Genomic DNA, 43,413 nt, shown 5'->3' on the forward strand with positions numbered 1-43,413 from the left:
TCTTGAAGGCAGGTTGCCTACGTGTTACTCACCCGTCCGCCGCTATCCCCGAAGGGACCGCTCGACTTGCATGTATTAGGCACGCCGCCAGCGTTCGTCCTGAGCCAGGATCAAACTCTCCATAAAATCCCCCAAAAAAGTGACGCCAACCTCCGAAGAGATTTCCGATTACTTTTTCGGGAGCCCATATTTTAAGCTGACTTGCTCATTTGACTTGCTAGCGAGATTGTTAATCTCATTAATGGTTAGTTACCTAACCGATTTGCTTACTCACTCGTTGTTCAGTTTTCAAAGATCAATGTCTTTCTTCTTTCGTGCACTGCCGCGTTTCCGAAGCAGCGAGAAATAATATACCACACTGAATTTTCAATTGCAAGTACTTTTTTCAATCCGTTCGTGAAGCTGTGCAACACATGCAGACGTTCTTTAGTACGCAACCGCTCATCCCGTTTGAGACAAGGATCATAATATAGCACACTCAATTTCAGAATGCAACCGGGGCCTTCAATTATTTTAGCCGGATGCTCTTCAAAAGAATTTCGAGTGGCACCTTCTCCTCTGCGTCGCCTCTGTGGTCGTGGTCCACCAGCTTCTCAAGTCGAGCGATTTGATGACCATAATCGTACATAGCCGCGGCGACGACAGATAAGCGAAGCATGCCTTTCGGATTTTGCGGGTAGCGCTCCAACAGCTCGGCCATGAACTGCTCATTGTCTGCTTCAATTTCGAGGGCATCTGAACCGGAGGCTTTGAGTTTGTCATCGAATTTGAGATGGACGAGTTCGTGGTACTTCATCAATTTTTCCAGATGGTGGTCAAAAAATACATCGATCTCCTCATTCCGGGCAGACTGAAAATAGTGTTCGTCCACGGCATCCAGCACTTCCAACCCTTTATACATGGTCAGCAGCTTCTGCTTGTAGACGACGAGCTCACGAATGCGGTTCATGCCGCCGCCTTTGAGCTTTTTGATCTCTTCTTCCATTAAGCTGTACTTATCGGATAGCGCTTTGAGACCGCCGCGGAGCTTATCCTTCTCGTCCCGGGACACAGACTCCTTCATTTCATTGGAAATGACGGTGCGGAGCAACAATGACATTTGGCTGAAAACGCGGCCGATCTGTGCTGCAAATTGCTCTTTGGGCTTGGGCGGGAAGAAAACAACGTTCACGACAAATGCGCAAGCGATGCCGATGATACTGAGCAACAGCCGATTCAAAGCGAAACGCCACTCCCCGGAAGCCTCCATCACCGCGACGACGGTTACCAGCGTGAGTCCGATCGTTTCTTCCATGCGCAGCCGAATACTGAGCAAAATAACGACGATACAGACGAGGCCGATGGCAATAATATTTTGCGAAAAAAACATCCCCGCCAGCAGCGCGAAAGCCGCGCCGACAATGTTCGTTTGGAGCTGTTCCAGAAAATAGCGCCACGATCTGTAAATCGACGGCTGCATGGCAAAGATAGCCGCAACGGCAGCGATGACCGGCGGCGTGAAATTCAGCCAAGCGCTAATATACAAAGCAAGTACGACGGCGATCCCCGTCTTCCAGACACGTGCTCCAAAAACCAAAAGAACCCCACCTCATTATCGGTTCGACGACTTCGCTTTTTTGTCAGCGCAAGATCATCTTCTGTTCTCTATCTTACACAGGTCAACGATTCTTTTCAAAAATTGCGCTTGTGCAAGAACAAAAAAACAGCGAAGCGCCGCATTTGCGACGTCTCGCTGCTCTATTCCATCTTTTTATATGCTGTGTCAATTCACAACAACGCCTCTGCAATATTTGCAAATCTCCGCATCAACCGCAATCTCTTCATTACAGTATGAGCATGTCTTATGGGTCTGAACGGCAGGCGGCGGAGCTGCACGATTTCTTCTCACACTCATCCCAATCAGTATGCCAATCACCACCACAATGACGACCAACACCCAATAAATCATAACGAAACACCTCCGAGTTGATTGTCAACTTCTGATGTTCTCGGTATATGTATATTCAGTCCATTGAAGCTTATGAGTGTGTTTGCACGACAGATTGGCGTATCATTGTAAATCATCGGCAGCAAGGCGTATACTGAACACCATAAAAATAACTTTGTCAGGAGTGGAGAGATATGCAAGAAAATCCATGGAAAATCGCGCTCGGCACCTTCAATCAAGCCAAACGCGCCGCCGTCGTACTGGGTGCGGGCGTTGAGCCGATCTGTCATACGGTTCCCTCCGGTGTCCCGGACCAGCCGATGACCGAAGACGAAACGATTCAAGGCGCCATCAACCGCGCGAAAAATGTGCTGCAAGCCATCCCGGAGGCCGCCATCGGGCTGGGCCTGGAAGGCGGGCTCACCTATGATGCGGTCCATGCGAAGCAATGGTACCTGTTCTCGGTGTGCGCGGCGTGGGACGGCAGCCGGCTGAGTATCGGCCGGGGGCTGTATTTTCCAATCCCCTCGGCCATCGGGGATAGACTGCTCCAAGGCGGCGGCGAGCTGAGCCAGATCATCGACGAGCTCAGCGGGACGAGCGGCAGCAATCATCGGGAAGGCGCCTACGGGCTGTTCACGGACGGACGGATTACCCGGACGGACGTGTTCCGCGATGCGGTCATTGCCGCGTTGACGCCGTTTCGGTCCTCTTTGTATCGGAGCTAGAGCTTCTTATTGTAGAGGGGGCCGATGAGGTCGATGCGGTTTGTCCAGATGCCGGCGTTGTAGCCTTGGGGTAAAGCTTTCAGATCCTCCGGTTGGTCGAAGCCGCTCGAAAACTCGCTGCCATTGCCGCGCACGGTGATGACCCGAACGTCGGCGTGGTCCATCCGGTTCAGGAACTTGTCGGGCCAGCCCCAGAGGAAGGGCGCCAGCTTATCGGGCATGTGAATCTCCGTGTGTCGGCACGCTGCGGGTGTGTAGCCTGTCCAGCCAATGGCGAGGTACGGGATGAGGCAGCTTTTGAGCGTTGCCATGGACATGATGCGCAGATCGGGCAGCTTGTCTCGGGCAGAGGCGACCGGCTGGTCGCCGCCGTACAGCGTCAGCAGGCTGAGCCGCTCGGGGGACAGCTTGCCCAGCACGTCCGCAAGAAGCTCGCCCTCGCGGGGGTCGTCGCTTTTCACATGGATGAGAAAAGCCTGATTCGGAAAGCGCTCCAGCACCTCTGTGAGCGAGGGCATGAGGCCGATCCCTTTTCCGCGGAAAGGGTACGTCTGCCCGTTGTCGGGGGTGTAGCCGTAGCCGATGTCGACCTTTTTCAGCTCCGCCATAGTGTAGTCATTGCTTCTCCCCTTCACGTTCGTCCGGCAATCCAAGGTCCAATCGTGGAAAACGGCAAACTGCTCATCCTTGGTGATATGCACATCGAACTCGATCATATCTGCTCCGTCCTTGATCGCCGCTTCCATGGAAGGAATCGTGTTTTCCAGATACGGATGCTCCGGTGGGTAAATGCGCTCGGCCGTGCAGGTGTCGTTCTTGAGATTTTCCATATGGAACGTCTGGGATTCGCCGCGGTGTGCAAGCAGAAACGGCGACCCCGTGCGAGGCTTGGCGAGCAGCGAGGTGTTGTTCAGATAGATGAAGGCGATCAGGAGGAGCAGGGCGAGAACGATTTTGTTGGTGAAAATTTTGCGCAGACGGATCATGGCTCCTCCTTGGCGGTGATGGCCAGTAGCATGCTCCAGGACCTTGTCCAGTGCAGATTGACTTGCTGTCCAAGATGAAAATTGGGATATTCCACTTTTTTGACGCGGATTTTTTTGAGTTTGCCGTTCTCCTGGCGGATGTGGATGCGGTATTCCTCAACGAAGATGACTTCGCCTGATAGGATGTGCGGGTCTTTCCGAGTGAGATCTTGCGTAAGCACCGCACCACAGACCAGAAAAACGGCAAAAATAATCACAAAGAAGATGATTAATCCTATAGGGGAATGCTGAGCTACGTTGCTAATGAGCTGCCCAAGTGCACACAAAGCCATCAAACCGCACATCACAAGCTGAAAACCTATCGAACGTTCGTAGAGTTTCAATAAAATCCCTCCTTGTCGCTAACCATGCTGAGAGGCCTACCTCTATCCTATTCGCGTAAATGGAGCGATTCCCTTTTTCTGTAAAGTGTTTATAAAAAAAGAAGCCCCGCCGCCACCTGTCGATGGAATTGGAGCTTCGCTCATTGAAAGCTAAAGTTGATTGTCTCCCGTGCTTTGAAAAAATTCCAGGATTTCGCCGTTCAACCCTTGAACGAAAGCGATCCTTACCGGTGTCGGCGGCGTATTGCCCAGCACGGCATTCTTCGGTGCAACAGTCACGACAGCGCCCGCTGCAACCGCAGTCTCCACCGCTTGGTCGACATTGTTCGTACGGAACGCCACATGGAAATAGTACCCTTCCGGCTTCGGTTCCCCATTGCCCCCAGCGAAAACCTCCAGGTAATTGCCATCACCTGTATCCAGCAGCACAATGCGCTTGTCGCCTTCGCCCCACGCTTGCACCTGTTGAAAGCCTAGGCCTTCTGTATAGAACTTCACCGTCGCTTCAAAATCATTTGCTCTCAGCGCAACATGATGGAACCCGCCGCCGCCGATTTTTTCGTTCATCCCCATGGGAATAGGCCTCCTTCTTGTTCATGACTTCCAGTCTCCCCAGTATACCCGATGATCCCGATCTCGAAAATGAGTTACTTTGAGGTAAGTAGGTTGTGCAGATGTGTGGGATACACGGAGCGTGAAGGAGCGTGTATGGCATGCGGAGTACCGCAGGGCGTCAGGTGTATGGAGTTGGGTACGTGCCAGGGGTGGGGTAAGGGGCATGGTCCATTATAGCGGCAAAACGGCCGGTTCTCCTTCATCAACCGTATTTAGCGGAACTATACGCCGCTAATTCAGGGAAATTCACGATTTTCGCTAGGAAGTGGAGCGAGCAGCTCTTATTCGAGCTTTTCACCGTCCGTTTCGCTGAAATCGGCCTGAATAAGGTCCTCTCGCTCCCCTTTCTGCAAAAAAGAGCCGAATTCTTGAAAATAGGGTCGCTACGTTCCTGTTCCCTCAGGAAATTGCGCTTGTCTTCCCCACGTCTTGTATCTTCTAGCAACCAGAACATCCAATTCAGGTCTACGCAAAAAAAGAAGCCCCCTCCCCCGCTGCGGCGTTGGATGAGGCAGCTTGAATTCGACAAGCGGATTCGAATTCGCCTTTTACCAGATCTGTCGGCGTTTCTCCTACTTGGTCCACCGATCCAGCTTATGCAGATTTCGGGTAAACAGCCCCCTTAAAAATTTCGGGATCCCGAACTCGCCAAGCTTTTGCTTAACAATTTCCCGCATTTGCTCAAGCGTCATGTCGGGCGCGGTAAATTTGCCGTTCTGGTAGCAAATCTTGCAGTAAGATGTGCTGCGTGTGCCATCGACTTCCGTACCGCCTTGATGGCCTTCGCGGGATACGAGCGGCATGCCACAGCTTTGGCAGTTTTTATGAGGCATGGGGTTCTCCTATTCGTAAGTAATAAAGTCCAAATAGCGTTCTTCCTGCAGCTTCTTCTTTTCTTCAGCGCTCAGCACCATGACGAAGGTCTCGTCATCATAGTTGGACACGACGGCAAACTCATAACCGGCAGGTTTGATCATGGCGTTCAGTTCTTTCACAATACCGAGATCGAAATAACCATACACATAATCAGCATGCAGCTCTTTCTTCTGCCCGCCAAGGGTAAAGCTAACTGTAATCGGCCCGTCTTCCTTTTCCCAAGTTTCCCTAATATCGGTCGGCTTGAAGGAACCACGGGATATTCGGCTCCAAACTTCGAGAAGCTGCTTGTATGCATCCTTCCCCTTCGAAACATCGGTTTCCGAATTATCAGACCACACACGGTCTTCATCTTTTTGAAGCACGTAGAGATCGGCATACTCGTCATAGTATTCGCTGGCATCGAAAGGATTCCAGTCTGCGGACGCATAGTTGCTGCGATACGCATCGCCAAATTTGGTGTCGAACTGAATGTCGTTCAACGTTTTATCCTTCTCGAAAAAGCCCATATTGCGGTAGTAATGCGCTGCGTCCATATAACGCTCGGATGGCTTCATCGCTCCGAACTTTTCTTCGCTGAGCTCGTAAGGCAGCTTGATCTCCTGGAGGCTCTGCAGGATGTTGTCATACGCTTTGCTCACTTCCGTTAGGACGACATCGCCAACAAAAAGGAAGATGTGAAAGTAGCTGTATTTGCCTTCAACAATCGTGTGAATCGCAGTGAAGCTGGTTTTACCGTCAGTGGAAAACGTGTATGTGATTTGGCTTGCGTCCAGCCCATTCACTTTGATTGGCTTCACGTCGACCACTTTGTACATCTGTTTGGACTCAGCCTCTTGTTTAATTAAATCTGTCAAATCCGTTAACTTAAGACCTTCTTTAACTGACCATTTCGGCGAAGTCACAGTGGCTAACCCGTTGTTTCCTGATGTAAAAAACAATTCGTATTTGGAGTTCGCTGGAGGTGTTTGGGGCAGCCACTGTCCCCCGACCTTTAGTTTCAAGCGGCCATTCGAACTTACCACTTCACGTTCCGGCATTAAATAGATGGTTTTCGCTGCCGCCAGCCAGGTCACCTCATATCCAGAAGCTTCCCCGACAAAACGTACCGGCACGAACACGCTGCCATCGATGTTCTTAGGCGCAGCATCTAAAGGTTTCGGCTTGTTGTTGAGGCTAGCCTGCGCGCTGTCTACTTGTAGCGAGAGGTTCACACCCTGCTTGCTGGCTTGGATCGTGCTTGTCGCTCCATCCCATTTTATCGTGAAGCCTAGCTTTTCAAAAAGCGGCCGGAACTGCACGAGCGTGGTACCGTTCTCGATGACAGGCGCATGATCGAAGAGAATGCGGTCTTCGTTCATTTTGACGGTGATGCTGGATGCGGCAGCCGCATTGATGGCGACGCCGGAACGCTCGAATTGCTCGAGCAGCTGTTTGGAAGCATCGCCCAGTGAATCGCGGTCGACGTAGAGATTCGTCAGCGCATGGATGCCGCTAATCGGGCTTAGATCTTGCACCGGGTTTCCAGCGATGCTTAGCCACTTTAATTCTTTCAACTGAGCCAACGGAGCAATACTTCCAATGCTGCTGTCGCTTGCATCAAGAATCGTTAACTTTTCTAAATCGGATAGACAGCCTATATCTTCAACTTGCGTATTTTTAATCGATAATTTCTCAAGCTCAGAGAGTCCGGCAAGCGGGCATACATTTGTAATTGGATTTTTTTCTACAGCCAGAAAGGAGAGCTTGTATAACTTGCTAATCGGGCTAAGATCAGAGATTTCTTGTCCGGCTATTAATAGCGTCTTTAAATTATAAGCCAGTTCTAGGCCTTTTAGGCTTTTCATCTTGGCTTCGCCATGGACGTAAAGCGAAGTCAATTCCTTCAAATACTTCTCATCCAACACGGCGCTATCGTCCAGTTTAAGCTCAGCACGGATCGCCTTGTCCAGCACGGGATCTTCGATTTTTCCTTGTGGCGCAGCTGCGGAGGACGGCGTGGGCAAGACACCGGACACAGCAAAAAAGCTAAACAGTACAACAGACAGGAATTTCAACTTCATAGGGTCTCTCCTATTCTCTCATCGATTACAAATAATGGATGATTTTCATATACTAAGTACCCATTATAGTAGATTCCCTCCCATTCGTATACTGAATCTTACAACTGTGAGCAGTGCAAATGGTAGAGTCTCTCTGAGACTTCATCCAACTGGCTCCTGATCAAAATCTTATCGGTGCGCGATGAATCATGCCTCCTATTCGCTAAATCCCATAAGTTCCCCGAAATTCTGATACTTCTCAAAGCGCGCCAACACCTGGTTCACTTGCGACGCACGCTCTTCAACAGTTCCCCTAAGCAAAATATAGGGAATTCTTCGCATGGCGAGGTCGGCAAGGATTTGTTTTTGAAAAACGTTCCGCTGCACATCGCCCGATCGATCCCACGTATCCGCATACGGAATATCCGTGTCGCAGACGAACACGAGATCGTAGCGGGCGGACGCCTGCACGGCAAGTTCGGTCAACCGAGGCGTCGCCGCCCCGTGGTAATACTGCGCAAACCGATACGTCGTGATCGCGTTCGTATCGACAAACAGCACCTCGCGCGCCTCTTGCACGAGCTGATCCTCCCGCGCCAGATGCCCCTCCGCGATCTCTTCCAGCTGCTCCGGCGTCAAGCGACGCTCGATCTGATGCTGCTCCCAGTACTCCCGCCCGTATTCGGGCATCCAGACGGTGCCGTGCTGCTGCGCGAGGTGAGCGGCCAGCGTTGTTTTGCCGGTTGACGGTGCGCCAAGGAAGACAACCTTCAGGGCGAGGTCACGGTACACGACCGGGTCGAGCAAATGCCGGTTGTCGTACGGCGCCTGCCGTACCTGCGTGCCGGACACCGGTACCCGCGCCCGCTGCGGGTCGACCTGGCGGTTCTCCGCCTGCAAAGCTGCGCTCATATGCTCGCCGTAGAACTCGCTCGAGTAGAAGCGCGTGATCTGCTTCCCGCCAAGCAACCGGAGCATATAGGCTTCGTGCATGTGCTTGATCTCCGGCGTGTCGCCGATCTCCGTCGGGCCGTCCCACGCTTCAATCACCTGTACCTGCGGGTACAGCGTCCGAATCCAATTCGCCCGCACCGGCAAAGGAACCCGGATCGTTTCCGGGCAGTCGTAGATGACCACGATGACTTCGTCATTTTCGCGTAATGCCGTTTCCACGACGAGCTGATGCCCGCGGTGAAAAGGCGCAAATTTGCCCAGCGTTAGACCTGTTGTGCGATGTTGTTCCATCGAGCGTCCCTCCTCTGCTCAGATTGGCGCAGCTCCCGTTTCCATGAAATGAAGCCGGCTGTGGCAATGAATAAAAAGATCACATACAAAAACGCGAAGGTGTACAGCTCCTTGTACGCATACATCGCGATAGACAGCACATCGACAGTAATCCAAATCAGCCAGTTCTCCAGTACCTTAGAGGAGAGGAGGAACTGGGCGATCATGCTGAGCGTCGCGATAAGCGCATCGGCGTAAGGAATCGACGCATCTGTGTACGTATGCAGAACGAACCCCCAAGCCCACGTCGCAGCCACCAAAACCACGGCCAGCGTCAACACAAGCCGCCGCGTGATTCTGCGGGTCGGACGAACCTGCGCCCCTTCCCGTTTGGTCAGCCAATAGATCCAGCCATACACGCTAAGCACCAGAAAAAACAGCTGCAGCGTCATATCCGCATAGAGTTTGGCTTCCTCGAACGTGAAGAAAAAGCAGATGACATTCACAATGCCGATGGGCCATGCCCAGATGTTCTGCCGTGCGGTGAACCATACGCTCAACAGGCCGGTCGTGGTCGCGACGATTTCAAGTGTCGACGATGACGTGTAGACGGCGATCGCCACCGTCAGGATCAGGGCTGTAAACAGCGTCCAAACATTTTTCATAAAAACTCCTCCTCTTTCAAATAAAAATGTATAATCTATATTATTAAATCGACAATATCAAATCACAAAAGAGAAGCGCCTAGCTATAAATCGACAGCTGAGGCGTCAAATCCGTAAACCGGTAAAGCTGAGCAGCCCGCTGGGAATAGCGGTTCGACTGCTTCGGCTGGCCGCTGCGATCGAGCACTTCCTCGATGATGCCTTTGCGGCTTTGTGTGGACGTGATTTTGCGAATGAAATTCCGCTCTTCAAAATCCGGCACCACTGTCTGAATCACCTGATACAGCTCGCTGATCGTGAATTCTTCGGGCAGAAATTCCTTCGCGATCGTCGTCGTGAGCATTTTCTCGCGAATTTTGCCCAGTGCGTCCGTCACGATTTCGCGATGATCGAACGCCAAATCCATCTGCAGCGCCTCTTCGACCGGGAACAAGCGCACATCGGCGGCATCGTCGTCCGCGCGGCGATTCGCCAACCACTTCTCATGAACCAACGCGAAAAACGCATGCGAGATGATCCATCCCCTCGGATCCCGGCCGGGCTTGCTATAGACGTTGAAATATTCCATATGCACGTCCGTGACGCCCGTTTCTTCCTGAAGCTCGCGGAGCGCGCAATCGTACATGCTTTCCGACTCGTTGCAGAAGCCGCCCGGCAGCGCCCACTGCCCCGCATACGGCCACCCTTTCCGCTGAATGAGGAGAATTTGGAGCTCGCGGATCGGCAGCGCTTTTTTCATTGTATTCTTCTCTGTTGACGTTATGCTGAAAATGACAATATCACTCGGCGCGCCGTCCGGCGTGCGGTATTTACTGGCGGAATAGTTGGATGCATTGTCGCTGGATTCCATGCAGGCACCTCGGTCTGTCGTAATGATATTGTCATATTAACATTATTGATTGATGAGGTCAAGAGGATTCCGCTAAAATGGGAAACCCGCTAGACGGCCTTGCGGAAGCGCAATGCCGAAATGCTTATGAAGCGCCGACAGGTACGCCTCCTCCGACTCCGGACGGAACGTCGTGACGCCTTCCCCTGTGAAAATGCGAAACTCCCCGCCCGCGACCGTATTTCGCCCCTCACGGGTGCGAACGGCAACAATCGGCGCTTGTCGGAACGGCGAATTCGGCGCCTGTTCACACCAGAACGTGGCGAACTGGAAATCGTCCAGAAACTGCGGCTCTTCGGTGAAAGAGTAAATATCTTTCCAGGCCTCGTCTTTCTTTTCGCTCAGCATCCAACCGTAAGCCGCATCGCGCTTCAGCCTGTAGCACTCGTCACCCTGCACCTGCTCCAAGCCCTCTACCCAGGCGACCGGCTTGCGGGGGACAATGCCGCCGACGCCAACATCGCACAAGTAGGTTACACCTTCTGCCTCCACTTGAAGCACATGGTGGCGACGCTTCGGGGGTGCGTCCAGCGCATGATCGCGCCAGAACCGGGCGACCAGGTCCGTGACTGGGTAGCCTAGCTCCCGCAGCAGCCAACCGAACAAAGCATTCAGCTCGAAACAGTAGCCGCCGCGCCCCCGTTCGACCACTTTGTCGTACACAGCCTCCGGGTCCAACGAGAGCGGGATGCCGCTTAAGATGTCCAAATTTTCATAGGGCACCGCATGCAAATGGCACTCCTGCAGCTCGGCAAGCGTCTTCGCGCTGCCGTCGAGGAGGCCGGTGAAGCCGATTCTATGGAGATAAGCTTGGATACGTGAATTCGTACTGGACATGGGATCGCTCCTTCTACTCTCGGTATCTATCGTACTTAAAAGCCGCGCAAGCCTGAATCCATCGCTGCACCAAGCCAGGTGACGAGGCAAAATGCACATGCGTGTAACCCGCAACCAAGTTCGCTTGCAGATAACCTTCTGGCTGGGTGCTCTTCCGCCCCTTCGTCGTGTAAGCAAACGGCAGCGGCTCGCCGCCATTCGGTTCAAAAACCGAGTAATGAAACTCATGGCCTTTTGCCTGATCATGCGGCCCTAACAGAAAATTGCCCGCCGTTCCGGTAATTTCCCGATAACCCAGAGCGGCCAGCTTCGTCTGCATGGAGACTTTCCCAGGCACCACACCGAGCATAGGATACCTATTTCCGTGCGTGTCTTCGATGCTCTCAGTGAGATACATATAGCCGCCGCACTCGGCGAGTGTGGGCATGCCTGCCGTGATTGCTGCTGTGATGGAAGCCTTCGTCCGTGTATGCCGCATGAGGGTTTCGGCAAACTCCTCCGGAAATCCTCCGCCGATGTACAGGCCGTCCGCCTCTGCCGGTACCTCCTCTCCTGCCAATGGCGAGAAATAGAGCAGTTCCGCACCGTACGCCTCCAGCAGTTCAAGATTTTCCGGGTAATAAAAATTAAAAGCCGCGTCCTTGGCAATCGCGATCGTCACCGTCTTCGGCTGCTCCTCGGCGGGAAACAAGCTCTCCCTGAACGTAACCGGCTCGCATGCCGCCAGTTCGAAGAGGCGCTCCAAGTCGATTCGGGCAGTAACCAGCTCCGCAAGCCGATCGAAAAATGGAGCCAGCTCGCCCCGTTCAATCGAGGGCACGAGCCCCAAATGCCTTTCCGGCATGTGCAGCTTGGCCTCGCGCTCCAGGTACCCGAGCACAGGAATGCGGCATTCCTGCTCGATCGCTTCCTGGACAAGCCGGTAGTGCCCTTCGCTGCCGACTTGATTGGCAATGACGCCAACGATGCGGATGCCTGCCGCAAAGCTTTGGAAACCTTTTACAATCGCCGCTGCACTGCGCGCCATGCTCTGGCAGTTGACGACGAGCACAATCGGCGTGTCCAGAATCATGCCGATTTCGGCCGTGCTGCCTTCATTCGAGAGCGGGCTTCGTCCGTCAAAGAGCCCCATCACACCCTCAATAATTGAAATATCCGCGCCTTGGCTGCCTCGGCAGAACACCTCTCGGACCGTGTCATGGCTGAGCATCCAGCTGTCCAGGTTCCGCGAAGCCCTCCCCGTGACCGCCGTATGAAAGCTGGGATCGATGTAATCGGGCCCGCATTTAAAGCCCTGCACGGCATAACCCTTATGGCGAAAAGCGGCCATGAGGCCCAGCGTCAGTGTTGTTTTGCCGACTCCACTGCCTGTGCCGGCGATTAGAATTCTTCTGTTCATGCTGGCACCTCCTATGGTCATCTTCCTATTTAACGTAGTGGTGCGTCAACTGCTATAATAAAAATAACGAAAAGGAGTGGATACCGATGACCCGATTAATCAATGCCTATATACGCAATGAAGAAGAACGCGCCTGGACAGTCAAAATCGAGCAGTTAGCCGCCCGCTTCGCCGAGCGCGCCCCTCAGCATGACCGGGAAGGCTCCTTCCCGTTTGATAATTTTGCCGACCTGCGCGAAGCCGGCTACCTCGCACTCACCGTGCCGCGCGAGTTCGGCGGCGAAGAGCGCTCGCTCTACGAGCTCGTGCTGCTGCAGGAGCGGCTGGCCTACGGCGACGGCTCGACGGCGCTCGCCGTCGGGTGGCACATCGGCCAGATGCTGCACCTGCGCACGACCCGCAAATGGCCGGAGGCCGTGTTTGCGGAGCTATGCCGCGCCGTCGTCGCGGACGGCGCCATGATCAACACGTTTGCCAGCGAAGCGGCATCCGGCAGCCCGAGTCGTGGCGGCAGGCCGGAGACGACCGCCGTCAAGACCGATGGCGGCTATGTCCTCACCGGCCGCAAAACCTTTTCCACGCTCGCCCCGATCCTCGACCGGTTCGCCCTCTCCGCCTACCTGCCGGAGGAGGATTGCACGGACGACTTCCTCGTGCACCGCAAGGACGGCGTGACGATGATCGAGACGTGGAACACGCTCGGCATGCGCGCGACGGGCAGTCACGACGTGGTCCTCGACCACGTGTTGGTGGAGGAACCCTATCGGCTGCGCAAGCAAGGGATCGACGACGGCGGCGGCTGGCTGCTGCACATCCCCGCCTGCTACTTGGGCATCGCGATGGCCGCGCGGGATTATGCGCTGGACTTCGCCCGCACGTATCGGCCCAACTCGCTGAGCGAGCCGATTGCGGCGCTGCCCGCCGTCCGGCACACCATCGCGGAGATGGAGATCGCCCTGCGGACGGCGCGCTCGCTCTTGTACACCGCAGCGGACCGCTGGGACCGCAGCGAAACGGCCAAAAGGCCGATGCTCCGGGAAGAGCTCGGCCTGGCCAAATATGTCGCGACGAATCACGCGATTCAGGTTGTGGACCTGGCCATGCGCATCGTCGGCGCAGGCAGCTTGTCGCGCCAGCAGCCGCTGGAGCGGTACTACCGCGACGTGCGGGCGGGCCTGCACAACCCGCCGATGGACAGCACGGTGCAGCAGCTTTTGGCGGGATCGGCTTTGGCGGAGCAGGCGTAGTCCTTTGTCCTTTGGGCGAGCTGCTAGAACAAATCGTCGTTGCTCCGGGCAGTTGCCCCCCGATCCCACTTCATAAAATATTCATAGCGGCCCAGCTTCGCCAGCGCCTCACGATCCGGCAGCCAGACCCACTCGTCGATTTCGGTCTGGCAGCGGTGCGCGCGGAAGGCGGCGAGCTTGGCTTTTAAATGCGCCTGCACATCGATGCGCACGATGTCCTGCGGCGCAAAGCCGAACCGCTCCGGCCGCGTCATCGCGTCGCCGAAGGAAATGAAGTACAGCGCCCCCTGCCGTCCGGTTCGCTGAAATGCCGCCGTCGTCGCCTTGCCGATGGCGCAGTGGTCCGGATGTCCGCCCAGCACCTCGTGGAACGTCAGGACGACATCTGGCTGCACCTCCTCGATCAGCGCCGCGATGCGCGCGATCAAGCTTTCTTCCTCGACGAATTCGACCGTTTTGTCGCGTATATCGAAAAAAATCAGGCGCTTCACGCCCAGGTGCTCGCACGCCTCGCGGAGCTCGAGTTCACGGGCCGCCGCCATCGTCTCCCTGTTGAGATACGGCGGGTTGCCCATGCGCCGGCCCATATCGCCCCGTGTGGCGCTGACCAACGTGATCTCCACGCCTTCACTGGCATATTTGGCCAACGTGCCGCCGCAGATAAAGGACTCATCGTCCGGGTGCGCGAAGACGGCGAGCAGCTTCATGCCTTTGTTCTTCGTTATGTTCATTCCGGAAACGGCTCCTTTCCCAGGTGCAGCGCGACGTTCATTCGGCCGCGGTCGTCATACCCTGCCAGCAGCAGGCGCCCCTGCGCATCCACTTCATAGTGCGTGAGCGCCTCCATGCGCAGCCAGCCGTGTCCGTCATAACGGAGCGCAGCCCGATAAGGGCCGTCCCCCGCGATGAACGCGTGCGTCACGCTGATTTGGAAATTGCGAACGAACATGTAAGATGTCGCTTCGCTATGTACATAGACGTCGGCCCCGACGAAATTTTGGAGCTCTTGGGCAACTTGAGACTTATCGATAATGTTCATGATGTTAGCTCACTTTTCTATAAGATTAGGTTGCTCTCCTATCGTATCATAAAAAGCGGCTTTGAACGCAGAAAAACCGCCCATCTCCTGCGCGGAGATGAACGGTTTATGCGAACGCTAGCCAAATTGCTTCGGATTCGGCCCGTAATGATTATCGTACGGATCACTGTCCTGGCAAGAGAAGACGAGCAGAATAATGCCACCGATAATTGGAATCAGCCCGATCAAGAGCCACCAAGCGCTTCTTCCCGTATCGTGCAGTCTGCGAAAGGACAGAGCCAGCGACGGCAGCAGCGTACCTAGCGAATACATAATGCTTAGTACCAAAGGTATACCTAGCATGTTCTCTAGGATGCCAAGCATCACACCCGCCATCAGATTAAAAAGGAAAAACATCCAGTATTCTTTGCGCCGCGCCCTCCCGGAGAACCCCACGTAATTTTGCAGCACGTTTACATACCAATCCATTTGGACAAACCCTCCATTATTTTCGCAAAAATCCAACTTTTATCGACTTTATTTTACAGAAATCCTGGCAAATGTTGATAAAGTTCTGCGAAAATCTCGATAAAGATTTCATAAAGTCCTCCGCTCCCTCAACCGACGGTTGAGTTTTCCTAAAAATCAAATACCGCGTTATTGTTCGTATCGTGACCTATCACTACAATGGAGTACATAAGGAGCGTGACCGATGATGAAAGAACAATTAGCGCGCAACATCAGCCTGTATCGCAAAGAGCGGGGGCTTACGCAGGAAGAACTTGCACACAAGCTTGGCGTATCTTTTCAAGCCGTGTCCAAATGGGAGAATGCGCAGTCAATGCCGGATATTTTACTGCTCGCACCGTTATCGCAAGCCCTAGAGGTCAGCATTGACAAACTGCTCGGCTACATCTCACAGGACCGCCCTATCACCATCTATGAGGAGGCCTATCGAACGCAGAATTACTACTGGGGCACGGAGCCTAATTCCGCTTGCTATCAAGTTTTGCAGCTATTCCCGCCAACGAGGCGCGTGAAACTATTGGATGTCGGTTGCGGAGAAGGAAAGGATGCCGTATTTTTTGCCAGAAACGGATACGACGTCATGGCGTTCGATGTGTCAAGCGCAGGCGTCGAGAAAACGAGGCGGCTTGCCGAGCGGGCCGGCGTCCACGTGGAGGCGTTTAAGGCGGATATTCAAGATTATCGGTTGGATACACAGGTCGATATTATTTATTCCAGCGGTGTCCTGCACTATATAAAGCCGGAGCTTCGCCGAGACATCTTTGAGAATTATAAAAAGTTCACCCAGCCGGGCGGTCTCCATGTGCTGAACGTTTTTGTGCAGAAGCCGTTTATCGCACCTCCTCCCGAAAAAGAGACCAATGCTCACAAATGGTACTCCGGCGAGCTTCTCGGCTACTACCACGATTGGCTGGTGAGGGACAGCTCAGAGGTTGTATTCGACTGCAGCTCATCCGGGATCCCGCATCAGCATGCCATGAGCAAGCTGGTTGCGCAGAAGGTGAGCGGATAAGCTCCCCTTCTGACCGATCTTGCAAAAACAGCCATGATCTCCAGCAAGCGGAGATCCCGGCCGTATTACACCATCACATCCTCCAACCGACGCTCCGGCAACGTGCCAAGCTCACGCTGCAGCAGCTGCTCCAACTCGCGATACTGCCGCACGGCTTCGTTTTTTCGGCCCAATGCTGCGTATAGGCCCATCATCTTATAATGAATATCTTCCCGCATGGCATCCGTCTTGAGCATTTCACCATAGCAATGCAGCGCTTGCAGCAGACGGTCATGGCTTAGATGATGCTGTGCGGTCAGATCTAACAGATCAAGGTATTGCCGCTCTAACGAGCGGCTCAGCTCGATTACCCAATCATAAGCTCTTCCTTTCAGCAATGGGCCTGTATACAGAGCCTCTGCCTGTTCCAACATCGATGCGTTCCGGCCGGGCGCTCGCCGAATTTCCTTGATTAACCGCTGGAATTCATACAGATCGCACCGCAGGCCATCCGATTCCAGGCGAATTTCGCTCCCCGTCGTTGTGATTCCGCCGCCAAACCGATCGAATTCGACCGCCTTGCGAATAAAGTACAGCGTCGAATTCAAATTTTTCAAGGCGTTATCCGGGGCCAGATCCTGCCACAGCGTGTCCGCCACTTCTTCCCGGGAGACCGTTCTTTTGCAAGCCAGAAAGGCGAACAGCTCCTCGGTTTTCGGACTACGCAATCGAATCGCTTCCTGCTTCCCCTCGCTCGTTCGGCGCATAATTTTCAACCCGTCAAACAGCTGCACTTCCAGGTTCGGGACAGGCTCATCCTGGCGACGAACCCTGCGAATCTTTTCCATCGTGGCGGCCAGCCTTTCCGACGTAACGGGCTTCACGATATAGTCCAGCGCATTCATCGCGTAGGCCCGCACCGCGTAATCGTCAGAACCGGTCACGAACACGATATCCATCCCCCGTCCCATACCCGCCAGCAGTTCGGACAGTCGCATCCCGTTAATATCGGGCATGGAGATATCGAGAAAGGCGACATCGATGTTATGCGCTTGTGCATAATCATAGCCTTCTTGGGGATCTAAAAATGTCTCAATACTTTCAATGCCATCGATTTCTGATAAGAGGCGCTTCAATCTCCGAACCGCCATTTCTTCATCGTCTACGATCATCAATCGCAGCATAAGCTGTTGTCTCCCCTCGTTCTAAAATATGGCTCGTCGGCAGCTCCATCTCGACCCGCGTTCCCGTGCCCTCCCGGCTGTCGATGCGTAATGTCGTCCCGTACAGCAGCCGGAGGCGTTGGCTGATATTCCACAATCCGATCCCTCCGGCCGCCGTATCCGGCTTCATGATCGAATCGAGCTGGCCACCGCTCATCCCGCAACCGTTGTCGTCGATCCTGATCAGCACTTTGCCAGGCTCCCGTTCGATGACCAACAATTTCACCGTGCCCCCTTTCGAGCGGGACATGACGCCATGTCGAATCGCATTCTCCACAATCGGCTGAATCACGAGAGGCGGAATCATAACCCCGAGATTCGCCTCCAGTTCATACTCGACTTGCAGCCTCGCGCCGAATCTCGCCTGCTCGATGGCGACATAGGATTTCACAAGCTCTAACTCGTTCTCCAGCGTTGTCATCGCCTCGAGGTGCTTGAAATCGAAGCTGCTTCTCAAATAGCTCGAAAGCCTAAGCGTAAGCTGCTCCGCCTGTCCGGCATCGATCACACAAAGCTCGGCAATCGCCGTAAGTGCGTTGTATAAAAAATGAGGCTTGATCTGCGAACGCAAGAAGGCGATCTCCGCGTTTCTCGCCAGCTTGACGGATGATTTCAACTCGGTCAAATTCCGTACGCGCGCCATCAGTTCCTCGGATTCGAACGGCTTCGCGACCACATCGTTCGCGCCGTTCTCCAGCGCAATCCGAATATCTTCGCTGCTGTTTCGAGCCGTCAGCACGAGCACCGGCAATTCAAACGGCGAGAATCTTTCCCGAATGCGCCCAAGCACTTCATAACCGGACATGTCCGCCATGATGAGATCCAGCACGACAAGCGAAATATCCGACCGACTGAACACCGTCTCCAAAGCGAGCTGTCCCCTGTCGACCACGATAAAGGTGCGTCCTTCCAGCTTGAACATATTGATCATGCTTTGCAAATTCGCAAAATCGTCGTCCACCAGCAGAATCGGCTCTTGCTCCTTGCCCGCGACGTAAAGCGGGTATTCGGGAGGGCGTACGCCCAAGGGTGATGAGACGGACCTGACGGATGCGGCCGATCTGCCGTCAGCGAGAGTCTCCACCTCATTTCCGGCCAGCGGGAGTGTGAAGCGGAACGTCGCTCCCTTCCCTAACTCCGAATCGACTTCAATGCGCCCGCCGTGCAACTCCACCAGACGCTTCGTTATGCTGAGCCCGAGTCCCGCACCGCCGTATTGCGCTGCTTCACCTTGATCGAATTCCAGAAAAATGCGTTCTCGCATTTCCGCAGCAATCCCAATCCCGGTATCGCTTACGCGTACTTCCATCCATTCACCAATCGTAACGGCGGTTACCTCGACGACGCCCCGCTCCGAAAACTTAATCGCGTTACTGATCAAATTGTGCAAAATTTGAATGAGGCGATTGCCGTCTGCATAGGCAGGAGGCAAATGATCCGACACCCCGTTCATAAGCTTCGTACTGCTGCCCTCCAACAAAAAACCGTGAATCTGGATGACCGATTCAACATACGCTTTCACATCGACCGCGCTTCGCTGAAGCGCCAAGTCCCCGTGCTTGAGCCTGGAGTAATCGAGCAGCTCGTTCACTAGCACCATCAATCTTCTGCCGCTGTCCACAACAATGGACAGGTTGCGCGTCTGCGTATCCGACAGCGAGCCCTCCACGCCTTTTAACAGGGATTCCGAAATATTGACGATTGCATTCAGCGGTGTCCGCAATTCATGAGAGGTCGTGGACAGGAACTCGTCTTTGATTTTATCCAGCCGCAGCAGTTGATCCTTCATCGTGTTAACGGTCTGGTAAGCTTCAAAAAAGCGCAACACGACGACCGGCAGCATCACGACGTTAAAAATAACGATGCAAAACTGCGCCAGCCAGGCGCTTTTATGAATGCCCAAGGCGAAAAATATCGTATCCAGCGAATACAAGTTAATCATCAAGACAGCCACGCACAGCATCAGCAATTTCAGCCGGGCTCCACGCTCGCCTCGCACGAACAATTGCGCAGCCACGAGGAAATGCCAAAATTGAACGATTTGATACAAAACGATCACATAGACCTGAATGGGTGTATACGCGTGGATCGATAACATCGGAATGACGACCATGAAACCGACCAATGCGATCGATACGACTTGCGTAATCCTCAGCGACAGCTTACTCCGATGCAGATGGTGGAAAAATAACGCCAACGAAAGGCAAGCAGACACGGATATGAAATCTTTCATTTTATATAACACTTCAAAAGAGAACATCCCCTCCAACAGCGGGAACAGCGCCCGCTCCCCCATGAGCCCGTGATAAAGCCCGAACAGGAGACAGATCATGGCGAGCAGGACAAGGGAGTTGTCTCTGATGTGATAGGCGGATGCAGCCGCGAAACAGATTACATAAATCAACGTTAGCGTGCCAAGGATGCTGAGCACGACGAAATCCTTACTCAGCGCCAGCTGCCTATCTGCGATTAAACGGTCAGCCAGCCCGAAACGCAACGAATCGGTTATGCCCGAATTGACATAATCGTAATTGGCGACATGGACGATGATCTCGATGCGACCCTGAGCCGCGGAGAAAATGCCGAGCTGCGGACTGTTTCCCGCGCGATAGCCCGCTGGGCTGCCAGATGTTTGGCCGTCTGTCAGCAGCCTTCGCCCGTTCACGTAAATCTCGCTGGCGAAGCGAATATTCGTTTTTTTCAGCGCCAGTTCCTCAGCAGGAGGCAGTCCCGTCAACACCATGCGATACGTAGCCGCTCCGTATGCCGGCAGTTTGATGCCGTCCAGCAGTTTTCCGTTCCATGGGGAGGGAACGCTTATATAAGAAACACTCCCCGTATGGGGCATATTCAGGCCCTGCCGAAAATCATCCGGCGTCAGCAACTGATTCCAGTAGAACTCCCATTCGCCGTCCAAAGGGATCACCGGATCTCGTTCGGGATTCCAGGTCGCAAGATCCAGGCCACCTTTCTGGACGATCCACGGGTTGGACCGTTCGTCGCCCCCTATCTTTCCAGAAAGTGGAACGAGCAAAAAACCGATCAATCCGATTAGGCTGATAAGCAAAACCCTTGCGAACCAAGCTGCTTTTTCGTTTCGATGCACGCTCGTTCCCCCTCCCTGTATGTGCCGATAGTTAATGATCTAAATGATTTCGTTGTCGCGATCGTGAATTCCTATTAGGGAATGCGATTAAAATTGCAAGAAACCGCTTCGCTGTCGGCGAAGCGGTTTCCTGGTCTGCGCGAATTGCACGTTAGATCAATTCAGATTTTTGAAGCAGGCGCTGCATAATGGCTGCAACTTCCGCACGCGTAATATAGTCCTTCGGCGCGAGATGACCTGAGCTCCTGCCCGATACGAGTCCAGCTTGTATACTATCCGCGACGCTATCACGTGCCCAAGAGGACAATTGTTCGGCGTCCGCATAAGAGTTAAGTGCCGTTATGGTATCGCTTGTCTTGCTCGTCAGCCCGGTAATCCGCATAGCTTTGGTGATCATCACCATCGCTTGCTCCCGGGTGACGCGGTCGTTCGGACGGAAGGTTCCGTCCTCAAAGCCCGCAATCAGGCTGTAGCCGTAAGCGGTGCTCACCGCGCTGCTGTACCAGTCTTGCGCCTTCACATCCGAGAACGGTGTGGCCCCGCCATCCAGCTTCAGTCCCAATCCGCGAACGAGGATAGCCGCGAACTCTGCCCGGGTAATGTCCTGATCCGGGTTAAACCATCCATTGTCTGCGCCTTCAATGATCATGCGCGAGCCCATGTTGTTCACCGCGTCTTTCGCCCAGTGCTTCGCGACATCGCTAAATTCCAACGGATGCCAGACAACGGCGTAGGTGCTGTTGGTTAAGCTGTTGATTCGGGCAAATCGACGGTCCCCTTCGACGATGACTTTCGTCGGTACATGGCGCACAGTTCCATCCGCATCCACAACGACAGCAGTCGTTATTTGATTCGGATTCACATCGTTTGGAATCGTTATTGTACGTTCCACGTAGCTTCTGAATGTATTTAATGTCATTGTTTGTCCCTTGTACGAGACAACAATATCAAAATCAACGGGAGGCGCAACCAGTTCGAGTTCGTTGGCTTGAGCGACTGCTTGCACTTGTGCCTTGCGGTCACCCGAAGCATTGGAGATCTGGATACGCACCGACAGGTCCTCCAGCTTCACGTCCGCTCCAAACTTCTCGGCCATGCCCGCGATATTCACTTGTGAGGCCGGGAGCGTATAGCTTCCTCTGTCAGTTGCAATTTCAATCTGAGCGCCATGTGTCTCGAGCGCTTTCAATAAGCTGCCATCCAGTTGGCCAATAACAACTGCACTGTCGCCGCTTACTGGAATCGTCAGCTTTTTGCTGTTGTCACGGCTCAGCTTGTCGCTCACTTTTGCGCTATCCAGCACAACTGTTGTTTCTTTACGACCATCCACGGTCGTTTGTTGGGCTTTCGCCAATTGATCCAGCTTCACGCCATCGATGATGATGTCAACGCCAGGATCGCTTGGCGGCGCTGAGTAGTTGCCTGAGTCGCTCTCTGGCTCAGGTCTCGTTGATACCGTTACCGTGGCTATCGCTTGCTGCCCTTCATATTCAGCGGTGATGTCAGCTTGTCCATTCGCTACCGCTGTTACAAGTCCTGTTGCGGCATCTACAGTAGCGATATTCGTGTTATTCGACGTGTATAACGCGCCGGAACTGACATTCTGTGTGCTTTGGTCCGAATATACCGCTGTTACGACGGTTTCATGTGTATCTCCAATGTACAGCGAGTATGCTTCGCTATCCAGTTCGAGTCTCGTCAACGTCACAGGCGGCTGAAAATAAGCGGTATATGTGGTATTCGCGTTAACGACAACAGAAGCCAGTTCAGTGTTGGACAGGTACGTTGCTCCTTCATCGTTGCTCCATCCGAGGAACGTATAGCCTGGATCCGGCGTTACCGTTGGCACGGAAGCCGGGGACCCGCCTTGAGCAACCGTCTCGTTGTTCGGGCTGCTAATACTGCCGCCAACTCCGCCTTGGTACGTTACCGTGTACGTCGGAATCGGCGTCCAAACCGCATATAACGAAATACTCTGCGTCATAGGGATCGTATCCCCTGCCGCGTAGACGGCAGTCGTTGCGGTAGGCGATGTCGCCCAGCCTGCGAAGGTATTGTTCGTTTTGAGCAAGCTGCCTTGGCCCGCTACCACAGCCGATTCGTTCGGCTTGTAAGCGATCTTCCCCGGCACGGTGCCGGATGTATTGCCGTTGCCGTTGTAAGTAACGGTCGACCTCAGTACCACGATATTGCCGCGAAGCGAATTACTACCGTAAATATAACCTTGGCTGTCTACCGCGACATCGATTGTAGAGATCTGACTGTTTGAATCGAGAATGGCGGGAACGTCCGTCCAGTCATCAGAGCCGCCATGATAGGCAAGCTTCTTCACGCTTGCAGTGGTCAAGTTAATCGTGTACAACGTAGCGGAACGATCGACAGCGATGCCGTAAGGAATGAACAGAGACGTCCCCTGTGGTGAAGGTGTAATATCCGTCCAGCCTGATGCCCCTGCCTCCCGTTTTAAAATCTTCCCTCCCCCTGACATCATCCCTGACGTCGGTACCATACTGACATACAGGGTGCCGTCTCCATCCGTGGCAAGATCAAACCCGATCATATTGGGGAAAGTAGGATCCGAAATATCCTCCCAGGTCGTCTGGCCGCTCGGCAGTTTCCAAACTTTCGGTTTAGCTACCGTGCTTTTGGTACTCGTGGTCATATCGGTATCTACCACATACAAGTTGCCGTTCGGGTCTTCCGCTACACCCATAACATAGCGCATCGTCAGATTATAGGTAATATCCTCCCACGTCCATGGATTGGTGCTTTTCTTCAGCTTCAAGACCCGCGAGACGTTGGATGAAATATCACCACCGGAGTTTTTATTATTGTCAGTTACATAGATACCCCCGTTAGTACCAAACGCAATGCCAACAGGATATGTGGCCCCTGCATTATAGGTAATATCGGTAACGCTTTGGTCATCGGGCGAAATTTTCAATATAGAGCCGCTGCCCACGTTGGCGTTGCCGCCCAATGCGGCGTTCACTCTAGGCATTATAAGATTACCGTCTCCGTCAAAAGTTAACGTATACGCTATACTGCCCATCGTGCCAGCCGCCGTATAATCCAGCCAGTTCAATGGCCCTGTATACGGCGGAGCAACGGGATTCGGCCGTGCATACGCTGTCCCACCTCCGTAAGGGACAAGCAAAGCCATCATCAGCACAAAGCTCAGCATTACGCCAACGGCTTTGGTTAAAGCGTTCCGTCTCATCGTTGTCATCCTCGTTCTCTCCCCATTTGTCATGTTTTTCGACATTATTCGGGGATATTATACAAAACGCCGATAAACAAGGAATGAACAAGGGAGGTGCTGTCAGTCGAGCCATGATTGTACTCCCCTTAATCAAGCAACCTTATTTCGGCGGCTTTGACATGGCAGGGCAGCTGCTCGTATGTTCCCAGCTCTTGTATGATAGGATAGATGTCCTTCAATGCCTCTTTACTCAATCGTCCGATGGTCGATACCTTGACCATGTCCTTGGACGTCACCCCCGAGAAAGCTCTAGCAAAATGGTTTGTCGGCAGCACGGCTGTAATGCCAATCCCGTAGTTCGCCGCCGAAAAGGGCGTGTAGGCGCCGATCAGAATTTCGCCTGCGTTGGTAATACGGCTTAAAGCGAGCTCCTCATGGTCTTGATCACAGACAAGCATCGCATGTTCCGGTGCGAACCAATTGATAAAATCAAAAGCTTGGTCCCTATCCGCTGCTACAACAATCGCTCCTTTGCCACCAACACCAAAAACTTGCTTCAAGTATTGCCTTCGCTTTTCCTCGACCTCCTCGATATAGGTCCACAGGAGTGCCTCAACCTTGCGGGCAAGATCAGCCGAGGTGGTGACCAGAACGGAAGAAGAATCAGGCCCATGCTCACCTTCGTTCAATAGATCGTATGCGACCTGACGCGGATCGGCCGTTTCATCTGCGAAAATAAGACACTCTGTCGGGCCGATGCCCAGCACGCTCTTTTTACCGTACGTCATGGCTACGCTCATGGCCGCTGCAATACCGCCCGGCCCCGGTCCAAAAATCCCATCAACCTCGGGAATGGATGCTGTCCCTTGGGCAAAGCCTGCAATAATCGACACGCCGTTGCCGATCACGAATTCGTCCGCCCCTGAAAGCTTGGCAGCCGCTATCGTTCCTTCGTCTCCCCGTCCATTTGGCAGTGGAGGCATTCCCACCACGATGTTGGGAACACCTGCCGTTTTGGCCGCCACTACCAGCATAATTGCCGTAGAAACTAACGGCCCTTTTCTAGCCGGGATCCAGATGCCAACTGAATCCAAAGGAACCACCTTTTCACCAATGACCGTGCCAGGTCTCATCTCCTTTTCCCAGGTTGTCGGTAACATGGCTCTATTCGCGTCTCGTACATTTCCAATTGCTTGTTCGATCGCCGCGCGCAATGAGGGCGTGAGCGAAGCTACGCTAGCTTCAACCTCCTCCTTGGAGAGAACCAATTCGGCCACATCCACCTTATCGTACTGCGCGGTTAGCCTTCTGATCCCTTCATCCCCCGTGCGGGCCACCTCGTCAAAAATCGATAAAACCCCGTTTAACACCTCACGGGTAAACAGCGTTTTGTGTTTGTTGAAACGCTTGTTCAGCAACTCGCTCTGCTCGGGAATGCTAAATACAAGATTTGAACTTTGCATCTGTTTCTGCCTCCTTTTTTTTGCAAACAAAAAGAGCCATGCAGGATAAAAAAATACCTACATGACTCTTATCTTTCAAGTCCGCAGGTATAAACGCCAATAAGCGCTTGTACCTACGGAAATAATTCCGTCATACAAACGCTTACCTATGATGATGAGAGGATCGATTTAGCTTGTAAAGGGAAACGCTCATTGGAATATCCTCCTGCGGATGACTTGGACCTATTATAAATTCCAAAAATCCCCTTGTAAAGATGGTTTCGGATGTTGGCCTAGCACCTCACATATTTACGCTTAAAACCGAGCTGCCCTCGAGCCGCTGCTTTTTGAATATTGTCGGAAGCGTTTAAGAATTTGCTTTTTTTCTTATCACCCTGGACTTCTACGGGACCGACTGCCCGTGCTGTCTCGACCGCCCGTTCATGGAGCGGAGAAAATGATGTCGCCACAGTGAAGATAAAGTTATTCATCGCGTATTTGGTTCGTTCCGGCGCATCATGAATCGTATCTTGTACAAGCGTAAGCATCTCGGACAATTTACTTTCGTCAAATTCGCGGTCCGGGCGGCTGCCCAACAGCCAGCAATAACAGCTCCACCCCGCTGACATGCTCAGCTCTTTGCCGCTTGCCATCCATCGATCGGCAACAGCTTGCGCAATATCCGTTTCCGCTAACGTTACAGCAACAACATAGTCGGACAGCATATAAAAATAAGCGCCCTCGATCCACCGCTCAAAGTCCGCTTCCGTCATGGCTTTCGGATCTGCGATGATGCCGGCAAAGTACATCGCGTCGTAGTTCCCTGTGGCATAAAGCTGCTCGGCCAATGGCTGATTATGCTTGATTTGTTTTGACATCGGCTTCATCGCACCTGTCGCTACGCCAAAAAGCGGCTCGTGCGCACCGTTGGATATGTACATTTTCTTAAGTCGTTCCTTGCCGAGACTTTCGAGTTCTTGCATAACGGCTTCTATTTGCATGATGTAAACGGCCCCCTTTCCTGAATACTTGCAAGCGCAGCCAAATAGGCCGCAGCAATGAACGCTCACTGCTCCAGCCTATCTATGGCGCGTAATTATTTCCTTTTCCTACTCATGCTTCTCCGCATACTTCTTGAAGTTATCCAAAATCGCCTGCCATCCGGCCTGCTGCATCTCCGGCGCATTCTGACTTTCCGCCTCGAACGACTCGACGACCCGTGTCGCGCTGCCTTCGCGAATAAAGTCAATCTTTACCTTCCGGCCGTCACCAATCGTGTAAGCAATGTGTTCATGAGGACGAACATCATCATAAACACCGCCGAAGTCGAAGCCAAAGCTGCCGTCCTTTGCTTCCATACGCGAGGAAAAGCTGCCTCCGACTCTCAGATCATTCTCAGCACGAGGCGTATGCCAATCCGGGGATGCACTATTCCATTGGATAATGTGATGCGGCTCTGTCCAATACGTCCATACGTTTTCAACAGGGCTTTGAATCAACGCTTCTACCTTCAGAATTGCCGGTTTGCCAGTTTCCATGCCTGCAGCCTCCTTTAAGATCTTCCTTCTATTCTTGTCCATCATACCATAAGTTCAATCTTGGGTAATCCTTCCATTCTCACTATCAGCCAATCTAACAAAAAAAGAGCCAAAGCAAAATGCCGGCTCTTTTCCGTTATTTAGATGCAAATACGCCCGCCCATCGCTCCAGCTCATTCGTGCAAGCCCAAATGTGCGGGTAACGCGAGCGCAAATTCTGCATATCCGCTTCGTCGTCAATCGTCCAGGCAATCAATTGGATGCCTTCTTCACTGCAACGATGAGCGAACTCGTCCGTTAAATAAATATGCTTGACGGAGACGTACTTCGCGCGAATCTCACGAGCGAGTGGGAATACGGCCGGCGTCGCACCGTAAAGCACAAGCCCCAGCTCGAGGCTGTCGGACAGCTCCCTCATGCGAATCACCGAGTAATGGTCGAACGAAGTAACGAATACCTGATCCTGCACCCCCGCAGCTTGAATGGTGGCAAGCACTTGCGCCTCCAACCCAGGGTACAGCGTCCCGCTCTGCTTCAGCTCAATGTCGACCTGAGCCCGGCCTTTGGCCAAGAGCAGCACTTCCTCCAGCGTCGGAACCAGCTGCCCGCCGCCCGCATCCAGCTCACGGATTTGCGCAAACGTAAAGTCCGCAACGTTCCCGGTCCCGTTCGTCGTCCGGTTCACAGTCGTATCGTGAATGACGACAGGGACACCGTCCCGTGTTAGTTGAACGTCGAGCTCCAGATGACTGTAATTCAAATCTAAAGCGGCCTGAAAAGAGGCCAGTGTATTCTCCGGATATTTCTTCGGGTAGCCTCTGTGTGCAAGTCCAGTGATCATATCGAGATGTCCACCTCCGGTTATAGTGAGTACCTCACCATCATAACGCAAATTGGGACAACCGACCACTACATCGATCCGCCTACTCGCGCCATGGCAAAATATGAATACGGTCCAGCGCGTAGGTCGAAGACGTCATGTACTTCGTTGCGCCGGATTCGAACAAGATATGTAAGTCCCCGCTACGTTCAAAAATGCCTTCCGCCATGGGAGGAACGACCATCTTTTTCCCCTTATCCTTGCTGTCCAGGAACCAGACGGGCACTTCGGCTTGCCCCACTTTTACCGTCGCGTGCGGTGCTTCCGATGCCGTATGCTTGTAACGGGTGATGTCGCTGATGCTGTTTCTGCCGTATGACTGACTGAGCCACACGCCATCCGCATTCAGGTACATCCCCTGCACACTGTCCGGCAGTGACAGGATGAGGTCCGGTGTCAAGGCGGAGCCCGCCTTCTCTCCCTTCAGAGCTACCGGCATATCCGTGGCAGGGTCCAGCTTGTAGCCGACTGCCCACGCTTTATGCTCTTTCCCATCCCGATTCGTCAAATAGTGCGAAGCATCTGTCGGATAGCTGGTGCCTTGTGCAAATTCACCCGCCCAAAGCACACCGTCGGCATAAGCATTGAACGAAGCTCTCGTACCGGTTGAGACAAGGCCCTTGAACACAAGTTTGCCGGTCTCCCCCGCTTGCAGCAGATCGTCTTTCGGAAAATAGTACAGATTGCCGTCTGAAGAAAGCCAGACATATCGGGAGGAAACGGCAACCCCGCCAGCATGGCCTGTGTAAGGCGTCGCAGCATCCTTATACAATTCGAGCGCTTTCACAAGCTTGCCGCTCCCCGCATCCACCACGGTCAGAAGTCCCGATTTGCCCTCTTCCCGATAATGGGAGATGACGATCCAGTTCTTCTCCTCCACATAGGCCATGCCTTGCGGAATTGCATTTTGCTTGAGTGCCGGAATAATCGGCCCTTGCTTGCTTTGCGCCAGAAAATCTTTGATTTCCGGCATATCCACGCGAATCTTAATTCCCGCTTCTTCCTGGGTAATTCCCGCCAATGCGTTCACCTGCTTCGCTGTGGGTTCCGTCGCTTTAGGCGGGGCAGTAGGAGAAACGGAAGGGGCAGCACTCGCTTGCACCACGGCCGTTTCCCGCTTCTGACAGCCCGCCCCGGTCAGTGCAATTAATCCCGCTGCAAGGACAACGCAAGAGAGCTGGGCGATTCTCATTTTTTCACCTCTGCGGACACACCCTGGTCGGCCAGGATGTCACGCAGCCGGCCAGGGTAATCCGTAATAATGCCCGAAGCGCCGTAGGCAATCGCCTTTCTCAATCTTTTCTCATCGTTAATGGTGTATGGGTACACTTCGATGCCCTTGCTCTTCGCTTCGCGGATCTCTTCGCGGTTAATGCGTTTGAAGTTCGGATGCAAGGAGTACACTGGTACGCCGAGCCCCGTCGCCAAATTCACATGGCTTCCCGGATTAAAATCATACAGAAGCCCGATCTTCGTCTCCGGTAAAAGAAGCTTCAGGAACATCAAGCTTTTATGATCGAAAGAGGAGACAACGACATTGTGCACGCGGTCCTTCTTCTTCATTAGCTCGACAAGCGCCGGCTCCAGCTTCCGATCGTACGAATCTTTGATCTCTACGTTGATCATGATGTCGGGAGGCACAAGGTCGAACACCTCTTCGAGCGTCGGAATCCGTTCCCCTTCAAAGCGCGTATCGAACCAACGGCCCGCATCCGCCTGCTTCAACTCGGCAAGCGTCATCTCATGGACGACGCCTTTCCGATCTGTTGTGCGATCAATCGTAAAATCATGAATCACGATAATTTCGCCGTCCTGCGATAAATGGATATCAAGCTCAATGGCATCGCAGCCTTGCTCAAGACCGAGGCGGAAAGCGGCTAGCGTATTTTCAGGAGCTTCTCCTTTGGCTCCGCGATGAGCGATGACTAATGGTTGGTTCATAGGTTCCGTGCCTCCTCAATTATTTAAATGTCGAATTGGCCATGGCAGCCACAATGTATTTTTGCGCGAAAATAAACAACACGACGATTGGCAAAATAATCAGGATGCTTGCAGACATGATGATGTGCATGTTCAAAGCTTCGTCGCCGGCAATCGAGTCGCGCATCATGGAGATCCCGACAGTCAAGACGCGCATTTTGTTGGAGTTCGTCATAATGAGCGGCCAGAAGTACGCGTTCCAGCTGCTGATAAAGCTGATGACAGCCAGCGTCGAGACCGTCGGCATCGCCATCGGTGTCAATATTTTATACAGCACCTGGAACCGGCTTGCGCCGTCAACCTTCGCCGCCTCGATCACATCGTTATTAATGGAGCGGAACATTTGGCGAAGCAGGAAGATACCGTACGCGGAAGCGGCATGCGGGATAATCAGCGCGTAGTACGTATTGATCCAGTTCAGTTTGGACATCAGGACATAGACGGGTACGAAGACAACTTGCTCCGGAACGATAAGGGCCGCAAGCACGAGGGCGAATAACTTATCTCTGCCCGGAAACGTTCCCTTGGAGAATGCGTAGGCCGCCATAAGTCCGATATTGATCTGCAAGAAGACAATGCCCACCGTTTGAACAACCGTGTTAATCGTAAAGCGGTAGAATGGAAAGGCTTTAAAGGCAGCGGCAAAGTTGCCCCACATCGCCTTCTCCGGCCAAAACGTCGGCGATGCCAGTCGGAGCTCCGACGGCGCTTTTAATGCGGTAATCACCATCCAGTAAATAGGAAAAAACATAACCAGCGTAATAAGAATAGCGACAGCGACCCGGGTAGTATGCAGCAGCGGATTTTTCATTTTCTTCTCCCTACCCCTCGTAATGAACTTTCTTCTTGGACACATACATTTGAAGCATGGTCAGCAAAATGATAATGAAGAAGAAGATAATGACCAGTGCGGAAGCACGGCCTGTTTTGAAGTCTGTAAAGGCCATTTCGTAAATCCAGTACACCATCGCTTTGGTCGACTCCAGCGGTCCGCCGTTCGTGATAACGTCAACGGATTGGAAGACCTGCATCGAAGAAATGAAGTGCGTCACTACCAGGAATAACGTTGTCGGCGATAGCAGCGGCACCGTGATTTTCCAGAATTGCGTCCACTTCGATGCACCGTCGATACCGGAAGCCTCATAATATTCAAGCGGAATGCTTCTTAGGCCGGAGATGAAAATGATCATCGTAAAGCCGACGCCCTTCCATACCGCGACCGCAACCAGCACCCACAGCGCTGTCTTCGTATTAGTGAGCCATTGAATCGGTTCGAGACCCAGCCATGTCATAATGCTGTTCATCAGCCCGTAATGGCCGTTGAAGATCCAGAGGAAGATCATTGAGACGATAACCATGGAGACGTAGTGCGGCATGAAAATGACGGCCCGCATGAAATTAAACGTGCGTGAAGCATAGTTGAACAACAGGGCAAGCAGCAAACCCAGACCCAGCGTCAGTACAACGTCCGCAACCGTATACGTGAAGGTCACTTGCAGCACTTTATAGAAGGTCTTGCTGTGAATCAAATATTCATAGTTATCGAACCCGATGAATTTCTTCGTCGGCTTCGTCATATTCCAGTTTGTAAAGCTGATAAACAGCGAGTTGACTAATGGATAATAAATAAAAACAGCCAAGATCACCAATGCCGGAACAGCAAACGAAAAATCTTTCAAATAGTCTCCCCATCGGGAACGGGAGCGTGTGGTCACGATATCGCCGACTTTGTGGTGGAGCTGGCTCTGCCTTTTGTCTGTATTCATGGCCTATCCCCTTTCACATCTCCAAAGAACTGCCGTGCAGAGAGCCTTCGCCTTCTGCACGACATGCCCGCTGGCAGCTTGCCTTTAGCTTTCATCCAAGATCGTATTGATTTCCTTCACGGCATCTTTCATCAGCGGCTCCGGATCTGCGTTCTCCAGAATCATTTTGCCTACGACTTCCATGTATTTCTTGCTGAATTCTGTATAGGCTGGATGCTGCGGACGACCAACCACATTGTCGAAGTTATCGAAGACCGCTTTGTATTGCGGCAGCTTGGCAAAATACGCTTTGCCTTCTTCCGTGTTCAGCACCGATTTATGCGTCGGCAGGTAACCGGTTCCTTCTGCCCACTTGATGTTATGCTCGGCATCCGTCATGAACTTGATGAACTTCCAAGCCGCTTCCTTCTGGTTCGCAGGCGCGCCGTCCATCATCACAATACCCGCGCCGCCGATATGCGATTTGCGCTCTTTATCGCCAGGAATGAAGGATACGCCGACTTCAAATTTCGCATTTTGCAGATACGTTTTCAGTACCGCAGAAGTATGCTGGACCATGGCGATCTTCTCGTCCAGGAACATTTGTCTCATCGTATCCGAAGCGCCTTTGCCGTAGCCCATGTGCATCGAGCCGTCTTTGAGCCACTTATTGAAGTTCTGGATCCAACGCAAGCTGTCAGGCTGATCCAGCAAAGATTTCGTTTTCTCCGGATTCAAGATAGCGCCGCCGCCGTTCGAAATCCACGGATCGTAGTACCATGTATCCCAACCAGGAACGGAGAACGCGTAACGCGTTGTCTTGCCGTTCTCTTTCACAGCTACCTTCTTGTTGAACTCCTCGATGTCGGACCACTTCTGAGGCGGTTGAACGCCGAGCTTATCGAGCAGCGTCTTGTTGTAGATCATCACGCTGGTGCTGACGATCAACGGGAAGCCGTATTGCTTCTTGTTATATGAATACGCTTGCAGCATCCCTTGGGAAAAGTCGTTCATATCCACCTTATCCCGCTTGATGTACCCGGATAAATCCGCGAATGCACCGCTGTCCGCAAAGCTTGGCAAAGCCGATACTTCTACGTTGGTGACAGCCGGCACTTCTTTGGCCGCGATGGCTGCTTGCAGCTTCTTCTGAAGATCCACATAAGCTCCCTGGAACACCGGCTCGACGGTTATGTACGGGTACTTCGCTTGGAAAGCGGCGATCATATCGTTAACCGCAGGCATTTGCACTTCGGCGTGCGAGTGCCAATATTGAATCGTCACCGGTGTGGTATCTTCGACTGCGGGTGGAACTGTGGCCGACGCTTCGGTGTCCCCACCTCCGTCTCCGCTGCTGCCGCAGCCGGTTAGTGCCGTCAGTGCCAGGGATGAAACCGCTAAGATAGGTAACCATTTTTTCCTCTTCATGTACAAAAACCCCTCTCCGGATTATATCGAGTTGAATGAATGGCGTCGTTCCTGGTCAAGATGGGCACAAAAAAGGAGAGCACCGAGCAGACAAGAAACAGAAGGGCCGCACAAAGCCATGCACGGTCCGTTCGTCTCTTGGGCTGTCTCAGTGATCTCCGCACCCAATCGTTTGGAACGAAATAAAAGCGTTTTCTTAGTGAAAGTATGTCATACCTGCGGGGGCTATGTCAACCATTTTATTCATTGTACATTTTGCCAATCCCGCTTTGCACGGCTAGACCGCATAGGTTTGATTCATGCGTGCAGCGCCGCTCAGCTGCAGCCCTTTGGACTCCAAAGAAATAATATCATTGGATTTCAAAATACTGTCAACCGCTTGCAGCAGTGATTCCGTATAGCCGTTTTTCAAATGGAATCGAAGCTCCATCACCCCTTCCGCCGTACCTGATATCTCCATCATGCCCTCCGCCTTCATCTGCACGTTCACAACTTGAATCCCTTGTTCGCCAAAATGTGTCGCAATCGTCCCCAAAACCCCCGGTTTGTCGACAATCTTGATGACAACTTCCTGGGTTCGGCGGTTGCGCATCACGAGCTTTTCCCATTTGTTCAAAACGAACAAACTCAGCAAAACCATGACCGTTGCGAGTACGGCACAGTAAAAGAAACCCGCGCCGACGCAAAGGCCGATCGCGGCTACAACCCATACGGAAGCAGCGGTTGTGAGCCCGGATACCGTGGCTCCCGTTCGCATAATGGTTCCTGCTCCCAGGAATCCGATCCCGCTGATGACCTGCGCAGCCAGGCGCGCCGGATCCGTTCGCACGTTAGGTTCCGTGACGAACTCGGAAAACCCGTAGATCGACAGCAGCATGATGGCGGTAGAGCCGATGCAGACCAGAATATGCGTCCGCAAGCCCGCAGCGTGGTTGCTCCACTCCCGCTCAAGGCCGACTAGCCCTCCCAAACCTGCCGCCATCAGGATGCGGATCGTTAAATCGAAATAGCCAATATGCCAAATGCCAGCCGTCATCATGTCACCCATTTCTGAAAAAATAAAAACCCCTTAGAAAAGTGCGCGAAAAGAAAGATCGCACTTTTTCCAAAGAGGTTTCTCCTCGTCTCTCCCGCTTGGAATCAGCTGATGTATGAATTTAGATTAGTGCCATAAGTCGGATGCTCCTGCGGACACCGCCAGCGCTCCCGCTTCCAGCGCCTCCGCAATTTCCTTCCGATTGCCGACTAAGCCGCCTGCAATGATAGGAAGCGAAGTCATGTCCGTCATCTCGCGGATAATGCGCGGCATAATGCCCGGCATCACCTCAATCGCATCGGGGCCGCTTTGCTCAGCCGCCTTAATGCCTCGATGAACCGCACTTCGGTCGATGAGAAAAATACGCTGAATCGCCATAAGCCCCGCTTCCTTCGCTCCGCGAATGAGATGGCTTTTGGTCGAAATGACACCGGTCGGCTTAATGACCTGCGCGGCATAAGCCACACCGCTCTTGTCAGAGGCAATCCCTTCAATAAAGTCCATATGAATGAACACATGCTTCCCGGCTTCCTTCAACCGATCAACCAGATCTTTCAGGTTAAATATGGATCCGACAAGCAGAAATACAATATTCGCCGGGCTTTGAATGGCCAGCTCGAGATCTTCTACTTTTTGAACAGCCGCAATGGTTTGATGTTCTACAAGATCAACAATCGGATACACGTCATTTCCCACCTTTCGTCGATGTTAGAACATTATACCACGATTTTTTCAAGAATAAGTTTAAAAAGCCGGTTTTCAGCTATAAATGAACGATCTCTTTAATGCTGGGAATGATGTAGGCCGGGCGGTACGGCGAGTTCTCCGCCATTTCCTTCGTGGCGACGCCCGTCAGCACCAGGACGGACTTCATGCCGGCATCGTTGGCCATCTTGATGTCGGTCTCCAGCCGGTCGCCGATCATAAAGCAATCCTCAAACGGCAAGCCCAAATGCGCGGCGGCCGCTTCCGCGGCAATCAAAGACGGTTTGCCCACGACGAGGTCGATGGCTTTGCCTGTCGCCACCTCCAACGCGGCGATGAATGTACCGGTGTCCGGAATCTGACCACCGTCCAGCGGACAGGTCGCATCCGGGTTGGATGCGATAATGATCGAGCCCCGGATCGCGGCCTGGTACACGCTGTTAAGCTTATCATACGTGAACTGACGGTCCCACGAGAGCACAACGTAGCGGGCTTGCTCGCTATCTTGCGTAAGCGGAATGCCGTTCGCCTCCAGCTCTTCGATAATCGGCTCCTCGCCGATCACAAACACCAGCTCCCCCGGCTGCAGCCGCCGGTTCAGATACTTCGCCACGATCTGCGAGGAATTGAGCACCTCGTCCAGCGTGACCGGAATCCCCATTTTCGATAATTTTTCCACATAGGACTGACGGGTCGCAATCGGTTTATTTGATAAAAATACAACTTTGTCCCCTCGTGAACGCAGCGCCCCAATCGCTTCGGCCGCGCCTTCAATCGTTCTATCCCCCAGGTACACGGTACCGTCCAAATCAAAAACATAGCCTCTAGCCATCGCTCTCACCCTCGATTCATGAAGACTGCAATGATGTCGGCCAGACGCAGGCACGCAAAAAAGACCCTATCCATGTAAACACACTCCGCCATAGCATGGCAGAATGTGATTACGGATAAGGTCTTCTCCTCGACTCGCGCCTAAACCGTACATTCATCGTTTGTAGGATAACTATAAAGCGGTTACATCGTTTTTGTCAAGCGGGAAAATTTTAGTCGATTACAGCTTCTTCCGTTCATGGGCATTCACTTTCCATTTTATATTCAGTTTATAAAGTTATTTTATTCTTTATAAACGTCATAAATAATAGTGTGAATCACGGGAGGAACCATGATGAAAAAAAATGTCCTAGTGAGTGGAGCGAGTTTTGCCGGCATCTCAACAGCCTATTGGATGAATAAGTTGGGCTACAACGTAACCGTTGTCGAGATCGCCCAAGGTCTCAAAAAAGGCGGCACACCTGTCAATATTCGCGAAAATACCGTCGACATTGTGAAACGTATGGGGCTGCTCGACCAAATTCAGTCTAACAAATTAGTCATGGAAGAGATGGGATTCAAAAATTCCGAGGATGTCACTGAGAGATTGGTCGTCCGTGATCAGCTCGCAGAAGATGAATATGAAATCGAGCGAAATGTATTGCTGAATATCATGTTCGATGCTGTCAAAGATGATGTCGAGTTTATTTTTGGAGATAGCATAGCCTCGTTAAAGGAAGAAAGTAACGGCGTCGACGTAGCTTTCAAAGGTGGGCACAAGCGCTCGTTTGACCTGGTATTTGGCTGCGATGGCATTCATTCGGTCGTCAGAAAATTGAGCTTCGGTGAGGAGGCGGAATTTTCTCGGTTCCTTAAAACGTATTTTTCTATCACGATCGTGGATAAGTTGTTGATTCGGGAGAATACAACTCAGATGTACAATGAGCCGGATAAGGCCGTCATGCTGAACGCTTACAACAATAAAACCGATATCGTCCTCTGCTTCTCCTCGGAGCAGGAAATCCCTTACGACTACAGGAACGAAGAACAGCAGAGGAATATCATTTTGAATCAGTTTTCTGGACTCGGCTGGCGAACGCCGGAATTGCTGCAAGAAGTGAAGAACTCGGAAACTTATTACTTTGATAAGCTGTGCCAAATGAAAATGCCGTCGTGGACAAAAGGCAGAGTAGCACTCGTCGGCGATGCAGGATACTGCGCTTCTCCCGCTGCTGGTATGGGGGGCTCACTCGCCATAGATGGGGCGGCCGCCCTGGCAGATGCTTTTCAAAAATGCCATGGCGATTACGAGCTTGCGTTCCAAGAATACAATAAGAGTTTCCGTCCTTTCATCGAGGAAGTGCAAGCAAACGCAGCATTAACTGTAGATTTTCTTGTCCCAAGAACGGAAGAAGCCATTCGCGAAAGAAATTCGCAAACAGGGAACGATTTGTAGGATAATACATCACTTTGGTTGGTGCGCCGCCGCTCGCTCAGGTCGGAACGATTCGATAAACTTCAGCTAATAGGCCACTCTCCTCCATTCCCTACTATCTATTTTCTGGTAAATACGCTATAGTAGATAGGTTATTTTTTACAAAAAAGGGAGAGAGACAAACATGAGAAAAGTGGGGCTAATTGCAGTAGGGCTTGTACTGGCAGCGACGTTAACCGCCTGCGGCACTCCGCCTAAAGCGACGCTGGGCAAGGCATTTGAAAACTTTGAGAAAATGGAATCCTATCAATTTCAAGCTAAAATGACGCTGGGCGGCGAGGTGCCCGCTGACAAACTCGGGGATGCCCAAGCTGAGCAAGTGGCGAATCTATTGAAAAATGCCGAGATGAGCTTCAGCGGCGTCTATCAAAAAGAACCGTTCCAAAGCGAGGTTAACGTGCAGCTTAACTTAAAAGGCGATCTGAATGTCGGCATTCATTTACCGATCGTCATGACAAAAGAGAAAATGTGGGTGAAGATACCGAACATCCCTTTCCTCCCCCTCCCCAAAACAGTGACAGACAAATATCTGGAGCTCGATCTAAAGGAGCTTGAAGCAAAGTCATCCGGTCAAAAGCAGCTCGATATGACAAAGGGAACCGAATTTTCAAAGGAAGTCTTGGCTGCGTTTGTTCAAAATTTTGATGAGAAAACATATTTTACCGAGTTAAATAAAAAAGAAATGACATTGCCGGCAGGTGTGGAGGCCAATCGATTCGTACAAATTCAAGTTGACAAAAACAACATGGACGACGCCATCAAGGTATCGATTGGGAAGGTGATTCCGAAAATTTTTGACCTGCTCCTGGATCCGAAATATGCCGATTTGTTCAACGCGAAGAAAGCTGACATCGAACAGGCCCGCTCCACCTTCACCGACAAAACCAAAGATCAAGATAAAGTCCTTAACGATATTAAGAAAAACGTGGACGTCAATCAAATCCAACTCATTTCCGGCATTAATAAATCGAACTATATTACTTACCAAACGTTTAACGTCGATCTGAACGTCAAAGATGAGAGCGGAAATTCCCATGTTGTGGTCAATGTAGAATCTTCGATGGATCACATCAACGAAAAAGCACAATTCAAACTCGGGATTCCGACTGGCGATAACATCATTACCGAAGAACAGCTGCAGAAGGAATTTGCTAAAGGTTTTATGCAATAAACACAGAAAGGACAGTTCCCTTGGGAGCTGTCTTTTTGTCTTTGCTGCCTATTCCTTACCAAATCTCGAAAAACGTCCTTGCGTCCCGACGATCTGAGTGAGCGCGTGTCAGTTCTTCGAGCTTCGGCATCGTCTCTCCATTGCAGCTCTTCGCATCATGCGGGGGTGCAGGCCTGCCGTCGCATACAGCTTGCTGGGATAACACCAGGCATAGTGAGGCCTTCTTGGCGGTTCCTCAAGCTTTGTGCCGGTAGTGATAAGGGGGTAACCTCATTACTCTCAACTTTAAGGAATAAATAAGTCCGGTCTAATTCTTTCGATCTCCGTTCTAACTTGACTATCAAATTTAGCGCTTACCAATGTCTTTGCTTTTACAATTTTATTTATGTCTATATTTCTAGCACCAATAAAATTAGCTTTTACAAACGAAGAATTCTCAAACTCCGCGCCCTGTAGATCTGCTCCTTTGAATATTGCATTTCTGAAATCGGAATTTATTAAGCGTGCCTGCCTCAAATCAACGTCATTTAAAAAAGAGCCAGTAAAGTTGGTGCCATCGCAAAATATATTTCTCAACTTTGCCTCTTTCAACGATGCCCCCCTTAAAACGGCATTCTGCAATTTGGCTCCGTTAAAATCAGAATTATTTAAAGTAGCATTTCGAAGTGAGGCGCCTTCCAGGACCGCACCCATGAGTTGGCTATTTACTAACTTCACATTATTAAGAAACGCGTCTTTTAAATAGCATTTAGATAGATTCATTTTTGTATAACCATTTTGATTCAATCGAGTAATATTAGCTACTAGTTTACTTGTAGCTTCTTCCTTAAACCAGAATCTTACATCATCTATATTTTCAAAATACTCCTCAATTTTTCTCTTCTGACTGATACGATTTGTAAAGTAGTATAGAATTACCCCAAGAATTAAGAAATCAAACACAGAGTTATGCAAATTAACTAAAAATCCTTCCCAGAAAGAATCCTCACCATATATGCTTTTGTGAATCATAATTGGGATACAATCATATAAAAGAGTAAGTCCAACCGTCACGACGAAAAAAAGAACAAGTACAGCAACCATAACCGCCAACTCGTTTTTTAAAATTTTTTTAAATACCTTCATTCTGAATTATTTCTCCTTTTAAACGACATATTTTGAAAGTATAGAAAATAAAAAAACCGCCAATTTAGGCGGGAGTTTACTTTTGATTTAAATCGAAAACGAAGTATATCCATTCTTGATCCAAAGCCTGCTTGTTTTAAAGAACTATCCACTAATTCTCTAAAACAAGCAGGATTCGAACCTGCACCTTTCTGAAATCAATTCAGAACGCTCTAACCTACTTAAGCTATTGCTCTACTGGAAATTTTACCAAAAAAATTGTATCTTTTCAACCACTATCTTATACATTCAAGGAGTGAATGTCTTTTTTATGATCCGCAAAGGAATCCCCCTAATTCTGAATCGACGTCAGAACGCCGTTCGTAAAATAAATATACTGCGCATTGAACAGCGACCCGCTGCGATACACCCATTGCTCCGTGGTACCGAGGCCGCTTGTCCATTTATTCATATCATCTGGCTTGCCCCAGGACAAAACAGCCTCCGATCTCGACATGCCCACGTAGACTTGACGGGCTTTAACTGCTGCTTGAGCTTTAGCTGACAGCCCTGCAATCGGATTCGACGTGAAAAGTCCATCTTGCGCTTCCTGCAAACTTCCAAACTCTTTGGTGAACTCCCCTTTACTATTGCTAAAAGTAATCTTGTTACCGCTATAACCAACGACAACAACCTCTTCGGTATGATCGTGGCCTTCGTAATTCGCAAAACGGGCGTCCAACCAGTACGTGTTTTGCTTCGAAATCCATTCTTCAATCGCGGCGAATCTTCTAAGTTCCTCCGCCCCTGCAGTCACCGAATTATCAATTGTGTTGATAAAGTCCTTTTCCGTGGACATGCTGAACGAGACTTTTTTTAGAGCGCCTACCGCGTCTTTATAGAACTTGGAGAGCGACGTTTTGTAGGTGCTTTTTGCGGTAATATCGATCCGCTTATTGTCCCCCCAAGCAACGCTCATGCCCAAGTAGTCTTGCAGCAGCGTTAATGGCGCATAGATGACCCAATTTCTCGTAATCGGATAATAATCTTGGCGGTAAAAATCATATTTCAGCTTCAAATTGTATGAACTTTCATCCAAATTGCCTGTTGCGAATGGATATTTGAACAGCGCATTGTGATCCGGACGTACCAGCACAACACCATCATTTGTGTTAATCCTAAATATATCTCTGCTATAAATTGCAGAATAATCAGCGGCGCCGAGCACACTCCATAGTGGAACGTAGATCGCATAATTTTCTACGATCGGCGGATAGTCGCTCTCCAGCTTTTTACCGTTCACGTAAATTTGATACGACTCCTCTTCGGCGAAAGAGACAGCGCCAAAAGATAAAATCAACATCAAAACAACGAGCAGACTTGCTACATACTTTTTCAAGATGATCCCTCCATGTTCTATCAATTTGTAACATTATTCTATTATAAATGATAGAAATGCGAACAAACGGCGCGAAAGGATAAAGATTCCATAAAGATTGGATTAAAAGTCAGCACATAGAAAAAAGCGGGAGCTCCTCACCGGCCATATTAGCACACATATAGAAAGATTTTTTGTTTAAAAAAACCATTAAAACACCAAAAGGGATGGCAATCATGCCATCCCTCCGGACAATTTTTACATATGCAGCCATTCCAATAGACGATACAGCACCACTGCAGCTTCCGCCCGAGTCACGGAACGCTCAGGATGGAACTTGCCATCCTCATAGCCTTGCATCAAATGTAACGCTGCCATACGGTGCACGGCGAAGTCCGCCCAGCCCGGTATCGCCGCCTGATCCGCGTAGCCTTTGTCTGCCGAATTAGCTGGAGTGGCCTGCTCGTAAGTATCCAGGATACGCGCTACCAGCACCGCCAGTTCTGCACGCGTCATGCCCTGATCGGGCATAAATGCCAGCGCATCTCCTGCTGCATAGCCCTGAATCCATCCCTTCTGGGCAGCAGCTGCGATGTGGGATTCAGCCCAAGCCGGAATGTGTTCGCCATCCTTGAATGTAGCAGGAGGCTCCGACGCCAGGTTGAAGGTTCTGGAGAGCATGACCACGAACTGAGCGCGAGTTACCGCCACTCCCGGCAGGTACACGCCTTCCTCCATGCCCGATACGACTTGCATGCCGGCGAGACGCTTCGTTGCTTTCTCCGCCCAATGGCCAGCCGTGTCCTCGAAACCAACCGGGGGCCCTGCAATGACGGCAATTGGGCTAAAATGATTCATTTCCGCCTGCAAAGTGCCGGCCTCCGTTATTTCGCCGCCAACATAAATCCATCTCTTCTGTTGTTCGTTGTAATAATAAAGTGCAGGTTGCTGACCAGCAGGAACCTGCTCCGAAGCGTACCGGATCCTTACGATCATCGGCTCGGTGAGCTCGGTCCCCGTTGAGCTTGCTACATTGAACATCTCACTTGTCAGCGTGCCGGACGTCGGCGCCGGCGAGGCCGAAGACACCTCCATACGAACTTCGGTGCCTCTCTGCAAGGCTCCGCTCGGAATCCGAATCTCCAGAAGTCCGTTCAACTCCCCTTGCACCGTGGCTCCTGACTCCGCTGGAATCCGAATGACAGTAGACATAGCCGGCGGTGTTAAAGGTGCTGACGGCGCTTCAGCCCCGCTCTCCGCTGAATCCGGAGGTGTCCCCGGTGGCGTCTCCGGAGGTGTCTCCGCAGGCGTCTCCGGCGTTGCCCCCGACTTCACAACCCGAACGGTTCGCACCGCTTCTGCCGCCGCATTGCCGGAGCTGTCCGTCACGTTGTAACGAACGGTATACGTACCGGCCCGATTCGTATCTACATCGGATGTAACCGATAACCGCGAGGTCACATCCCCTTCCCAGGCATCCACTGCCATAACGCCGCCATCCACATAGGCCGCGTCGATTGGCACGACGGCCGGATTATCGCCAAGCACTGTAAGGATTGGCGCCACGGTATCCCTCACGACAACAGTCCTTACCGCAGTCGCGCTCATGCCAACAGCATTCGTGACCGAATAATGCATCTCGTACGTGCCGAGACGACTCGGATCGACCGTCCCTGTCACAACAACCCGGCTGTCGATATTCCCATCCCGTACATCACTCGCCACAAACCCCGGTTCCTCGTAGATGCTTCCCGCCTCAACAACCATCCTCGTCTCCCCAAGCAGGGTCAAAGACGGGACTCCTCTATAAATGCGAACAACAGCAGAAGCTTCGGGGCTTACATTCCCTGCGTTATCCAGTGCTCGGGCGTAGACTTCCGTCTCGCCTTCGGCGTCCACCATTACGGCGCTTCCCGCGTAATCCACCCAGTCACCGCCGATGCCGAGCTTATATTGATACTTCTGAACGCCGCTATCCAGATCCGTGCTGCCCGATAGCGTAAAAGCAACCGGACCCGAGGTCCATCCTGCCTCACTCGTTTGAATCGTCGGCACCGTTGGAGCATTATGATCGGAATCATCCGGTTCCTGCGCCGGCACGCGAACGGTCCGCACCGCTTCTGCCGCCGAATTGCCGGAGCTGTCCGCCACATTATAGCGAACTGTGTACGTGCCAGCCCGACTCGTATCTACATCGGATGTGACCGATATCCGCGAGGTCACATCCCCTTCCCAGGCATCCACTGCCATANNGATTGGCGCCACGGTATCCTCCACCACGACCGTTCTTGTTGCCGTTACCGTTTGCCCCACTGAATTGGTAGCCGCGTACTGGAGCACATACGTGCCGAGACGGCTCGTATCCACAGTCCCCGTCACGACAATGCGGCTGCTGATGTTGCCATCCAAGGCATCGTTCGCAACAACGCCCGGGTCCGTATACGCGCTACCCACCTCGAGAACCATCGCGGCCTCCCCTAGGATTGTTAGTGACGGCGTGCCCCGGTAAATGCGCACAACCACAAAGGATTGCGGACTGAAATTCCCCCCGTAATCCTCAGCCCGGGCGTACAGCTGTGTCTCGCCCTCGGTATCGATCGCCACGGCGCTGCCAGGGTAATCGGTCCAGTCACTGTCGGCTCCAAGCTTATATTGATATTTCCGGATGCCGCTTTCCGAATCGGCGCCGCCTGTCAAGGTAAAGGCCACCGGCCCGTAAGTCCACCCGGTCACACTCGTTTGAATGGATGGCGCGTTCAAGCCTGCAACGCCTGTAACGACAGGCCCCATCCAGCCGCTGTGCAGCGTCTCGCCG

General features: G+C 52.0%; 37 protein-coding genes, 1 tRNA gene, 1 rRNA gene and 1 pseudogene. 5 read left to right on the forward strand and 35 right to left on the reverse strand.

The window, feature by feature from the left end; genetic code table 11:
• Positions 1 to 126: ribosomal RNA gene (locus tag EJQ19_RS22295) — 16S ribosomal RNA — on the reverse strand; the annotation flags it as partial.
• Positions 127 to 508: 382 nt separating this feature from the next.
• Positions 509 to 1,576 (reverse strand): FUSC family protein, encoded by a 1,068-nt coding sequence (locus EJQ19_RS22300; RefSeq protein WP_126143451.1) that lies wholly within the window; start codon positions 1,574 to 1,576, stop codon positions 509 to 511.
• A gap of 545 nt (positions 1,577 to 2,121) precedes the next feature.
• Between EJQ19_RS22300 and EJQ19_RS22305 the strand changes: the two genes are divergently transcribed.
• Positions 2,122 to 2,655, forward strand: coding sequence for a DUF84 family protein (locus tag EJQ19_RS22305; protein WP_126143452.1), 534 nt, complete (start codon positions 2,122 to 2,124; stop codon positions 2,653 to 2,655).
• Here the strand turns inward: EJQ19_RS22305 and EJQ19_RS22310 are convergent.
• From EJQ19_RS22310 to EJQ19_RS22355, 10 genes are all read right to left on the reverse strand, one after another.
• On the reverse strand, positions 2,652 to 3,641 hold the full coding sequence (locus EJQ19_RS22310; protein WP_126143453.1) for a glycerophosphodiester phosphodiesterase family protein: 990 nt from the start codon (positions 3,639 to 3,641) through the stop codon (positions 2,652 to 2,654). The two genes, EJQ19_RS22305 and EJQ19_RS22310, sit on opposite strands and share 4 nt — an antisense overlap.
• A complete protein-coding gene (locus tag EJQ19_RS22315) occupies positions 3,638 to 4,024 on the reverse strand; it encodes a hypothetical protein (RefSeq protein WP_126143454.1) in 387 nt (128 codons plus the stop codon). The genes EJQ19_RS22310 and EJQ19_RS22315 overlap by 4 nt, the downstream gene beginning before the upstream one ends.
• Before the next feature lie 150 nt (positions 4,025 to 4,174).
• The gene (locus EJQ19_RS22320; RefSeq protein WP_126143455.1) at positions 4,175 to 4,597 is read right to left on the reverse strand and encodes a VOC family protein; all 423 of its coding nucleotides are present in this window, start codon (positions 4,595 to 4,597) and stop codon (positions 4,175 to 4,177) included.
• A 614-nt stretch (positions 4,598 to 5,211) separates the two neighbouring features.
• Positions 5,212 to 5,472 (reverse strand): zinc ribbon domain-containing protein, encoded by a 261-nt coding sequence (locus EJQ19_RS22325; RefSeq protein ID WP_126143456.1) that lies wholly within the window; start codon positions 5,470 to 5,472, stop codon positions 5,212 to 5,214.
• A gap of 9 nt (positions 5,473 to 5,481) precedes the next feature.
• On the reverse strand, positions 5,482 to 7,578 hold the full coding sequence (locus EJQ19_RS22330; RefSeq protein ID WP_126143457.1) for a stalk domain-containing protein: 2,097 nt from the start codon (positions 7,576 to 7,578) through the stop codon (positions 5,482 to 5,484).
• 195 nt (positions 7,579 to 7,773) lie between these two features.
• Positions 7,774 to 8,802, reverse strand: coding sequence for an AAA family ATPase (locus EJQ19_RS22335; protein WP_126143458.1), 1,029 nt, complete (start codon positions 8,800 to 8,802; stop codon positions 7,774 to 7,776).
• Entirely contained in the window at positions 8,775 to 9,446 is a 672-nt protein-coding gene (gene pnuC, locus EJQ19_RS22340; protein ID WP_126143459.1) for a nicotinamide riboside transporter PnuC, read from the reverse strand. Before pnuC ends, EJQ19_RS22335 begins: the two co-directional genes overlap by 28 nt.
• 79 nt (positions 9,447 to 9,525) lie before the next feature.
• Positions 9,526 to 10,296, reverse strand: coding sequence for an NUDIX domain-containing protein (locus EJQ19_RS22345; protein ID WP_126143460.1), 771 nt, complete (start codon positions 10,294 to 10,296; stop codon positions 9,526 to 9,528).
• A gap of 72 nt (positions 10,297 to 10,368) precedes the next feature.
• Positions 10,369 to 11,172: an arylamine N-acetyltransferase family protein gene (locus EJQ19_RS22350; RefSeq protein ID WP_126143461.1), complete on the reverse strand. Its 804-nt coding sequence runs from the start codon at positions 11,170 to 11,172 to the stop codon at positions 10,369 to 10,371.
• Positions 11,173 to 11,185: 13 nt separating this feature from the next.
• A complete protein-coding gene (locus tag EJQ19_RS22355; RefSeq protein ID WP_126143462.1) occupies positions 11,186 to 12,571 on the reverse strand; it encodes a cobyrinic acid a,c-diamide synthase CobB in 1,386 nt (461 codons plus the stop codon).
• 86 nt (positions 12,572 to 12,657) lie between these two features.
• Between EJQ19_RS22355 and EJQ19_RS22360 the strand changes: the two genes are divergently transcribed.
• Positions 12,658 to 13,818, forward strand: coding sequence for an acyl-CoA dehydrogenase family protein (locus tag EJQ19_RS22360; RefSeq protein ID WP_126143463.1), 1,161 nt, complete (start codon positions 12,658 to 12,660; stop codon positions 13,816 to 13,818).
• A 23-nt stretch (positions 13,819 to 13,841) separates the two neighbouring features.
• Here EJQ19_RS22360 and EJQ19_RS22365 read toward each other — a convergent pair whose 3' ends face one another.
• The 3 genes from EJQ19_RS22365 to EJQ19_RS22375 form a co-directional block, all read right to left on the reverse strand.
• Complete coding sequence (locus tag EJQ19_RS22365; RefSeq protein WP_126143464.1) at positions 13,842 to 14,549, reverse strand: PIG-L family deacetylase; 708 nt, start codon at positions 14,547 to 14,549, stop codon at positions 13,842 to 13,844.
• Positions 14,546 to 14,857 (reverse strand): DUF1806 family protein, encoded by a 312-nt coding sequence (locus EJQ19_RS22370; protein WP_126143465.1) that lies wholly within the window; start codon positions 14,855 to 14,857, stop codon positions 14,546 to 14,548. Before EJQ19_RS22370 ends, EJQ19_RS22365 begins: the two co-directional genes overlap by 4 nt.
• 117 nt (positions 14,858 to 14,974) lie before the next feature.
• On the reverse strand, positions 14,975 to 15,325 hold the full coding sequence (locus EJQ19_RS22375) for a DUF805 domain-containing protein (RefSeq protein ID WP_126143466.1): 351 nt from the start codon (positions 15,323 to 15,325) through the stop codon (positions 14,975 to 14,977).
• Positions 15,326 to 15,551: 226 nt separating this feature from the next.
• Between EJQ19_RS22375 and EJQ19_RS22380 the strand changes: the two genes are divergently transcribed.
• Positions 15,552 to 16,376 carry a methyltransferase domain-containing protein gene (locus tag EJQ19_RS22380; protein ID WP_126143487.1) on the forward strand — a complete coding sequence of 275 codons (825 nt, stop codon included), beginning with the start codon at positions 15,552 to 15,554 and terminating at the stop codon, positions 16,374 to 16,376.
• 65 nt (positions 16,377 to 16,441) lie between these two features.
• Here the strand turns inward: EJQ19_RS22380 and EJQ19_RS22385 are convergent, their stop codons facing one another.
• From EJQ19_RS22385 to EJQ19_RS22455, 15 genes are all read right to left on the reverse strand, one after another.
• The gene (locus tag EJQ19_RS22385; protein ID WP_126143467.1) at positions 16,442 to 17,539 is read right to left on the reverse strand and encodes a response regulator; all 1,098 of its coding nucleotides are present in this window, start codon (positions 17,537 to 17,539) and stop codon (positions 16,442 to 16,444) included.
• Positions 17,511 to 20,684: an ATP-binding protein gene (locus tag EJQ19_RS22390; protein WP_126143468.1), complete on the reverse strand. Its 3,174-nt coding sequence runs from the start codon at positions 20,682 to 20,684 to the stop codon at positions 17,511 to 17,513. Before EJQ19_RS22390 ends, EJQ19_RS22385 begins: the two co-directional genes overlap by 29 nt.
• 151 nt (positions 20,685 to 20,835) lie before the next feature.
• A complete protein-coding gene (locus EJQ19_RS22395) occupies positions 20,836 to 23,913 on the reverse strand; it encodes an S-layer homology domain-containing protein (protein WP_164716673.1) in 3,078 nt (1,025 codons plus the stop codon).
• Positions 23,914 to 24,032: 119 nt separating this feature from the next.
• Complete coding sequence (gene hisD, locus EJQ19_RS22400; RefSeq protein WP_126143470.1) at positions 24,033 to 25,349, reverse strand: histidinol dehydrogenase; 1,317 nt, start codon at positions 25,347 to 25,349, stop codon at positions 24,033 to 24,035.
• A 272-nt stretch (positions 25,350 to 25,621) separates the two neighbouring features.
• Positions 25,622 to 26,329: a DNA alkylation repair protein gene (locus tag EJQ19_RS22405; RefSeq protein WP_126143471.1), complete on the reverse strand. Its 708-nt coding sequence runs from the start codon at positions 26,327 to 26,329 to the stop codon at positions 25,622 to 25,624.
• 108 nt (positions 26,330 to 26,437) lie between these two features.
• Complete coding sequence (locus EJQ19_RS22410; protein ID WP_126143472.1) at positions 26,438 to 26,866, reverse strand: SRPBCC family protein; 429 nt, start codon at positions 26,864 to 26,866, stop codon at positions 26,438 to 26,440.
• A 136-nt stretch (positions 26,867 to 27,002) separates the two neighbouring features.
• Complete coding sequence (locus EJQ19_RS22415; protein ID WP_126143473.1) at positions 27,003 to 27,707, reverse strand: glycerophosphodiester phosphodiesterase; 705 nt, start codon at positions 27,705 to 27,707, stop codon at positions 27,003 to 27,005.
• 82 nt (positions 27,708 to 27,789) lie between these two features.
• Positions 27,790 to 28,938, reverse strand: coding sequence for a hypothetical protein (locus EJQ19_RS22420; protein WP_126143474.1), 1,149 nt, complete (start codon positions 28,936 to 28,938; stop codon positions 27,790 to 27,792).
• Positions 28,935 to 29,687, reverse strand: a complete 753-nt coding sequence (locus EJQ19_RS22425; RefSeq protein WP_126143475.1) for a glycerophosphodiester phosphodiesterase — start codon at positions 29,685 to 29,687, stop codon at positions 28,935 to 28,937. Before EJQ19_RS22425 ends, EJQ19_RS22420 begins: the two co-directional genes overlap by 4 nt.
• Positions 29,688 to 29,706: 19 nt before the next feature.
• A complete protein-coding gene (locus EJQ19_RS22430) occupies positions 29,707 to 30,537 on the reverse strand; it encodes a carbohydrate ABC transporter permease (protein WP_126143476.1) in 831 nt (276 codons plus the stop codon).
• 10 nt (positions 30,538 to 30,547) lie between these two features.
• Positions 30,548 to 31,492 carry a carbohydrate ABC transporter permease gene (locus EJQ19_RS22435; protein WP_126143477.1) on the reverse strand — a complete coding sequence of 315 codons (945 nt, stop codon included), beginning with the start codon at positions 31,490 to 31,492 and terminating at the stop codon, positions 30,548 to 30,550.
• 84 nt (positions 31,493 to 31,576) lie between these two features.
• Entirely contained in the window at positions 31,577 to 32,899 is a 1,323-nt protein-coding gene (locus tag EJQ19_RS22440) for an ABC transporter substrate-binding protein (RefSeq protein WP_126143478.1), read from the reverse strand.
• Between the two features lie 277 nt (positions 32,900 to 33,176).
• Positions 33,177 to 33,938 (reverse strand): MgtC/SapB family protein, encoded by a 762-nt coding sequence (locus tag EJQ19_RS22445; protein WP_338143345.1) that lies wholly within the window; start codon positions 33,936 to 33,938, stop codon positions 33,177 to 33,179.
• A 123-nt stretch (positions 33,939 to 34,061) separates the two neighbouring features.
• Positions 34,062 to 34,619 carry a glycerol-3-phosphate responsive antiterminator gene (locus tag EJQ19_RS22450; protein ID WP_126143480.1) on the reverse strand — a complete coding sequence of 186 codons (558 nt, stop codon included), beginning with the start codon at positions 34,617 to 34,619 and terminating at the stop codon, positions 34,062 to 34,064.
• Between the two features lie 79 nt (positions 34,620 to 34,698).
• On the reverse strand, positions 34,699 to 35,472 hold the full coding sequence (locus tag EJQ19_RS22455) for an HAD-IIA family hydrolase (protein WP_126143481.1): 774 nt from the start codon (positions 35,470 to 35,472) through the stop codon (positions 34,699 to 34,701).
• A gap of 333 nt (positions 35,473 to 35,805) precedes the next feature.
• On the opposite strand from EJQ19_RS22455, the gene EJQ19_RS22460 reads away from it, so the two are divergent.
• On the forward strand, positions 35,806 to 36,906 hold the full coding sequence (locus EJQ19_RS22460; protein ID WP_126143482.1) for an FAD-dependent monooxygenase: 1,101 nt from the start codon (positions 35,806 to 35,808) through the stop codon (positions 36,904 to 36,906).
• A 163-nt stretch (positions 36,907 to 37,069) separates the two neighbouring features.
• Positions 37,070 to 38,116 carry a hypothetical protein gene (locus tag EJQ19_RS22465; protein ID WP_126143483.1) on the forward strand — a complete coding sequence of 349 codons (1,047 nt, stop codon included), beginning with the start codon at positions 37,070 to 37,072 and terminating at the stop codon, positions 38,114 to 38,116.
• Between the two features lie 285 nt (positions 38,117 to 38,401).
• On the opposite strand, the gene EJQ19_RS22475 is transcribed toward EJQ19_RS22465, so the two are convergent.
• From EJQ19_RS22475 to EJQ19_RS33100, 5 genes and pseudogenes are all read right to left on the reverse strand, one after another.
• Positions 38,402 to 39,241 carry a pentapeptide repeat-containing protein gene (locus EJQ19_RS22475; RefSeq protein ID WP_126143484.1) on the reverse strand — a complete coding sequence of 280 codons (840 nt, stop codon included), beginning with the start codon at positions 39,239 to 39,241 and terminating at the stop codon, positions 38,402 to 38,404.
• Positions 39,242 to 39,401: 160 nt separating this feature from the next.
• Positions 39,402 to 39,477 (reverse strand) — tRNA-Ser (locus EJQ19_RS22480).
• Positions 39,478 to 39,572: 95 nt separating this feature from the next.
• Positions 39,573 to 40,619 carry a flagellar basal body-associated FliL family protein gene (locus tag EJQ19_RS22485; protein ID WP_126143485.1) on the reverse strand — a complete coding sequence of 349 codons (1,047 nt, stop codon included), beginning with the start codon at positions 40,617 to 40,619 and terminating at the stop codon, positions 39,573 to 39,575.
• A gap of 237 nt (positions 40,620 to 40,856) precedes the next feature.
• Positions 40,857 to 42,848, reverse strand: a complete 1,992-nt coding sequence (locus EJQ19_RS33095; protein ID WP_420901695.1) for an immunoglobulin-like domain-containing protein — start codon at positions 42,846 to 42,848, stop codon at positions 40,857 to 40,859.
• Positions 42,849 to 42,851: 3 nt separating this feature from the next.
• Positions 42,852 to 43,388, reverse strand: a pseudogene (locus EJQ19_RS33100) (immunoglobulin-like domain-containing protein); the annotation flags it as partial.
• Between the last annotated feature and the right edge of the window lie 25 nt (positions 43,389 to 43,413).

The sequence above is a fragment of the Paenibacillus whitsoniae genome, assembly GCF_003955665.1.
Classification (GTDB): domain Bacteria; phylum Bacillota; class Bacilli; order Paenibacillales; family NBRC-103111; genus Paenibacillus_E; species Paenibacillus_E whitsoniae.

What these genes read in the sequence shown, in the direction of transcription:
- EJQ19_RS22385 (WP_126143467.1), bottom strand. Translation starts at nt 17,539, where the DNA reads ATGCTGCGATTGATGATCGTAGACGATGAAGAAATGGCGGTTCGGAGA.
- EJQ19_RS22325 (WP_126143456.1), bottom strand. Translation starts at nt 5,472, where the DNA reads ATGCCTCATAAAAACTGCCAAAGCTGTGGCATGCCGCTCGTATCCCGC.
- EJQ19_RS22455 (WP_126143481.1), bottom strand. Translation starts at nt 35,472, where the DNA reads ATGGCTAGAGGCTATGTTTTTGATTTGGACGGTACCGTGTACCTGGGG.
- EJQ19_RS22405 (WP_126143471.1), bottom strand. Translation starts at nt 26,329, where the DNA reads ATGCAAATAGAAGCCGTTATGCAAGAACTCGAAAGTCTCGGCAAGGAA.
- EJQ19_RS22355 (WP_126143462.1), bottom strand. Translation starts at nt 12,571, where the DNA reads ATGAACAGAAGAATTCTAATCGCCGGCACAGGCAGTGGAGTCGGCAAA.
- EJQ19_RS22430 (WP_126143476.1), bottom strand. Translation starts at nt 30,537, where the DNA reads ATGAAAAATCCGCTGCTGCATACTACCCGGGTCGCTGTCGCTATTCTT.
- EJQ19_RS22345 (WP_126143460.1), bottom strand. Translation starts at nt 10,296, where the DNA reads ATGGAATCCAGCGACAATGCATCCAACTATTCCGCCAGTAAATACCGC.
- EJQ19_RS22415 (WP_126143473.1), bottom strand. Translation starts at nt 27,707, where the DNA reads ATGATCACTGGACTTGCACACAGAGGCTACCCGAAGAAATATCCGGAG.
- EJQ19_RS22465 (WP_126143483.1), top strand. Translation starts at nt 37,070, where the DNA reads ATGAGAAAAGTGGGGCTAATTGCAGTAGGGCTTGTACTGGCAGCGACG.
- EJQ19_RS22445 (WP_338143345.1), bottom strand. Translation starts at nt 33,938, where the DNA reads ATGATGACGGCTGGCATTTGGCATATTGGCTATTTCGATTTAACGATC.
- EJQ19_RS22330 (WP_126143457.1), bottom strand. Translation starts at nt 7,578, where the DNA reads ATGAAGTTGAAATTCCTGTCTGTTGTACTGTTTAGCTTTTTTGCTGTG.
- EJQ19_RS22380 (WP_126143487.1), top strand. Translation starts at nt 15,552, where the DNA reads ATGAAAGAACAATTAGCGCGCAACATCAGCCTGTATCGCAAAGAGCGG.
- EJQ19_RS22370 (WP_126143465.1), bottom strand. Translation starts at nt 14,857, where the DNA reads ATGAACATTATCGATAAGTCTCAAGTTGCCCAAGAGCTCCAAAATTTC.
- EJQ19_RS22435 (WP_126143477.1), bottom strand. Translation starts at nt 31,492, where the DNA reads ATGAATACAGACAAAAGGCAGAGCCAGCTCCACCACAAAGTCGGCGAT.
- EJQ19_RS22460 (WP_126143482.1), top strand. Translation starts at nt 35,806, where the DNA reads ATGAAAAAAAATGTCCTAGTGAGTGGAGCGAGTTTTGCCGGCATCTCA.
- EJQ19_RS22395 (WP_164716673.1), bottom strand. Translation starts at nt 23,913, where the DNA reads ATGACAACGATGAGACGGAACGCTTTAACCAAAGCCGTTGGCGTAATG.
- EJQ19_RS22305 (WP_126143452.1), top strand. Translation starts at nt 2,122, where the DNA reads ATGCAAGAAAATCCATGGAAAATCGCGCTCGGCACCTTCAATCAAGCC.
- EJQ19_RS22335 (WP_126143458.1), bottom strand. Translation starts at nt 8,802, where the DNA reads ATGGAACAACATCGCACAACAGGTCTAACGCTGGGCAAATTTGCGCCT.
- hisD (WP_126143470.1), bottom strand. Translation starts at nt 25,349, where the DNA reads ATGCAAAGTTCAAATCTTGTATTTAGCATTCCCGAGCAGAGCGAGTTG.
- EJQ19_RS22440 (WP_126143478.1), bottom strand. Translation starts at nt 32,899, where the DNA reads ATGAAGAGGAAAAAATGGTTACCTATCTTAGCGGTTTCATCCCTGGCA.
- EJQ19_RS22420 (WP_126143474.1), bottom strand. Translation starts at nt 28,938, where the DNA reads ATGAGAATCGCCCAGCTCTCTTGCGTTGTCCTTGCAGCGGGATTAATT.
- EJQ19_RS22310 (WP_126143453.1), bottom strand. Translation starts at nt 3,641, where the DNA reads ATGATCCGTCTGCGCAAAATTTTCACCAACAAAATCGTTCTCGCCCTG.
- EJQ19_RS22365 (WP_126143464.1), bottom strand. Translation starts at nt 14,549, where the DNA reads ATGAACATAACGAAGAACAAAGGCATGAAGCTGCTCGCCGTCTTCGCG.
- EJQ19_RS22350 (WP_126143461.1), bottom strand. Translation starts at nt 11,172, where the DNA reads ATGTCCAGTACGAATTCACGTATCCAAGCTTATCTCCATAGAATCGGC.
- EJQ19_RS22475 (WP_126143484.1), bottom strand. Translation starts at nt 39,241, where the DNA reads ATGAAGGTATTTAAAAAAATTTTAAAAAACGAGTTGGCGGTTATGGTT.
- EJQ19_RS22425 (WP_126143475.1), bottom strand. Translation starts at nt 29,687, where the DNA reads ATGAACCAACCATTAGTCATCGCTCATCGCGGAGCCAAAGGAGAAGCT.
- EJQ19_RS22320 (WP_126143455.1), bottom strand. Translation starts at nt 4,597, where the DNA reads ATGGGGATGAACGAAAAAATCGGCGGCGGCGGGTTCCATCATGTTGCG.
- pnuC (WP_126143459.1), bottom strand. Translation starts at nt 9,446, where the DNA reads ATGAAAAATGTTTGGACGCTGTTTACAGCCCTGATCCTGACGGTGGCG.
- EJQ19_RS22410 (WP_126143472.1), bottom strand. Translation starts at nt 26,866, where the DNA reads ATGGAAACTGGCAAACCGGCAATTCTGAAGGTAGAAGCGTTGATTCAA.
- EJQ19_RS33095 (WP_420901695.1), bottom strand. Translation starts at nt 42,848, where the DNA reads ATGGCAGTGGATGCCTGGGAAGGGGATGTGACCTCGCGGATATCGGTC.
- EJQ19_RS22360 (WP_126143463.1), top strand. Translation starts at nt 12,658, where the DNA reads ATGACCCGATTAATCAATGCCTATATACGCAATGAAGAAGAACGCGCC.
- EJQ19_RS22375 (WP_126143466.1), bottom strand. Translation starts at nt 15,325, where the DNA reads ATGGATTGGTATGTAAACGTGCTGCAAAATTACGTGGGGTTCTCCGGG.